This is a genomic window from Pseudocolwellia sp. AS88, assembly GCF_030551755.1.
Lineage (GTDB): Bacteria > Pseudomonadota > Gammaproteobacteria > Enterobacterales > Alteromonadaceae > Pseudocolwellia.
Map to the genome: position 1 here is coordinate 1 of NZ_JAUPEC010000030.1, position 49236 is coordinate 49236.

At 35.8% G+C, this 49236-nt stretch carries 48 protein-coding genes, 1 tRNA gene and 1 riboswitch; of the genes, 20 read left to right on the plus strand and 29 right to left on the minus strand.

Features of this window, described 5'->3' with window-relative positions:
- Window positions 1-97: 97 nt before the first annotated feature.
- The 8 genes from acs to glp all read right to left on the minus strand — a co-directional run bounded on the left by acs (window position 98) and on the right by glp (window position 8955).
- Window positions 98-2044 carry an acetate--CoA ligase gene (acs, locus tag Q5N69_RS16455; protein WP_304370177.1) on the minus strand — a complete coding sequence of 649 codons (1947 nt, stop codon included), beginning with the start codon at window positions 2042-2044 and terminating at the stop codon, window positions 98-100.
- 420 nt (window positions 2045-2464) lie between these two features.
- Window positions 2465-2818 carry a 50S ribosomal protein L19 gene (gene rplS, locus Q5N69_RS16460; RefSeq protein WP_304370178.1) on the minus strand — a complete coding sequence of 118 codons (354 nt, stop codon included), beginning with the start codon at window positions 2816-2818 and terminating at the stop codon, window positions 2465-2467.
- Between the two features lie 12 nt (window positions 2819-2830).
- Window positions 2831-3640 carry a tRNA (guanosine(37)-N1)-methyltransferase TrmD gene (gene trmD / locus Q5N69_RS16465; protein ID WP_304370179.1) on the minus strand — a complete coding sequence of 270 codons (810 nt, stop codon included), beginning with the start codon at window positions 3638-3640 and terminating at the stop codon, window positions 2831-2833.
- A gap of 3 nt (window positions 3641-3643) precedes the next feature.
- Window positions 3644-4174, minus strand: a complete 531-nt coding sequence (gene rimM, locus Q5N69_RS16470) for a ribosome maturation factor RimM (RefSeq protein ID WP_304370180.1) — start codon at window positions 4172-4174, stop codon at window positions 3644-3646.
- A 28-nt stretch (window positions 4175-4202) separates the two neighbouring features.
- Window positions 4203-4451, minus strand: coding sequence for a 30S ribosomal protein S16 (gene rpsP / locus Q5N69_RS16475; RefSeq protein ID WP_076420269.1), 249 nt, complete (start codon window positions 4449-4451; stop codon window positions 4203-4205).
- Window positions 4452-4642: 191 nt separating this feature from the next.
- The gene (locus Q5N69_RS16480) at window positions 4643-6334 is read right to left on the minus strand and encodes an NAD-dependent malic enzyme (RefSeq protein ID WP_304370181.1); all 1692 of its coding nucleotides are present in this window, start codon (window positions 6332-6334) and stop codon (window positions 4643-4645) included.
- 155 nt (window positions 6335-6489) lie between these two features.
- Window positions 6490-6690 carry a Fe-S cluster assembly protein IscX gene (gene iscX, locus Q5N69_RS16485; RefSeq protein ID WP_304370182.1) on the minus strand — a complete coding sequence of 67 codons (201 nt, stop codon included), beginning with the start codon at window positions 6688-6690 and terminating at the stop codon, window positions 6490-6492.
- Window positions 6691-7689: 999 nt separating this feature from the next.
- Window positions 7690-8955: a gephyrin-like molybdotransferase Glp gene (gene glp / locus Q5N69_RS16490; protein ID WP_304370183.1), complete on the minus strand. Its 1266-nt coding sequence runs from the start codon at window positions 8953-8955 to the stop codon at window positions 7690-7692.
- 183 nt (window positions 8956-9138) lie between these two features.
- A riboswitch (molybdenum cofactor riboswitch) is annotated at window positions 9139-9304 on the plus strand.
- Here glp and moaA point away from each other — a divergent pair.
- The 10 genes from moaA (at window position 9291) to Q5N69_RS16540 (ending at window position 16336) form a co-directional block, all read left to right on the plus strand.
- Entirely contained in the window at window positions 9291-10262 is a 972-nt protein-coding gene (gene moaA, locus Q5N69_RS16495) for a GTP 3',8-cyclase MoaA (protein WP_304370184.1), read from the plus strand. It overlaps the preceding riboswitch by 14 nt.
- A gap of 3 nt (window positions 10263-10265) precedes the next feature.
- Window positions 10266-10949 (plus strand): molybdenum cofactor guanylyltransferase, encoded by a 684-nt coding sequence (locus Q5N69_RS16500; protein ID WP_304370185.1) that lies wholly within the window; start codon window positions 10266-10268, stop codon window positions 10947-10949.
- Between the two features lie 90 nt (window positions 10950-11039).
- Window positions 11040-11594 (plus strand): molybdenum cofactor biosynthesis protein B, encoded by a 555-nt coding sequence (gene moaB, locus Q5N69_RS16505; RefSeq protein ID WP_304370186.1) that lies wholly within the window; start codon window positions 11040-11042, stop codon window positions 11592-11594.
- Window positions 11594-12115 carry a cyclic pyranopterin monophosphate synthase MoaC gene (gene moaC, locus Q5N69_RS16510; RefSeq protein WP_304370187.1) on the plus strand — a complete coding sequence of 174 codons (522 nt, stop codon included), beginning with the start codon at window positions 11594-11596 and terminating at the stop codon, window positions 12113-12115. Before moaB ends, moaC begins: the two co-directional genes overlap by 1 nt.
- Before the next feature lie 8 nt (window positions 12116-12123).
- Complete coding sequence (locus Q5N69_RS16515; protein ID WP_304370188.1) at window positions 12124-12372, plus strand: MoaD/ThiS family protein; 249 nt, start codon at window positions 12124-12126, stop codon at window positions 12370-12372.
- Window positions 12373-12377: 5 nt separating this feature from the next.
- On the plus strand, window positions 12378-12854 hold the full coding sequence (moaE, locus tag Q5N69_RS16520; RefSeq protein ID WP_304370189.1) for a molybdopterin synthase catalytic subunit MoaE: 477 nt from the start codon (window positions 12378-12380) through the stop codon (window positions 12852-12854).
- On the plus strand, window positions 12847-13716 hold the full coding sequence (gene modA, locus Q5N69_RS16525; protein ID WP_304370190.1) for a molybdate ABC transporter substrate-binding protein: 870 nt from the start codon (window positions 12847-12849) through the stop codon (window positions 13714-13716). The genes moaE and modA overlap by 8 nt, the downstream gene beginning before the upstream one ends.
- The gene (modB, locus tag Q5N69_RS16530) at window positions 13713-14432 is read left to right on the plus strand and encodes a molybdate ABC transporter permease subunit (protein ID WP_304370191.1); all 720 of its coding nucleotides are present in this window, start codon (window positions 13713-13715) and stop codon (window positions 14430-14432) included. The genes modA and modB overlap by 4 nt, the downstream gene beginning before the upstream one ends.
- Window positions 14429-15583, plus strand: a complete 1155-nt coding sequence (gene modC / locus Q5N69_RS16535) for a molybdenum ABC transporter ATP-binding protein (protein ID WP_304370192.1) — start codon at window positions 14429-14431, stop codon at window positions 15581-15583. Before modB ends, modC begins: the two co-directional genes overlap by 4 nt.
- A complete protein-coding gene (locus tag Q5N69_RS16540) occupies window positions 15584-16336 on the plus strand; it encodes a HesA/MoeB/ThiF family protein (RefSeq protein WP_304370193.1) in 753 nt (250 codons plus the stop codon).
- Window positions 16337-16469: 133 nt separating this feature from the next.
- Here the strand turns inward: Q5N69_RS16540 and rmf are convergent, their stop codons facing one another.
- On the minus strand, window positions 16470-16643 hold the full coding sequence (gene rmf / locus Q5N69_RS16545) for a ribosome modulation factor (protein ID WP_304370194.1): 174 nt from the start codon (window positions 16641-16643) through the stop codon (window positions 16470-16472).
- A gap of 363 nt (window positions 16644-17006) precedes the next feature.
- A complete protein-coding gene (locus Q5N69_RS16550; RefSeq protein ID WP_304370195.1) occupies window positions 17007-17222 on the minus strand; it encodes a DUF3820 family protein in 216 nt (71 codons plus the stop codon).
- Between the two features lie 292 nt (window positions 17223-17514).
- Between Q5N69_RS16550 and msrA the strand changes: the two genes are divergently transcribed.
- On the plus strand, window positions 17515-18054 hold the full coding sequence (gene msrA / locus Q5N69_RS16555) for a peptide-methionine (S)-S-oxide reductase MsrA (RefSeq protein WP_304370196.1): 540 nt from the start codon (window positions 17515-17517) through the stop codon (window positions 18052-18054).
- 64 nt (window positions 18055-18118) lie between these two features.
- Here the strand turns inward: msrA and Q5N69_RS16560 are convergent, their stop codons facing one another.
- The 5 genes from Q5N69_RS16560 to folB form a co-directional block, all read right to left on the minus strand.
- The gene (locus tag Q5N69_RS16560; RefSeq protein ID WP_304370197.1) at window positions 18119-18619 is read right to left on the minus strand and encodes a prepilin-type N-terminal cleavage/methylation domain-containing protein; all 501 of its coding nucleotides are present in this window, start codon (window positions 18617-18619) and stop codon (window positions 18119-18121) included.
- A gap of 145 nt (window positions 18620-18764) precedes the next feature.
- Entirely contained in the window at window positions 18765-19613 is an 849-nt protein-coding gene (locus tag Q5N69_RS16565) for a tetratricopeptide repeat protein (protein WP_304370198.1), read from the minus strand.
- Between the two features lie 150 nt (window positions 19614-19763).
- Window positions 19764-20579, minus strand: a complete 816-nt coding sequence (locus Q5N69_RS16570; protein ID WP_304370199.1) for an undecaprenyl-diphosphate phosphatase — start codon at window positions 20577-20579, stop codon at window positions 19764-19766.
- On the minus strand, window positions 20576-21088 hold the full coding sequence (folK, locus tag Q5N69_RS16575) for a 2-amino-4-hydroxy-6-hydroxymethyldihydropteridine diphosphokinase (protein ID WP_304370200.1): 513 nt from the start codon (window positions 21086-21088) through the stop codon (window positions 20576-20578). The genes Q5N69_RS16570 and folK overlap by 4 nt, the downstream gene beginning before the upstream one ends.
- Window positions 21088-21444, minus strand: coding sequence for a dihydroneopterin aldolase (folB, locus tag Q5N69_RS16580; protein WP_304370201.1), 357 nt, complete (start codon window positions 21442-21444; stop codon window positions 21088-21090). Before folB ends, folK begins: the two co-directional genes overlap by 1 nt.
- A 368-nt stretch (window positions 21445-21812) precedes the next feature.
- Here folB and plsY point away from each other — a divergent pair, with 368 nt between their 5' ends.
- Entirely contained in the window at window positions 21813-22382 is a 570-nt protein-coding gene (gene plsY, locus Q5N69_RS16585) for a glycerol-3-phosphate 1-O-acyltransferase PlsY (protein ID WP_304370202.1), read from the plus strand.
- A gap of 19 nt (window positions 22383-22401) precedes the next feature.
- Here plsY and tsaD read toward each other — a convergent pair whose 3' ends face one another.
- The gene (gene tsaD, locus Q5N69_RS16590) at window positions 22402-23427 is read right to left on the minus strand and encodes a tRNA (adenosine(37)-N6)-threonylcarbamoyltransferase complex transferase subunit TsaD (protein WP_304370203.1); all 1026 of its coding nucleotides are present in this window, start codon (window positions 23425-23427) and stop codon (window positions 22402-22404) included.
- A 199-nt stretch (window positions 23428-23626) separates the two neighbouring features.
- On the opposite strand from tsaD, the gene rpsU reads away from it, so the two are divergent.
- The 6 genes from rpsU (at window position 23627) to Q5N69_RS16620 (ending at window position 29736) form a co-directional block, all read left to right on the plus strand.
- The gene (gene rpsU, locus Q5N69_RS16595; protein ID WP_076420232.1) at window positions 23627-23842 is read left to right on the plus strand and encodes a 30S ribosomal protein S21; all 216 of its coding nucleotides are present in this window, start codon (window positions 23627-23629) and stop codon (window positions 23840-23842) included.
- A 38-nt stretch (window positions 23843-23880) separates the two neighbouring features.
- Entirely contained in the window at window positions 23881-24327 is a 447-nt protein-coding gene (locus Q5N69_RS16600; RefSeq protein WP_304370204.1) for a GatB/YqeY domain-containing protein, read from the plus strand.
- Window positions 24328-24754: 427 nt separating this feature from the next.
- Complete coding sequence (gene dnaG / locus Q5N69_RS16605) at window positions 24755-26506, plus strand: DNA primase (RefSeq protein WP_304370205.1); 1752 nt, start codon at window positions 24755-24757, stop codon at window positions 26504-26506.
- A 137-nt stretch (window positions 26507-26643) separates the two neighbouring features.
- A complete protein-coding gene (gene rpoD / locus Q5N69_RS16610; RefSeq protein ID WP_304370206.1) occupies window positions 26644-28485 on the plus strand; it encodes an RNA polymerase sigma factor RpoD in 1842 nt (613 codons plus the stop codon).
- Window positions 28486-28717: 232 nt separating this feature from the next.
- Window positions 28718-28794 (plus strand) — tRNA-Ile (locus tag Q5N69_RS16615).
- Window positions 28795-29001: 207 nt separating this feature from the next.
- A complete protein-coding gene (locus tag Q5N69_RS16620) occupies window positions 29002-29736 on the plus strand; it encodes an endonuclease (RefSeq protein WP_304370207.1) in 735 nt (244 codons plus the stop codon).
- Between the two features lie 189 nt (window positions 29737-29925).
- On the opposite strand, the gene Q5N69_RS16625 is transcribed toward Q5N69_RS16620, so the two are convergent.
- Genes Q5N69_RS16625 through nhaA form a run of 3 tightly spaced genes read right to left on the minus strand, consistent with a single transcriptional unit; the run spans window position 29926 to window position 32042 of the window.
- Window positions 29926-30300, minus strand: coding sequence for a hypothetical protein (locus tag Q5N69_RS16625; RefSeq protein ID WP_304370208.1), 375 nt, complete (start codon window positions 30298-30300; stop codon window positions 29926-29928).
- Window positions 30301-30343: 43 nt separating this feature from the next.
- A complete protein-coding gene (locus Q5N69_RS16630) occupies window positions 30344-30805 on the minus strand; it encodes a Rap1a/Tai family immunity protein (protein ID WP_304370209.1) in 462 nt (153 codons plus the stop codon).
- A 40-nt stretch (window positions 30806-30845) separates the two neighbouring features.
- Window positions 30846-32042: a Na+/H+ antiporter NhaA gene (nhaA, locus tag Q5N69_RS16635; RefSeq protein WP_304370210.1), complete on the minus strand. Its 1197-nt coding sequence runs from the start codon at window positions 32040-32042 to the stop codon at window positions 30846-30848.
- 150 nt (window positions 32043-32192) lie between these two features.
- On the opposite strand from nhaA, the gene nhaR reads away from it, so the two are divergent.
- Window positions 32193-33101, plus strand: coding sequence for a transcriptional activator NhaR (gene nhaR, locus Q5N69_RS16640; RefSeq protein WP_304370211.1), 909 nt, complete (start codon window positions 32193-32195; stop codon window positions 33099-33101).
- Window positions 33102-33239: 138 nt separating this feature from the next.
- On the opposite strand, the gene Q5N69_RS16645 is transcribed toward nhaR, so the two are convergent.
- Together Q5N69_RS16645 and Q5N69_RS16650 are read right to left on the minus strand one after the other, a co-directional pair.
- The gene (locus Q5N69_RS16645) at window positions 33240-34334 is read right to left on the minus strand and encodes a hypothetical protein (RefSeq protein WP_304370212.1); all 1095 of its coding nucleotides are present in this window, start codon (window positions 34332-34334) and stop codon (window positions 33240-33242) included.
- Window positions 34331-34837, minus strand: a complete 507-nt coding sequence (locus Q5N69_RS16650; protein WP_304370213.1) for a hypothetical protein — start codon at window positions 34835-34837, stop codon at window positions 34331-34333. The genes Q5N69_RS16645 and Q5N69_RS16650 overlap by 4 nt, the downstream gene beginning before the upstream one ends.
- 307 nt (window positions 34838-35144) lie before the next feature.
- On the opposite strand from Q5N69_RS16650, the gene Q5N69_RS16655 reads away from it, so the two are divergent.
- Window positions 35145-38285, plus strand: a complete 3141-nt coding sequence (locus Q5N69_RS16655) for a response regulator (RefSeq protein WP_304370214.1) — start codon at window positions 35145-35147, stop codon at window positions 38283-38285.
- Window positions 38286-38456: 171 nt separating this feature from the next.
- On the opposite strand, the gene Q5N69_RS16660 is transcribed toward Q5N69_RS16655, so the two are convergent.
- From Q5N69_RS16660 to Q5N69_RS16695, 8 genes are all read right to left on the minus strand, one after another.
- Window positions 38457-38765: a DUF2007 domain-containing protein gene (locus tag Q5N69_RS16660; RefSeq protein ID WP_304370215.1), complete on the minus strand. Its 309-nt coding sequence runs from the start codon at window positions 38763-38765 to the stop codon at window positions 38457-38459.
- Between the two features lie 255 nt (window positions 38766-39020).
- Window positions 39021-40946: an EAL domain-containing protein gene (locus Q5N69_RS16665; protein ID WP_304370216.1), complete on the minus strand. Its 1926-nt coding sequence runs from the start codon at window positions 40944-40946 to the stop codon at window positions 39021-39023.
- Window positions 40947-40950: 4 nt separating this feature from the next.
- Window positions 40951-41658 (minus strand): transglutaminase-like cysteine peptidase, encoded by a 708-nt coding sequence (locus tag Q5N69_RS16670; RefSeq protein WP_304370217.1) that lies wholly within the window; start codon window positions 41656-41658, stop codon window positions 40951-40953.
- A 15-nt stretch (window positions 41659-41673) separates the two neighbouring features.
- Window positions 41674-42306 (minus strand): OmpA family protein, encoded by a 633-nt coding sequence (locus Q5N69_RS16675; protein WP_304370218.1) that lies wholly within the window; start codon window positions 42304-42306, stop codon window positions 41674-41676.
- The gene (locus Q5N69_RS16680) at window positions 42299-43699 is read right to left on the minus strand and encodes a TolC family outer membrane protein (RefSeq protein WP_304370222.1); all 1401 of its coding nucleotides are present in this window, start codon (window positions 43697-43699) and stop codon (window positions 42299-42301) included. The genes Q5N69_RS16675 and Q5N69_RS16680 overlap by 8 nt, the downstream gene beginning before the upstream one ends.
- Window positions 43700-43747: 48 nt before the next feature.
- The gene (locus Q5N69_RS16685; RefSeq protein ID WP_304370219.1) at window positions 43748-45121 is read right to left on the minus strand and encodes an HlyD family type I secretion periplasmic adaptor subunit; all 1374 of its coding nucleotides are present in this window, start codon (window positions 45119-45121) and stop codon (window positions 43748-43750) included.
- Complete coding sequence (locus Q5N69_RS16690) at window positions 45118-47292, minus strand: type I secretion system permease/ATPase (RefSeq protein ID WP_304370220.1); 2175 nt, start codon at window positions 47290-47292, stop codon at window positions 45118-45120. The genes Q5N69_RS16685 and Q5N69_RS16690 overlap by 4 nt, the downstream gene beginning before the upstream one ends.
- A 99-nt stretch (window positions 47293-47391) precedes the next feature.
- Window positions 47392-49236, minus strand: a 1845-nt coding sequence (locus Q5N69_RS16695; RefSeq protein ID WP_304370221.1) for an Ig-like domain-containing protein, incomplete at its 5' end; no start/stop codon positions are given.

Below are 49236 nucleotides of genomic sequence, written 5' to 3' on the forward strand. Positions count from 1 at the left end.
AATATAAAACGCCCAATGAAGTACATCAGGCGTTTTAATTAAATGACTGTCAACCTATATTAGGACGGGTCATTTGTAAACTAAACTTTCCAAAACCTTATTCACTATGAATAATTCGTTTAGCAATAAGATTATCAACAACAGTAGGGTCGGCTAATGTTGACGTATCACCTAATGTATCAATATCATTCTCGGCAATTTTTCGGAGTATTCTTCTCATGATTTTACCTGAACGTGTTTTAGGTAGACCCGGTGCGTATTGAATATAATCAGGTTTTGCAAAGCGGCCTAACTCTTTTGCTACGAACTCAGTAAGCTCCTTGATAAGCTCATCAGTTTCTACAGCACCTTGCATTAAAGAAACATAAGCATAAACGCCCTGCCCTTTGATCTCATGCGGATAACCCACAACAGCAGCTTCAGCAACAGCAGGATGAAGTACTAATGCACTTTCAATCTCAGCTGTACCTAAACGATGCCCTGAAACATTAAGTACATCATCTACACGACCTGTTATCCAATAAAAACCATCTTCATCACGTTTAGCACCATCACCTGTAAAGTAATTTCCAGGATATTGCCCTAAATAGGTATCATAAAAACGTTTGTGATCGCCATAAACACTTCTTAATTGTCCTGGCCAGCTTGCCGTCATTACAAGTAAACCATTATTTTCACCTTCAAGAGTATTACCATCTTTATCAAATAATGCAGGTTGAACACCAAAAAATGGTTTACCTGCAGCACCAGGCTTCATGTCAACCGCGCCCGGTAAAGAAGTGATCAGAATACCACCTGTTTCAGTTTGCCACCAAGTATCAACAATAGGACATCGAGATTGACCAACCACTTCATAATACCAATGCCAAGCTTCAGGATTAATTGGCTCACCTACTGTACCTAATAAACGTAGTGATGATAGATCAGCTTGCTCAACTAATTCATTACCCACACTCATTAAAGCTCTTATTGCCGTTGGCGCTGTATAAAAAATATTAACTTTATGCTTTTCACATACTTGCCAAAAACGACCCGCATCAGGATAAGTTGGTATGCCTTCAAACACTAAAGTAGTTGCGCCGTTAGCTAATGGTCCGTAAAAAATATAAGAATGGCCAGTAATCCAACCTGCATCAGCAGTACACCAATAAGTTTCACCCTCTTTATAATCGAAAACATATTTATGAGTCATTGCCGCATATAATAAATAACCACCACAAGTATGAAGAACACCTTTTGGCGTACCTGTAGAGCCTGAGGTATATAAAATAAATAAAGGATCTTCAGCATCCATCTCTTCAGGTTCACATACCGCAGGATATTTACTGACTTCTTCTGCGTAATCTAAATCAACTTTATCATTCCAATTGATTTCACCACCAGTACGCTTAACCACTACAACAGTATTCACATTAGGGCAATCCGCTATCGCAGCATCTACATTTGATTTTAATGGAATAGCCTTACCACCGCGTAAACTTTGATCCGCAGTAAGTACAACTTTACAATCAGCATCTACAATACGTGCTCTAATTGATTCTGTTGAAAAGCCACCAAATACCACTGAGTGAACAGCACCTATACGAGCACACGCCAACATTGCATAACCCACTTCAGGGATCATCGGCATATAAATACAAACACGATCGCCTTTTTTAACACCTCTTGCTTTTAAAAGGTTAGCAAAACGGCATACATGATCATGTAACTGTTGATAGCTAATACGATCATCTTCATCTGGGTTATCTCCCTCAAAAATAATCGCGGTATCATTTGCTTTAGTCGCTAAATGGCGATCGATACAATTGTATGATGCATTTAATTTACCACCAGAAAACCATTTAATATCCGCCGTTTTAAGGTCAACATCAGAAACGCTATCCCAAGGTTTATACCAATCTAAAAACTTATCTGCTTGTTCCGCCCAAAATAGATCAGGTTGCTCAATTGATTTTTTGTACATAGCATCGTATGTTGCACTATCAATATGAGTATGCTGTTTAGCACTTTCTAAAACAGGGTAAAGGGTCTTTAAATCTTGCATGGGCCTTCCTTTATTTTGTGAAACTTAAACGCTGGTCATTTAATGAAAACACATTAAATCATAACTACGTTGAATAAAATTAATTAAACCAATCATATATTAACTAAGCTAGTTGGCATACTCGACTAAAGTCGAAACTTTAGAGATTTATAACAATGTATTGAAGAAATAATAACAATTCAAGAGAAGTAAAATGACAATACGCATACTTTGCCCACAATCATGCTTATTTTCACTGATAAACTTTTTATTTGAGCTAATAAAATGAATAGCTGTTTCTGGGAGAGATGATAGATTTCGAAGATATGTACTTTATTTGAAAGGATTTTTATTTAATGTATTTATTAAAACAAAAAAACCTGTGTTGTTTCCAACACAGGTTTTTTCAAGCTAATCAGTAAATTTCTTAAATGTAAGAAATTACTTTTTACCCAACTTCTCTTTGATACGTGCAGAGCGACCTGAACGTTCACGAAGATAGTAAAGTTTAGCTTGACGAACATCACCGCGACGTTTGACTTCAATAGAGTCAACGATAGGGCTATGTGTCTGGAATACACGTTCTACGCCAACACCGTTAGATATTTTACGAACAGTGAATGCAGAATTGATGCCACGGTTTTTTATAGCAATAACTACGCCTTCAAATGCTTGTAGACGAGATTTATCACCTTCTGTAACTTTTACTTGTACAACAACAGTATCACCTGGTGAATATGCTGGTACATCTTTTTTCATTTGCTCAGCTTCAAGCTGTTTAATAATATTACTCATAATACCTTCTTCCTAGGTTTCACAGTCATCAACAATCTTTTCACCATTCTTAATTAAGAGTAGCTGTTTTTCTTGTTCCGCTGTCAGAGCTAGGTTAGTTAATAGTTCTGGTCTTCTAGTCCATGTTCTTTCCAAAGACTTAAATTGACGCCACTGTTCTATACGTTTGTGATCACCACTTAGCAACACTTTAGGTACTGATTTTTCTTCCGAAGAAGAAGTAGTCAATACTTCTGGCCTTGTGTAATGCGGACAATCTAATAAACCTTCAGAAAATGAATCCTGTTCGGCTGATTGTTCGTGTCCTAATACACCAGGAACAAAGCGTGCTATAGCATCGATTACGTTCATGGCAGGTAATTCCCCACCACTTAGTACATAATCACCAACAGACCATTCTTCGTCGATATCCGACTCAATTAGTCTCTCGTCTATGCCTTCATAACGTCCTGCTATAAATATCAGTCGGTCATGTTGTGATAATTCGCGTACGCCAGCTTGATCTAATTTACGGCCTTGCGGAGATAAATAAATAACCTTAGCCTTCTTTTTATCAGAAGTACCATCAACATCTGCTGCAGCACGTGCAGCAATAATGGCATCTCGTAGTGGTTGAACCATCATCAGCATTCCTGGACCACCGCCATAAGGTCGGTCATCAACAGTGCGATGTTTATCATGAGTAAAATCACGAGGATTCCACTTATGAAAGTCAATCAAACCATTACGAATTGCTCGGCCAGTTACCCCATACTCAGTGATTGCATCAAACATTTCTGGAAAAAGGCTTATCACCCCTATCCATAATTTGCAGTTACTCACGAGTTAAAAACCTGGATCCCAGTCAACACAAATTTGTTTAGTTTCTAAACTAACTGACTCTACAACTTGCTCAAATAAGTAAGGGATTAACCTTTCTTTTTTGCCAAATCCATCATTTAGATTAGCTTTTACAACCAGTACATCATTAGCGCCAGTTTCCATAACATCAGAAACACTACCAAGGTTATAACCTTGAGTAGTAACAACGGACATGCCTATTAAGTCACGCCAATAGAATTCACCTTCAGGCAGTTCCGGTAGCGATTTTTCATTTACAATAATTTCAGAACCTACATATGCTTGCGCAATATCTCGGTCGTCAACATTTGCAATTTTGACAATAAGTGAGCTGTTGTGTCGACGCCAATCAGTAACTTCTACTGATTGCGTTTTATTTCCTAATTTTAAAGACCAAGGAAAATAGTCTAAAATGGCTTCTTGGTCGTCAGTAAACGAATGGATCTTTAACCAACCTTTGATGCCATAGACTGCGCCTACTTTACCTAAAGTGATTTCTTTACCTAATTCTTCCACAATGACTCCTAAAACCTTCTAAGCATAATTAAGCTGCTACTTGAGCATCTTTAACTAACTTAGCTACACGATCAGATAAACCAGCACCTTGACCAACCCAATGGTTGATACGGTCTAGGTCTAAGCGTAATTTCTCAGCTTGACCTTGTGCTGTTGGGTTGAAGAAACCAACTTTCTCGATGAAACGACCATCGCGAGAGTTACGGCTATCTGCAACTACAACCTGATAAAATGGACGCTTTTTAGCGCCACCACGAGCTAAACGAATGGTAACCATATCGCCCTCTATTATATTAAGTGTTAAAACGGATTTTCCAGACACTTCCGTCACCATAGTGACAGAAAAGCTCGCGTATTCTACGCTTTTACATAGAAAATGCAAATGATATCTGGATGTGAAGTGAAAACTTGCTAATAAATAAACTGTGAACGATTTATTTATCAGCAAATATGGTGAACTAGCCTTTTTTAGGTGCTAATTCTTTTGTATTGACGATATTCTGGATTCCAAAAATTACGATCAATTTTTGCCAGTAACATTTCGTCATTAATTTCTAATGCTAAACCTTGCTTGTAAGCAACTTTAGCTACAGCAAAGGCTATTTTCTTACTAAGTTGTGCAATAGATGTTAGAGGCGGTAATAACTCCCCTTTGCCTGTATTAGCTAAAGGTGATTCACTTGCAAGCATTTCACTCGCTACCATTAACATTTCATCGGTTACACGACTAATATTTGCAGCAACAACCCCTAAACCTAAACCTGGAAATATATAACTGTTATTACATTGAGGTATTGGATAGGTTTTACCTTGAAAGTGAACAGGAGTAAATGGACTCCCCGTAGCAATAATTACTTCACCATCGCACCATTCAATTACATCAATAGGCTTTGCTTCAACTTGCTTTATAGGGTTACTCAACGGGAATATAATAGGCAAGTTACAATGAGATTTCATTGTTCTGATTAATTCTTCAGTGAATAATCCTGAAACACCAGAAACACCAATTAAAATATCAGGATGAACGTTATTAACAACTTCTAATAATGTAGGTGAAGAGTCACTTGTATTCCAGGCTGCTATATTAGATAAGGACTGACATAACTTGCTTTGAAAATCTCTTAAACCTTCCATACCTTCTATAAGCAAACCTGAACGGTCTATCATATAAATTTGGCTTCTTGCTTGTTCAGGTGAAATCCCTTCACTGATCATTTGTGTAATAATTTGCTCTGCAATACCACAACCTGCTGAACCAGAACCTACAAAAACAACTTTTTGTTCAGAAAGCTTAGCACCTTTGGCTCTACATGCTGCTAATAATGAACCTACAGTTACGCAAGCTGTTCCTTGTATATCATCATTAAAACAACAAATTTCATCACGATATTTAGTCAGTAATGGAGTTGCGTTAGGCTGCGCAAAATCTTCAAATTGCAATAAAACACGTGGCCAACGACGTTTGACTGCAGTAATAAACATATCAACAAATTCGTTATATTCTTCCTGTCCAATACGCTTATGACGACGTCCCATGTACATAGGATCAGCTAATAGCTTTTCATTATTTGTTCCTACATCAAGCATTACAGGTAATGTATAAGCTGGGCTAATACCACCACAAGCGGTATATAATGAAAGCTTACCAATAGGTATACCCATACCGCCAATACCTTGATCGCCTAAACCTAAAATTCGCTCACCATCGGTAACAACAATAACTTTAACTTTATTTTTTGTCGCATTGCGTAGAATGTCGTCCATGCTATGACGTTCTTCATAAGAGATAAATAAACCTCTTGAGCTTCTATATATATCTGAAAACTGCTCACAAGCATCACCAACCGTTGGTGTATATATGATAGGCATCATCTCAGCTAAATGAGCTTGTACCAGCTTATAAAATAAAGTTTCGTTATTATCGTGAATCGCCCTTAAATAAATATGCTTATTTAAATCTTCATCAAAACTTTTGTATTGCATGTAAGCGCGTTCAACTTGCTCATCAATCGTTTCATAACGAGGAGGTAAAAGACCTGTTAAATTGAAATTTGCTCGCTCTTCAGAACTAAAAGCACTGCCTTTATTTAATAAAGGAGTTTCTAATAATGAAGGACCTGAAAACGGTATATATAACGGATGTTTTTTATTGTTGGTCATAGTAATTTGAGTGACTTTCTCTTGTTGAATTTTTTATAATTGGTATGCGAAGAACAAAGCTCCACACTATTGTAAATAGGCTAACATAAATTCTTATTAATGCTTAATGAAAAAGCCAAGTTATAACGCTAAATGTCATTTAAAATTAACACAAATCAATCTACTTCTGATAACCAAGCAAGTTGAATTGCTTCAAGCACCCTTTCACCGCAATGTTCAGGATCATCATCAAAATTTTCTAATGCTAAAACCCACTTATTTAATTGTGTAAAATTAAGTTTCATTGGGTCAGCATCAGGATGTTCTTCCATAAGATCTAATGCAATGTCTAACGAGTCTGTCCAACGATATCCCATAACGTTTTCCTTTTTATTTAATTAATAAGTGAAACCACATTGCATCTACAATTAACATTAAAACTAACCATAAGAAAATTAAACGCGCTTTCTTACAATATTTGCATTGTGTATGCCACCAAGATTTTTTCATTATTTTCAGATTTAAATATTCTAATAAGGATCATTATAGCACTGACCTATAAGTTAAAGCTTAGGTTTATCATATTGATTATTGAATTATCCTCACAAGATAAGACCTCGTCAGCCTAAAGATTATTTCACTATAAACAGATATCAATTCTCATGATTAAAATCGTATTACATTATTAAAACTTTTTTATATGCATCAACTTTTCACTGAATGAATTTATGCGCTAATAATAAAGATATTAACGATAAAACACCTTCAATAGCTGATGACGGATCAACAGCTTTTAGTTTTGCTGATAGCGCAATGCAACCATTGTCTTGCTATAGCCACCATCCCCTTAGGTACAATCACATAAATAACAACAACTTACACAACCTAAACTCTGGGTAAGCAATTACGTCTAATATTTTTATTTCCCCCTCTAACGTCGTTATTTTTATTGCTAATAGCCAGCTATTAGTCAAGAAAAATGCCTTGTTAAAGAATTAAATTCCAACATTATGAGGCCAATGAATCATTTAAGTCAGTTTTAATATATATTATTTTCACTAAACCAAATTAAATCAATTTTTTACAAAATCCATTATCCAAAGTTCAGGTTATATAGTAAGTAATACGCGTAGTGCTGGTTTCAAAACGATAGATTTCATTCTAAAAAATGAAACAGATGGCGAACCTGAAGAAGCTATTCTTGAGATTAAGATAGATACAAATGAAACCGAATCACGCACTTATTTCAGTCAAACAATTACGATGGAATAAATAAGTTAAAAACCTTTTTAGGTAGAATAACTAATGATAAATATAAAAATGGCGAATATTTCTATTCGCCATTTTTATTTAATACCTTTGTTAAAAGTATGCCGCTAGTGCTGGATCACTGAGTCAAATAATTGCACTGTAACCAATTCATTAGCTGATATATTGCCTTGTTCTGCAGGCAGTACTATATAACAATTAGCTTTAGCTAAACTCGTCAATACTCCTGAGCCTTGATTTCCAGTACTTGATACCAACATTTCACTTTGCTCGTTTGTACTTAAAATACCGCGTTGAAAATCCATTCTTCCTGGTGACTTTCTAATATTCGTTGCAGTTTTAACTCTTAATTTAACAGGAGCTGCGTTAATACAATTCTGCATTTTAGTAAGTGCAGGCACGGCTAACATATGAGCCGTAACGGTTGCAGAAACAGGATTGCCTGGTAATCCAAAAAACACGCTATTAGGAAGTTTACCAAAAGCAAAAGGCTTACCTGGTTTCATGGCTATTTTCCAAAAGCTAATATCACCCAATTCATCTAATACTTCTTTGGTATAATCGGCTTCTCCAACAGATACACCACCAGAACTAAAAATCGCATCAGCTTCTTTATCTGCTTTAATAAAGGCATCTGTAATGGCTTGTTTATCGTCTTTTATTACACCTAACTTTAAAACATTAATATTCAATTTCTCCAGCATCGCAGCTAAAGTAAAACTGTTACTTTCGAATATATCGCCTTCTGTTAAGCTTTCGCCAGGTAATTTAAGCTCATCACCCGTAGAAATTAATGCGACAGTGAGTTTTCTATATACAGCAACGGTAGGAACACCTAATGAAGCTAAAACACCTACGTCTATTGCCGATAACTTTCTACCTTGCTCAAACACGACTTGGTTTTCTTTAATGTCTTCTCCTGCATATCTCACATTATCGCCCTGCTCTTTAGGCTCTAAAAAAGTAATATGAGATAAACCATCAGCTTGATTATTAACAACTTCACAATTCTCTTGCATCTCAACAGTATCACAACCTTTTGGTAATTTAGCGCCAGTCATAATGCGAACACATTGTCCTGCCAAACATTCACCTTGAAAAGGTTCGCCAGCCATAGAACGACCAATAAGCGTTAAGGTATTAGCTGAGTTTTGATCGGTGAAGCTTTCTTTTGCAAAAGCATAACCATCCATTGCTGAATTATTATGTGGAGGAACATTTAAAGGGCTTTTGGTTACATTCGCTAACACTCTATTTAATGCTTCGCTTATTGATACCTCTTCCGTTTCAGTGACCGACGGAACTTGATTAAGTATGTTTGATAAGGCTTGTTCGAATGGCAATAAATTTGGTGCTGAGTAGCAGTCAACCATGGTTTTTAACTCTCTCGTTTGATTCAATTGGGGATTTTATAAAATACACTGGAATTAATTTCATAAAAAGTGTGTCTTATTACCAAGCTATAATAAATATGTTGATAATAAAAATATACTTTATGAACTTCATAGCATTTAAAATTATATTACTATGGTAAACCAAAATTAAGGTATAGTAATACTCAAATTATTCGCCGAGCTTCTCTAGCTACCCCAATTATCACGACTTGAATATGGTCATGTTTGGAATGTTAGTTTAGCCGTGGTTTTAATACAAAACCGCCAGGGTTTGCATGGAAACGTGTAAGCCTCCCCACATTTGGAAAGGTGAGATGTTAACAGACAACTTTGGTCGTAAGTTTTATTACTTACGCCTATCTATTACTGACGTATGCAACTTTAGTTGTACTTACTGTTTGCCTGATGGTTATCAGTGTGATCAGCCGCGTGACTTTCTCTCTTTACCTGAGATAAGGCGTATTGCTAATGGCTTTTCGCAATTAGGTACAGAGAAGATCCGTATTACTGGCGGTGAACCCTCTTTACGTAAAGATCTACCTGAGATCATTGCAGCCTGCAAAGAAACTCAAGGTATCAAACGCGTCGCGATAACAACCAATGCTTTTAAACTTCCTGAACATTTACCTAGTTGGTTAGATGCAGGTATTGATGCGATTAATATTAGTATCGATAGTTTAGATCCGAGGCAGTTTCATAGTATTACAGGTCACAATAAGTTACCCCATATTTTAAAAGGCATTGATATGGCATTGGCTCACGGTCAAACCACAGTAAAAGTAAATACTGTGTTGATGCGCGAATATAATGCTTACGACATGCAAACTTTCTTAGATTGGCTAAAAGACACTCCTGTAACTTTACGTTTTATTGAATTAATGCAAACGGGTGAAAACCAAGAGTTCTTTGATGCACAACATGTTCAAGGTTCTCGTATTAAACAGAATTTAATTCTAGATGGTTGGTTACCTGCTATTAGGGATAAGTCAGCAGGACCTGCTCAAGAGTTTTATCACCCTGATTATGCAGGTCGTATTGGTTTGATCATGCCTTACAGTAACGACTTTTGCTCAACCTGTAATCGTTTAAGGGTAAGTTCTCTGGGTAAGCTTCATTTATGTTTATTTACTGAAGAAGGCTTATCTCTTAAAGATTATTTACAGCAAGATGATGTTGAACCTTTGAAGCAACATATTATAAATATGATGGGTAACAAAAAAGCGACGCATTTTTTACATGAAAAGCTAACAGGTGCCACAACTAACTTAGCGATGTTAGGCGGTTAATCAATGATCCGTTTAGCTAATAATACTCCCTTAAACAATCCTACTATTGTGCAGCACAGTACATGTTTAGGTGTTGTACTTGCTGGCGGTTTATCTTCACGAATGGGGATAGATAAAGCCAGCTTACAACGAAATAAGGTCGATATGCTAAGTTACAGTAAGCAATTACTTACGGGCTCAGGTATAAATAATATAGTAATAAGCGGCCAACCTAGCTGCTCTTCTCAGCAAGACGTTCTCGTAGCAGACAAATACAAAGAAGCAGGTCCTATAGGTGGAATTGCCAGTGTGATTGAAAAATATAAACCAGTAGCCTTATTAATTCTACCTGTCGATCTTCCGTTGATGACAATGGAAGCATTACAAAAACTAAAGCAAGTAGGTGAACTAAGCCAACAAGCATGTTTTTATAACGACAATTACTTGCCTCTTTATTTACCTGTAAACGCTCATACAGAAAACTTTTTAAAAACGGCATTTATTCATCAAGCTAAGCAAAATGACGGTAATGAAAAGGTGGATAACAAGAGTTTTGCTCATAGCAATATGGCTAAGAGTAAAAGCGGACCTTCGATGCGGGCTTTACTTAATCAAATACCTCATAAAGCTATTTCGATTAATACCCCAGCAAGCTTATTTAATGCTAATACTCCTGAAGATTGGGCTTTAGCTCAAAAACGCTTTTAGGAATAAATATTGAAGTAAAAAATTCTACATATTATATCAAACGGATTAATTTAAATATCAAAAAACAACTTATAAATTTTAGGAAAGCACATGTCTAATCAAGTGTCTAAGCAAGAAAAAAAAGCCTTTATCCCATTATCTATTGCTGTATTAACCGTATCTGATACACGAACAGAATCTACAGATACATCTGGGCAAGCATTGGTTGAGCGTTTAACTTCATCCGGACATAAACTTGCAGCAAAACAAATAGTAAAAGATGATGTTTACCAATTACGCTCTGTTGTTTCACAATGGATAGCAGACGATAACATTCACGCTATTATTACAACTGGCGGTACAGGTTTTACCGAACGTGACAATACACCAGAAGCGTTATTACCTTTATTTGACAAAAATGTAGAAGGATTTGGCGAAGTATTCCGTGCTATTTCTCTAACAGAAATAGGTACAGCAACGGTTCAATCTAGAGCCTTTGGTGGCATGGCAAATAAAACCGTTATTTTATGTGTACCTGGTTCAACCAATGCTTGTAAAACTGCATGGGATAAACTAATCGCTGAGCAATTAGATGCAGGTCATCGCCCATGTAATTTTGTAACCCATTTAAATGTTTCGGCTGAACAGTGTGAGACTCGAAGCTAATGGCAGATAATGATTCACAAAGTATCGCGTTAAGCCATATTAACAAGAAAGGTGAAGCGAACATGGTTGATGTTACTGAAAAAGCAGTAACCTCTCGTACCGCTACCGCGGAAGGTAGAATAAGCATGTCGCCAGCAACGCTCACTTTGATCACTCAAGGCGGAAACAAAAAAGGCGATGTATTTTCAGTTGCCCGTATTGCTGGTATTCAAGCGGCTAAAAAATGTAGCGACTTGATCCCTTTATGTCATCCGCTTATGTTGACTAAAGTGAAAGTTGAGTTTGAAATTGATGAAAAAAACAACCAAGTTATCGTCAACAGCTTATGTCGCTTATCAGGGCAAACAGGTGTTGAGATGGAAGCTCTTACTGCTGTATCAGTGGCTTGTTTAACCTTATTTGATATGTGTAAAGCTGCAGATCCTTTTATGGAGATTCATGGCATCAAGGTACTTTCAAAAGAAGGTGGTAAGTCAGGTAGTTGGGCTGCTAAGCAAAATAATACTCACAACACTATTTAGGAAGAAAAATGATCAAGGTAAACTTTTTTGCAGCACTAAGAGAAGCCCTGAACTGCAACGAAACTCAATTAGAGGTTAATGAGCCAGTCACAGTAGAGCAAGCGAGATTATTACTTATAGAATCAAACCCTAGTTGGGCAAAAAGCTTAACCAATAACTCGTTACTTACAGCAGTTAACCAAGAACTCGTTCAAGATGACTTTATCGTAAATCCAAACGACGAATTAGCTTTTTTCCCTCCAGTGACCGGTGGTTAATTTCGATGTCGACTAATATTCCAAACGACCGTATTGTTATTCAAACAGCTGACTTTGATCACGGTGACGAAGTTAACTTACTAGAAAGCGACAATAACGAAGATGGCGCTGTTGTTACTTTTTGTGGCCGTGTTAGAAATAATAATTTAGGTTTAGATGTTAAAGGTTTAACCCTTGAACACTATCCTGGAATGACAGAAAAGTCGTTGCAAAACATAGTAAATACCGCTCGCGAGAAATGGTCATTAGGTCGAGTAACAGTTATTCACCGTGTGGGTAAACTTTTAATTGGTGAACAAATTGTATTTGTAGGTGTTACTTGTAAGCATAGAGGTGATGCATTCGCTGCCAATGAATTTATTATGGACTTTCTAAAAGTAAAAGCACCATTTTGGAAGAAAGAGTTAACCAATCAAGGCGAAAAGTGGTTAGATGCTAAATCTTCAGATACAAATAAAGCGCAAGAGTGGAAAAGTGAATAAAATACTCCGTGCCTTAACCTTTCCTATAATCACTTTTTTAAGCTTATTATTAATAAGCCCATCAAGCTTAGCCAATAAATCAAACAACAAACCTCTGCGTATTGCTGTTTCAGCAAACTTCTCACCGGTTTTAACTAAGCTAATACCTATATTTTTAGGTGAATCAGGCATTCACAGCGAAGTTATCAGCGGCTCTTCAGGCACTTTATATCAACAAATATTACATGGTGCGCCCTATGACATTTTTTTATCTGCTGATGATATTCACCCTCAACGATTAGCTGATGCAGATTTGATTGTTGCAGGTAGTTTACAGACTTACGCAATTGGTCAGCTTGCTTTTTGGTCCGCCAATAAAAACTTCTCGTCTGAGCAAAACCTTTCAACGATATTATTAAGCTATTCAAATAGTACGAGTAATTCAGCAAGAATTGCTATGGCGAATCCTAAAACGGCACCTTATGGTCAACGTGCTTTTGAAACTCTTGAATCATTAAATTTGTGGAATAACTTCAAAAATAAATTAATCATTGGCATTAATGTAAGCCAAACGTTTCAACAAGTTAGAAGTCATGCCGTGGACGCTGGGTTTGTTGCCTTAAGTCAATTAGAAATCAATAACTTAAAAGGTTTAGCCGTACCAGAAACGCTATATAAACCTATAAAACAACAATTAGTTATATTGAAAAGCAGTAAGAAGAATGCAGAAGCTCAACAGTTATCTGATTTTCTACTAAACGCTAAAACACAAGAAAGTATTTCTCAATATGGTTATAAAAAAATAGAAATAAGTACCTCAGTTGAAATCACATCGACTCCCCTTTCTCAAACAGTAGACAATTCACTGGAGAATAATTTATGAGTGAGAGTTCGTTATTGGCCAGCAGCGATATGATCGCTTTATTTACTACATTAAAAATGGCGTTAGTCACTACCATCATTCTCATGATTATTGGTACTCCTTTGGCGTGGTATTTAGCCAAAATGAAAAGTCGTTATAAAATAGCGATAGAGGCTTTTGTTGCCTTACCTATCGTTTTACCACCAACCGTATTGGGCTTTTATTTACTTATCGCTTTTTCACCTCAACATCTTCCTGGGCAAGTTTGGCAAAGCGTTACAGGCCAACAACTCGCGTTTAGCTTTAGTGCCATCGTTATTGGCTCCGTGTTTTACTCGCTTCCCTTTGTAGTTCAGCCTTTACAAAAAGCGTTTGAACAACTGGGTGACGATATTCTTGAAGCTGGAGCCATGCTTGGTGCCAATGCTGTTGATCGCTTTTTCACAATTGTATTACCTATTACCAAAGCCAGCTTTATAACGGCAGCCAGCTTAGGTTTTGCTCATACCGTGGGTGAATTTGCTATTGTACTTATGATAGGTGGCAATATATCAGGAGAAACAAAAGTATTGTCTATCGCTCTTTTTGAGCATGTCGAAGCTTTTAATTATGAAAAAGCACATATTCTTGCAGCTAGCTTATTAGTGGGATCTTTTATTGTTCTTGGATTAATCTACTTATTAAATTATAAAAAGCCAACATCCGTTAAATCGAACAAAAGTGTAAGCATGCTATGAGTCGAAATATAACAAACACAGTCGATAAAAATTTGCATGAGTTAGACTCGAATGTATTAAGTTTAAAGTTCAGCACTCAATTTGATGACTTTACCTTGAGCGTAAATCAATGTCTTTCGGCTCAGGGTATTACAGGTGTTTTTGGTCATTCAGGTTCAGGTAAGTCTACCCTACTGCGTTTAATTTCTGGGTTAGAAAGTTCATCTACAGGACAGCTTATACTTAATGGTAAAACTTTATTTGATTCGGCTAAAAACATAAATATCAAATCTGAAAAAAGACGCATTGGATTGGTTTTTCAAGACTCGCGTTTGTTTCCTCACCTGAATGTTTTACAAAATTTAGAATATGCTCATAAACGTTGTGTTAATAAACAGCTAAAAGTTGAAGATATTATTCAGCTCACTCAGCTACAGCCGCTATTACACAAAAAAACCACTCTATTATCAGGTGGTGAAAAACAAAGAGTTGCCATCGCCAGAGCTATATTATCTGAGCCAGAGTTATTGCTTTTAGACGAACCTTTAAGTGCTTTAGACAATCAAAATAGAGCATTAATGATCACGCTTTTGCTTAATGTTCAACGCACATTAAATATACCTATGCTTTATGTAAGTCATAGTTTGGCTGAAATCCAGCAATTAGCAGATAATTTACTCGTGATGAATCAAGGTAAGATTGAATATTCTGGGGCTATTCATCAAATTATTCATACATTAAATAACAGCCAAACAACCTTGCAGCAAACTAGTTTAGCGTTAAAAGTAAATGAGTATTTACCTCAATACGGATTAACATCGTTACAGTTAACGCCTGATATCAATATCTACCTACCTTTTCAGAAAAGTACACTTAACGATGAAGAGGTAAACACTCAAACAGTACGTTGTTACATAGCTGCTAGCGATATTAGTATCAGTAAAAGTGAAGTGTTTGATTCATCAATTGTGAATCACTTTCAAGCTAAAATAGTAAGTATTAAAAAACAAAGCAATACACTGTTACTCACATTAACCTGCTCAGACCAAGTGTTTTATTCAACCGTTAGCTTATGGTCGGCTGAGCGTTTATCGTTAAATATTGATGATCTCGTTTACATTCAATTTAAAGCGAGCGCGGTACATTGTTTAGCAAATATTAGAGAGGGATAAGTGCTAACTTCAAAAGAACAACTTAGATACAGTCGACAAATCATGTTGAAACAGATTGGTGAAGAGGGACAATTATCTCTTCAAAATGCCAAAGTAATGATAGTCGGAATGGGCGGACTTGGTAATCCTGTATCTCTTTATTTAGCAACAGCAGGTGTAGGTAATTTATTTATTGCTGATGGCGATAGTGTTGATATAACAAACCTGCAAAGACAAATACTTTTCACCGAAAGCGATATAGACAAAAACAAAGCAGATACTGCAGCTGAAAAGCTACAAGAGCATAATAGTGATATAAGCATTGAAGTGATTGACGAAATGCTCGATGGAGAGTTATGCGATTACTACTTCCCTACCATGGATTTGGTTATAGACTGTAGCGACAACATTCAAACACGATATTTAGTAAATAAGCACTGTGTTGAACATAAAGTCCCTTTAATTGTTGGCGCTGCTACAGGCTTTGACGGACAGCAGCTTGTTGTAGATCCAAGAAACGCTGAAAGTGCTTGTTATCATTGTTTATTTCCAGAAAGTAAAAAGCCACCTGAAAATAACTGCCAAACAGTAGGTATTGTTGGGCCTGTGTTATCTATTGTAGCGGGTATGCAATCGTTACAAGCAATTAAGTTACTAACAGGGAATATGATACACATTAATCAACTTAACTTGTTTGATGGTTTATCTAATAAATGGCAGCAATTTAAAATGAAGAAACAAGAAAGCTGTAAAGTTTGTGGTCACAGTGCCTAAATAAAAAAGCCCTCAACTCACTTTTGGTTCAGGGCTCAAATCATCGTTATGTTAAAGTAAATATACTGATACTTTCACAGTAAAAGATATCAGTTATTGAAGCGGTACAACTTAGATCTTAATCTAATTAATATTACTTAAATAAGCCCGTATTCCTATCTTCAACAGCTTCACGCCATCCACCTAACCACTCCGACTTTGCATTAATACTCTGATAAGGGCATTTCTCCTTTGATTTACCATTCATACCTGCTTGATAGCCATTAGAATGTGCTCTTCCTAAACGATCCCTTTTTTGTCTTCTCATGAACTTTTTCCTCTTAACCATTTGATAATTAATTAAAGATTGTAACTTCATCGACATTGAGTCTCATTGAATTAATCAATTCAATGAGACTCAATTTAAGACTAAATAGATTGGCTTTGCAACAGGATAAAATGGAAATAACGGCGTAAAAAATGCTTAATATGACAACGTAAATAATAACAAAAGGACGAAAAAATGACTTTTTTATTACAAAACAGTTTCTTAATAAAAATGTAATATTCCAATAAGAAATAACTACAATATTAATATAAAAATTTGGTTTATGAAAAGTTGTTTTGACTGTTCAATACCAAGTTAAAAAGTTACAAATCAACATTAGTAACAATTCTTTCGAGAAAGAATTTAGTCTCTCAGTAAAGGCTGTAACATCTTTTCTAAACCATTAAGCTTAACTTCGTACATAAGCGCCAACTGCTCACCTAATTTCCCTTCAGGAAAACCTTTACTGTGGAACCATACCAAATAAGGTTCTGGTAACTGGAGGAGCTTTCTACCTGCGTATTTTCCGAATGGCATCACTTGATTTACGGCTTCTAATAATTTTTGTTGGTCTGACACTTTATACTTCTCTTATCTAATAATTAATAACTTTATGACTAAGTGCAACTGACTCATTAAAATTGTAACGCTCAAGGTAAATCAAAGCTCAGTCAAGATATAAACCACTCACCCAAACAGAGGTTAATAAAAATAGCTTATATTATACCAAACGGATTAATTTATTGAGCTCCCGAAGGGCGAGAATTTAATCCGTATGGTATTACATATTTTATTACACCTGTCGCTTTCTATATAGCAGTAATTTACTTATAATTTATCTATTAAATATGACCTACGGATAAAGATTTACATGGCAACTACATTTGAAAAAACAACATTAGCAGGTGGCTGCTTCTGGTGTATAGAATCGGCCTTCAATAGCGTTAAAGGTATTGAAAGTGCTGTGTCGGGTTATATGGGTGGTGAAACTGACGATCCGACTTATGAGAAAGTTTGTTCTGGCACTACAGGTCATGCTGAAGTCGTTCAGCTTTCATTTGATCCTGCGGTGATTAGTTTTCGTGAAATATTAGAAATATTCTTCGCATTACATAATCCAACACAAATCAACCGACAAGGTAATGACATTGGAACACAATACCGTTCTGGCGTGTTTTTCCATACTGAAGAGCAAAAACAAGCAGCATTAGCAATTATTGATGAAATTACTCAAGATGAAATATGGCCAGATCCTGTTGTTACAGAAGTAACAGCTATGTCAGAATTTCATTTAGGTGAAGATCTTCATCAAGGTTACTTTAATCGTAATCCTGAAAATCAATATTGCCAAGCAGTTGTATCACCTAAGTTAGCTAAATTTAAAAAGACTTTTGCTGCGAAACTTAAGTAATTTTCTGTATAAGTATTGGTAAACAATAATACAAAAGGTCACCATAAAGTGACCTTTTTAAAAATTAATTATTGATGATAACTTCACCGTTTGTAGAATCATAAACTACCGTCAAAGATGTGTTACGATTATAGGTATAAGTACACTTGTTAGAGCCATTATATTCAGCTTGAATATCACTCGTAGCATCATCCTGAACATCTGCATCAGTAGAGTCTAAAACAGCTCTCCAAACATCTAAACAATCATATACACTATTCAATGTTAAACTTACTCCTCGAGTATCGGCAGGATACCCCGCTGAATTAACACTAAGATCGCCACCAGCAAGAGGATCGGAAATAGAAATAAAATCTTGAACAGCTTGACCATTACCTCTTACTAACCAAGCTATGTGAACTTGGTCTACACCGGTTTTAAATGCTGTACCAGTAGCTAAAAATACAGTTTCTTCTGCATCTTCAGAGATATTAATAAACTTAGGAAGCGCAGTTGCAGATAATATACCCAATATAACGATAACAACAACTAACTCAATGAGCGTAAAACCGTTACTTCTATTCATTTATTAACCTTCAAAAAAATATGATGATAGATAACATCTAGATAAAATAATTTACCATGATTATCCTAAGTGTAACAAGTTCACTATCTGAACTAGTAACTAAACTTAATTCATATTTTGAAGACTCCTACATACTAACTTGTATTTAATACATTAAAGTATAAAGTTTTCTTCTGTATTTAGTCGCTAATGAATCACCTTCTGGTAGAACTTTTAATACGTCTAACATTAGCTCTTTGCTATTTGTGTTTGATAAGTCTTTTTGCACTAATCTAAACAATAACTCTAACGCTTCTTCATTACGGTTTACTTGTGAATATTGCACAGCTAATTGATGTTTTAAATCATCGTTATCAGGTTCACTTTCAAGTTGTGCTTCTAGTGCTTTAATTTCTGGAGATTCTGCAGCTTGATTAGCTAGTTCTAATTTAGCTATAACAGCCTGATAAGCGCCATCTTGGTCAACCATTAAAATAGTTTCAAGTAGTACTTCAGCCTCTGCAGTTTTGCCTAATTGAATAGCAGCATCCGCTAATACAATTTTAATATCAGCTCTTTCATTATCTATTTGATAAGCTTTTGAAGCAGCAGAATAAGCAGTGTTAATATCATTTTCAACTAGAGCTAATTTGGCTTCATTTAATAAACCATCTTCCATTTTAGGTAAGTGGTTATCTAAGAAAGTTTGCACCTGCTCTTCTGTTTGGGGTCCTGATAAACCATCAATTGGTTGGCCATCTTTAACTAATACTGCAGTAGGCAAACCTTGAATACCAAACTGTTGAGCTATTTGCGCATGAGTTTGGCAGTCTACAGTTGCTAATATCATGTGCTCTGGAAACGCAGACACTTTAGCTGTAAGTGAGTCACGTAATTGAACACTTTCGGGCACTTGGTCAGCCCAAAAGCTAACAAGAATAAGCTTTGATTTTGATTCTTCGATAACAACTTGTTGGAAGTTTTCTAAAGTAATAACAACAATATTTGAACTCATAGGCTTTCCTATTAAATAATCTTTTCTAATATTTTGGGGCGAACCTTAAAGATACAAGGTTCAACGAATAACTATCTTGAATGTTAATTAAATGCCTGTAACAAAAAACGCGCTAATAGCGCGCTTTTCTTTCTAATTCTGATTAGTTTTTTAACCTAATACGAACCATAACAAACCAAAACCTAATACTAAGCGATAAATAACAAATGGCATCATGCCTATCTTATCCAACAGTATTAAGAAGAAATGGATACAGGTATAAGCACTAACAAAAGCTAATACACTTCCTAAACTAATAGCATGCCAGTCAACAGCATCAGCTGAAGTTATAAGTTTTAAGGTTAAGTAACTTCCCGCCATTGCAATTGCAGGGATAGATAATAAGAATGAAAACCTAGCAGCATTTTCTCTACTTAGCCCTAACATTAAACCTACCGTCATCGTAATACCTGAACGCGATGTTCCAGGGATTAATGCGATAGCTTGTGCGAGACCAATTAACATAGCTCCTTTAAAGCCCATCTTTTCAATACTTACGTTTTGCTTTGCTTTGATGTCTGCAAATCCAAGTAGAACACCAAAAATGATGGTTGTACCGGCAATCACCAGTGCCGAACGTAAATACTCTTCAATAATGTCTTTACCTAACAAACCAAACAAACCAGCTGGAATAGTCGCAAACAATATCCACCACGCTAGCGTGCCATCAAAATTGCTTTCTTGGCTCTCTTTATTACGGTTAGTAATCGTTGAAACCCAAGCGACGGCCATATTGCCCACTTCTTTTCTAAAATAAATAACAACAGCAAGTAAAGTACCTACGTGTACAGCTACGTCAAAAGCTAAGCCTTGATCTTGCCAACCTAAAACAGCTGAAGGAAGTATTAAATGAGCAGAACTACTGATAGGTAAAAACTCAGTTAAGCCTTGAATAACAGCTAATAAAAATATTTCTAAAGTACTCATGTCTTTTGATTATCCATAATGTGTGACCATGAAAATGGTATTTGGGTTATCGATTGGCTAGCTTTGTTAAAGTTACTCCAAAGCTGACCATAGGACTGGTTAATAATGGGATGCTTTAAGGATTCAGCTATTTCAGCGAGAGGCCATAAAACAAAGGCATTTTTTGTAATTTCATCTCTTGGGATTTGTGCAGGTTTAGTTAAAACAAGTTCATCAAATAACAGCAAATCTAAATCTAATGTTCGTGGACTAAACTTTTTAGCGTTTTGCTCTCGTCCATATTCAAATTCTATATTACGCAATAAGTCAGCAACTTCTTCTATTGTATAAGATGTTTCTGCACCAATAACCATGTTATAAAAGTCTGAACCATCAAAACCAACGGCTCTACTTTCATACAATGAAGAAAGGGTAAGTGCGCCAAAAGTTTTTGTTAGCTCAGTTAAGCCATGTTTAACATGATATTCTCTATTTATATTGCTGCCTAAAGAAATATAAATATAAGACATTAGCCGAATACGCCTCTTTCAATTTCAACACCAACAGTTCGAGTATTATGAACAGCGCCTGGCTTACCTACTTTAAGTTTTAACCAAGGTATTTGATAAGTGGTCATTAAATATTGTGCTAAGCGTTCAGCTAATGTTTCAATTAAATCAACAGGATTAGCATTCGCAAACACTTCTACATCTTCAGAAATCTTTGCATAGTCTAAAGTTTTATCTAACTCATCATTTAATGCAGCTTTAGAAATGTCCCAACCTAAGGTTAAATCTAGAATCAATGTTTGTTTGATTTGCTTTTCCCATTCATAAAAACCAATAGTGGTTTGAATGCTTAAGCCTTCGATGCACACTTTATCCATGTTTCAGAACTCTTTTTTATTTCACAGGCATTATTTCAAATAAAAATAAAATGTATAACGCCAGTAATTATTTATTGGGTGCGAGTTTACCTTTCTCGACCATTAAAAACCAGTAGTGCTTTAGAATATATAGCTGTTATTACTCACTATATTTTTGCCAGAAAACAAGATGTGTTATCTTAGCTCTTACCTTAAAATGCAATGCTAACCCGCTTACTTAATATAGATAAAAGAACTTAAGGCATAGTTAAGTAGCTTTTATATCGTAACAATGATTGATTTTATTGCGCTGATAGATTTTAATTCCCTCTAATTCAGAATCAAACTTTAAGAGAATTGTTATTACACATTATTTTTTAATACTAGGAATGATCATACTTGCTTATTTAGCAGGCTCGATTTCTAGTGCCATAATAATATGTAAAATAAAAAAATTACCAGATCCAAGAGAAGTAGGTTCAAATAATCCTGGTGCAACTAATGTACTACGTAATACAAATAAGCTTACTGCCGCTATCGTACTTTTTTTTGATATTCTTAAAGGGGTTATTCCTGTTTGGGGCGCTTACTTTTTAGGCATAGAACCAATAGCTATTGGATTTATTGGCGTTTCTGCTTGCTTAGGGCATATGTACCCTATATTTTTTGGTTTTAAAGGTGGTAAAGCAGTAGCTACAGCTTTTGGTGTTTTATTACCTATTGGTTTTACTTTAGGCGGGTTACTTATTGTCACTTGGATTTTTGTAGCCAAATTGACTCGATATTCAAGTTTAGCGGCAATTGTAACGGTAAGCTTAGCCCCTTTATACACATGGATGATAAAACCAAGTTATGTGTATCCAGTATTTATGTTAAGTGCGCTGATTGTCTTTAGGCATAAAGATAATATTCAACGCTTACTCAATGGGACTGAAAGCAAAATATCTATAAAGAAATAATTTGCTTTCGTGAATATGTTTAAACCGGAGGTAAAGTATCTAAAGGCCAACGTGGTGTCGCTTTAAATGTTAATTCTTGCTCTCCACCAGATTTTAAACGTTGTAAACCCGCATAAGCTATCATCGCCCCATTATCGGTACAAAACTCAGGACGAGGATAAAACACTTCGCCACCTAAATTCTTAGTAATAACAGCAAGTTTTTCACGTAAAGCTGTATTAGCACTTACTCCACCAGCAATGACCAATCTTTTTAAATCACAGGCTTTAAGTGCTCTTTTGCACTTGATAGCTATAGTGTCAATAACAGCATCTTGGAATGCATAGGCAATATCGGCGTGAGCTTGTTCATCCATTGTGCCTTTAGCTTGTTCTTCACGGATAGCCGTACCTGTTGCGGTCTTTAAACCACTAAAACTAAAATCTAACCCAGGTTTATTTGTCATAGGTCGAGGGAAAATAAAGCGTCCATGAACACCTTTTTCAGCCATTTTAGCTAAAACAGGGCCACCGGGATAATCCAAACCAAGTAATTTAGCAGTTTTATCAAAGGCTTCACCCGCAGCATCATCAACAGATTCACCTAGTAATTCATATTGCCCAATACCATCAACACGAACTAACATGGTATGTCCGCCTGAAACCAATAAGGCAACAAAAGGAAATTCAGGTACATTATCTTCTAACATAGGAGCCAATAAGTGACCTTCCATATGATGAACAGGCACAGCAGGTAATCCCCAGCCATACGCTAAACTACGTCCAATAGAACAGCCAACGAGTAGCGCACCAACTAAACCAGGTCCTGCAGTATAAGCAACACCATCTAAATCTTTAGGCGTTAAATTAGCTTCGGCTAAGACTTCTTTGATCAGTGGAATTGTTTTACGTACATGGTCACGCGAAGCTAATTCTGGCACTACCCCACCATAATCGGCATGAACAGCAACTTGGCTATATAAACGATGAGCCATAATGCCTTGCTCGTCATCATAAATAGCAATCCCTGTTTCATCACATGATGTTTCAATACCTAAAATACGCATATAAATACAACCCTCAAAAGTTAAGCACGCAATTTTACCTGCGATAAAAGTAATTCTCCACTATTATTACTTTACTTTACAGGTCGGTTAGCTTTAGAATACGGCACCAATTTTTGATAGAGCGGGTGATTTCGAGGCAATTATGCTGAGAAGGTTACCAATTTTATAGATTTAATAGACACAAAGGTTAACAAAAAAAATGCCAGTAATTAAAGTAAGAGAGAACGAACCGTTTGACGTAGCACTTCGTCGTTTTAAACGTTCATGTGAGAAAGCAGGTATCCTTTCAGAAGTTCGTCGTCGCGAATGTTATGAAAAGCCAACTTGGGAACGTAAACGTAAGAAAGCCGCTGCTGTAAAACGTGCTGCTAAAAAAGTTTCTCGTGAGAACGCTCGTCGCGTTCGTATGTACTAAGAAAGTTTAGTACTTACTTAAGTCAACTGAGTCAACCTATGAGTCTACTTAGTCAACTAAAAGATGAAATGAAAGTTGCTATGCGAGCTAAAGACAAATTACGTCTTGGTGTTATTCGTATGGCAATCTCAGCGATTAAACAAGCTGAAATAGATCACGGTACAGAAGCAACAGATGAAAACGTATTAGCCGTTTTAACTAAAATGGTAAAGCAACGTAAAGAATCTATTAAAATGTTTACTGACGGTGGTCGTGATGAATTAGCTGCAAAAGAAGCTGCTGAAGTAGAAGCGTTAGAAACGTTTTTACCTCAACCTTTTAATGCAGATGAGATCAAAGAATTAATTAGTAAAGCAATAACAGAAACTGGTGCAGCTTCAATGGCTGACATGGGTAAAGTGATGGCAATATTAAAACCTATTATGCAAGGTAAAGCTGATTTGGGCGCAGTAAGTGGCCAAGTGAGAAGCATGCTAAATAGTTAATTGCTTATCCCTATAAGGGGATCTCAAAGAAACCGCGATTGCTTATGCCTCGCGGTTTTTTATTCTCTAAAATTTAAAAGTAAATACTAATACCAAGTTGATTAATTAAGCACTTAGCGAGAATTAAAAGGTTTATAGGCAAGGCATTGATTGAAGAGAATGGTTACTCCCTTGTCAAAATCAATAACGAAGCAAATAAACCTTTTAAACTCGCCCTTGGGAGCTCATTAGCAAACTGATAACTGCACAAAATTACCGATAAGTAGAATAACTATGTATAAGTAATTGTGTTTGTTCTAAGTCTGCTAATGTAGCTCTAAGTTGATTAATTTATTAATCAACTTAGTATAATACCCATTCAACGAATTTATTGTGTAAAATAAAGAAACGTAGATCCCTATTCTCAACATTCGAGTGTTCTAATTATATGGCAGGTATGATCCCCAAACAGTTCATCGATGACTTATTAGCAAGAGCTGATATTGTAGAGCTTATTGATAGCCGAGTGCCATTAAAAAAGGCTGGGAAAAACTACCAAGCTTGCTGCCCTTTTCATACAGAGAAATCACCTTCATTTAGTGTTAGCCAAGACAAACAGTTTTATCATTGCTTTGGTTGTGGTGAACATGGCAATGCTATTTCGTTCTTAATGGAGTTTGATAGATTAGAATTTCCTGATGCCATTGAAGAATTAGCTTCTCATTACGGTATGACGGTCCCTCGAGAAGATATTAAACAAACACCTGCTCAGCAAAAACAACAACAGCAAGTTTACGCGCAAAAACAAGATGACTACGCACTAATGGAACAAATTAGTCGTTTTTATCAAAAACAATTACGTGTAGCTTCCGACAAAGATACCGCTATAGATTACTTAAAAGGTCGCGGATTAAGTGGTGAGATAGTTAAACAGTTTGGTATTGGTTATATCAGCGATACTTGGGATGGCATGATGAAAGTTTTTGCCAAGAGTCCCGCTATTACCAAACAACTTGTTGATTTAGGTATGGCGATACAAGGTGATAAAAATAAACCTTATGACCGCTTTAGAGGTCGGATCCAGTTTCCGATTAGAGATAAACGAGGTCGTGTTATAGGATTTGGCGGCCGAGTACTCGCTGATGCAACACCTAAATACCTAAACTCGCCTGAAACTCGTATTTACCATAAAGGCCATGAACTTTATGGGTTATATGAAGCAAAATTAGCCAACAAACAACTCTCTCGACTTGTTGTTGTTGAAGGCTATATGGATGTTGTTGCACTAGCTCAACATGGAGTTAACTACGCTGTGGCTTCATTAGGAACCGCGACTACTCCCGAACAATTACAAACACTTTTTAGAACCGTTCGAGAAGTTATTTGTTGTTACGATGGTGACCGAGCTGGTCGTGATGCTGCGTGGCGAGCAATGGATAATGCCCTGCCCTTAATTCAAGACGGTTATACCTTAAAGTTTGTATTTTTGCCTGATGGAGAAGATCCAGATTCACTCATTCGTGAACAAGGACAAGAAGCTTTTGAGAAGATTCTAGATAACGCTATGCCCTTATCAGAGTTTTTATTGTCAAACCTCTCAGAGCAAACTGACTTAAATACCAATGAAGGTTCATCAAAACTCGTTGAGTTATTTCAACCCTATTTAAATAAACTGCCTGATAGCTTTCTAAAACAAAGTATTATTTCATCTATCGCTAATACCTTTGCACGCGGAAGTGAAAAAAGGCTCGAAGAGTTACGTAGGCACCATCAACAAAAAGAAAAAGCCACAATCAAGCAAACAAAAATAACTCCTGTTAGATTAGCTATTGCATTATTACTTGAGCATCCCCATATCGTTAATGCTTTACCTGATATTTCAATATTAGCGCATTTAAACATTCCAGGAATACCGCTCTTAAATGAGTTACTGGTACTGTGTAAGCAAAACCCTAATATTAAAAGTGCACAAATAATTGAAAAATATAGAGATAGTGTTGAAGGAAAACAACTAACAAAACTAATGTGCCTACAACATCATATTGAACCTGAAAATGCAGAATCTACATTTTTAGATATAATTGAACGTTTTTTAAATATTTTTATCGAACAACGAACAGAAGCTCTTTTATCAAAAGAGCAAATAACAGGTTTAACAAAAGTTGAAAAACAAGAATTACATAGTTTATTGAGCGCTTAACAGGCATTTTAAACTGTATACAATTAACAATTGGTTGACAAATCTCAGTTTACGTCTGGTAATTTAGCGAGTGAATTGCTATAATTAAAGGCTTACTGTTTTGTATTTTATACCCATAAATAGGTGGACACTCGTCAATGGATCAAGCCCCACAATCTAGACTTAAAGAGCTAATAACCAAAGGTAAAGAGCAAGGTTATTTAACATTCGCTCAAGTTAACGATCATCTTCCTCAAGAGATAATAGACTCTGATCAAGTTGAAGACATCGTTAGAATGATCAACGACATGGGTATACAGGTGTTTGAAAACGCACCTGACAACGACACGTTAATGATGAGTGAAGCGAATACCGATGAAGACGCTGCCGAAGCTGCTGCACAAGCACTTGCCTCAGTAGAAAGTGAAATTGGTCGTACAACAGATCCCGTACGTATGTACATGCGAGAAATGGGAACTGTTGAACTATTAACCCGTAAAGGTGAAATAGTTATCGCTAAGCGTATTGAAGAAGGGATCAAAGAAGTACAAAGATCTGTTTCTGAATACCCACCTGCAATTAACTATTTATTAGAGCAATGGGATAACTTTGAAGCTGAAGAAGTTCGCTTAAGCGACATAATCGTTGGCTTTTTGGACCCGGATGCTGAAGAAGAAGAAATCCCTGCTGCTGCCACTCATATTGGTTCTGAATTATCTAAAGAAGAATTAGCTGATGAAGACAAAAGCACAGATGACGATGAAGACGAAGAAGAAGAAGACACAGGACCAGATCCTGAGTTAGCCAAAGAAAAGTTTGGTTTACTTCGTGATGCTTATGAAGCAGCTAACAAAGTTATCGAAAGCAAAGGTAGAGGTCATGCAGATGCACAAGCCGCTATTGACGCTTTAGCAGAAGTATTTAAAGAATTTAGAATCGTACCTAAAGTTTTTGATCGTTTAGTGAAAAACATGCGCAGCGTAATGGACCGTTTACGTGTTCAAGAACGTTTGATCATGAAGCACTGTGTTGTTGGCGCTGGTATGCCAAAAACAACGTTCATCAAAATATTTCCGGGTAACGAAACATCAAAAGATTGGTTTGACGAACAGAAAAATGCAGGTTTACCTCACTCAGCTCGATTAGCTGATATCGAGTTAGACGTAGAGCGCTGTATCTACAAACTAAATATGATTGAAGAAGAGACCTACCTAAACGTACATGGCATAAAAGACATTAACCGTCGTATGTCAATTGGTGAAGCTAAAGCTCGCCGTGCGAAAAAAGAAATGGTAGAAGCTAACTTACGTCTTGTAATTTCAATCGCTAAAAAATACACCAACCGTGGTTTACAGTTCTTAGATTTAATCCAAGAAGGTAACATCGGCTTAATGAAAGCTGTTGATAAATTTGAATACCGTCGTGGTTACAAATTCTCAACGTATGCTACTTGGTGGATTCGTCAAGCAATTACCCGTTCTATTGCTGACCAAGCACGTACAATCCGTATTCCTGTGCATATGATTGAAACGATTAATAAACTTAACCGTATCTCTCGTCAAATGTTACAAGAAATGGGTCGTGAGCCAACTCCTGAAGAGTTAGCTGAGCGCATGGTAATGCCTGAAGATAAAATTCGTAAGGTATTAAAAATAGCAAAAGAGCCAATTTCAATGGAAACTCCTATCGGTGATGACGAAGATTCACACTTAGGTGACTTTATTGAAGATGGCAGTGGTGAATTACCTGTTGATTCTGCAACTTCAGAAAACTTAAAAGATGCAACTCACGAAGTTCTTGCTGGTTTAACAGCACGTGAAGCTAAAGTTTTAAGAATGCGTTTTGGTATTGATATGAATACTGACCATACTTTAGAAGAAGTTGGCAAACAGTTTGATGTAACACGTGAACGTATTCGTCAAATTGAAGCAAAAGCATTACGTAAATTACGTCACCCTTCTCGTTCTGAGCAACTTAAAAGTTTCTTAGACGGCGAATAAAAAGCTTTAGCTTTATCTTTAAAAATCCAGCCAAGTGCTGGATTTTTTGTTTTTAGTATAAGAAAAAATCAATACCTTACCGATTTTGTTTAACAATTAAGCTAACAGTCGTTTTTTATAAATTATTTCAGTTTATAGTGGTGACAACAAAATAAAAAATGCTTATACTTCACGCCGCTTTGAGATGTAATGTTTCAGGCAGGTATAAGTTTTCAGACTATGTCATGAAAATGGGCCCTTAGCTCAGTTGGTTAGAGCATCCGACTCATAATCGGCAGGTCCCCCGTTCAAGTCGGGGAGGGCCCACCATTTTCATAACTAAGTTCATCATAGATCATCTCTAAATATTACATTCCTTTTATTAACAAACATCTTAAAGTTTTAAATCTCAATATTTATTCATCTATAAAAATAATGAATAGCTTACTAACTCCCCCTTTTAAGAAATGATGTTCAGAATAGTTACCTCATAAACGAATCAAATTCTTTTCCCCGAACAAAAGACAAAATTAAAACATGAAAATACATATATTTTTGATCTTGGCTTCAATCAGTCAAGTATCATTTGCAAGCAATCAAACAATTACCTCTTTCAGTAAAGCTAAAAAAACATTACAGACACAGGTTTATAATGAACACCGTCAAACCCTATACTGCAACGCGAGCTTCAATGAAGCAAAACAAGTAAACTTTCCAAGTGGTTTTACTTCAAATAAATATAAAAAGCGTGCTAAAAAAATAGAATGGGAACATGTGGTTCCTGCAGAGAATTTTGGTAGAACATTTGCTGAATGGCGAGATGGCGATACACAATGTGTCGACAGGAAAGGTAAGCGCTATAAAGGCCGTAAATGCGCGAATAAAGTGAGTTCAGAGTATCGCTACATGCAAGCCGATATGTTTAACCTTTATCCTGCCATTGGCTCTGTGAATGCACTGAGAAGTAATTATAATTTTACCATGCTACCTGCAGAAGAAAGCAGTTTTGGCAGCTGTGCAATGAAAATTAACAATAATAAAGCTGAACCACCTATAGAAGCTAGAGGAAGAATTTCAAGAACCTATTTATATATGGAGCAAACCTATACTCGTTATAACATGAGTAGCCAACAACAAAAGCTTATGAATGCTTGGGATAAAATGTATCCTGTAGATAAGTGGGAATGCGACAGAGCAAAGAAAATATCGGTATTACAAGGTAACAAAAACCTTGTGGTTGAGTCTAGATGCGCCAGCAAGAACCTTTGGTAAAGTAAAACGAACTTATATCAATATGTAGGCATCTTTTTAACTTATCTTTTGAGCTTACCGTTATTTTTTCAACAGAAAATGAGTAAACGGTCTTGAATCAATCTTGTATCAATTCAAAGACCGTTTAAAGAGCCTTTATTTTTAAATCAGACTATTGCATAAAGTTTTTTACAAGCTAGAGCCGTACTATTAAAAAGTAATACTGGCTTTCTCATTCTGATGAACTTCAGGCTCTCCTTTGAGAGCTAGGTTAGGCATATTTTTCTGTTTACGTTTAAGTTTTTTAATAAGCGTTACTCGCGCACGAGACAAAGCTACATTAACCGCGGAACTAACTGAAGACTGATTATCAGTAACAACAATATCAGGCATACCTCTTACAAAAAGTACGACTTTACAGAGTTTGTCCTTTCCTCCTTTAGGACCATTAATATCATTTATCGTGATAGTAACTTTTTGAATATTGCCACACACCTTATTAAACACTTTACGTGTTTTCTCTCGAATCAAAGACATGTTTTCGCTGTTAATATCGACATTTAAATCAGTAATTGTTAATTCCATAAAACACCTATTTTAAAGTTAACGTGATATACATTTTGTGGCTTTATTCACAAGGGAAGTTACTCATTAAGCTTTCCGATAATAAAACTTTTAGCGGCTTATCTTCCAAACCCGCAATATCTAATGATTTAGCTACTGTTGACGCGACTAACTTTCGATCATACTCAAGCGGTATACAAAACTGATAACTTGCCTCTATCGCTAAGCTTGTAGGTAGATTTAATACACGAGTTCTATAGGCTCGCTGTAAAAATTCACTTTGATGTGTTGCATCTTTTTCTATCATAGCTTTAGGTTTAATAACCGCATTTTCTGAAAGTAGTGACGAATCAATAAATCCATCAATATAAAGCTTACAAGCATTTATCTCGCTTTTATCCTTACCTTGCTGGTAGTTAGTGCATGACTCAATGATATCCGACTTAAAATCAGCAAGTGCGATCCCCGGTATAAATACCAAAGTTATAGTAAATAATTTACCTAAGTTACTCTGAAAAATGTTCATTCTTATCTCCTAAACGTACGTTATAGTTAATGTTGAATTCTTATAATTTTTGACTGTTAGCTAATTTATTAGATGACTTTCGGATCAACCAAGTACCAGCAAAAGCTGAAATCAATGAGCCGACTAATACCCCTACCTTCACTTGTGTTTGATAAGCTAAACCTTGCTCTTCGAAAGCTAAAGAACCGATAAATAAGCTCATAGTAAAACCGACACCACACAATAAACATACACCATATAACTGGCTCCAAGTTGCATCTTTAGGCAATCTACACAGTCGTAATTTAACGGCAATAAAACAGGCAGCAAAAATACCTAATTGTTTACCGATAAAAAGACCGCCAATAATACCTATTGAAATAGGAGTGAATAACTCGTCCATAGATACATTTGTCAATCCCACACCAGCATTGGCAAAGGCAAACAGAGGTAACACGAAAAAAGCTATCCAAGGGTGTAATCCATGCTCTATTTGATATGACATCGATTTACTGTGATCACGCGCAATAGGGATAAACCAGGCAACAATAAATCCAGCTAAAGTTGCATGCACGCCAGACTTCAATACAGCGGCCCAAACAATAACCGAAACTAAAATATAAGGTGTTTTATTTTCTAATTTTAAACGATTGAAAATAAATAAAACTGCGACAGCAATACTCGCTATAACTAAAGAATTAGTCGCTAAATCTTGAGAGTAAAAAATGGCAATAATAATAACGGCACCAATATCATCAATGATGGCTACCGATAATAAAAATAGCTTTAAACTTGGCGGTAAGTGCTTACCAAATAGAATAAATATACCTAAAGCGAAAGCAATGTCTGTTGCTGAAGGTATCGCCCATCCATTCATTGCAATGGCATCTTGGTAATTAAATGCTACGTAAATTAATGCAGGAAAAATAATACCCGCTACTGCCGCTAGAAAAGGTAAAACAATTTGATCAGGCTTAGATAGTTGTCCGTAAAATAGCTCTCGTTTAATCTCCAATCCAACAACAAAAAAGAATACAGCCATCAGACCATCATTTACCCATAGTACTAATGGTTTACTGATAGCAAAACTACCTAGTGTAATACTAACGGGAAACTCTAAAAAATCATTATAGTTAGCACTAAATAGGCTGTTGGCCATTATTAATGCAAGCGCTGCAGAGAAAACTAAAATAATACCTGAGCTGGCATCAGTTTTAATAAATTGTTTCCATTGTAATATCAGTTTGTTTTCCGACATATTCCCTCCTTTATGACTTGATAACTTAAGTTATAGTCAAATAATTCACACAAAAAAAGTCGTATAAATTTGCGATATCATCAACAAAAAGTTGATAAGGAATGCTATTATTAAAAGTAAATATGTATATGTTTTATTCAGGAAGAAGTAATGTCTCGACTTAATTATCATCATTTACAATACTTTCAAGCTATTGCGATGCACGGCAGTATTGCTAAAGCATCAAGAGTCATACATATCACTCCTCAAACATTAAGTGCACAGCTAAGTCTTCTTGAAGAGCAGTTGGGTTATGAGTTATTCGATAGAAATGGTAAACGACTGATTTTAAATGATATGGGTCGAATTACGCTAAGTTATGCACAAGAAATCTTTAGTTTGGGTGATGAACTATTACACTCATTAAAAAATCATTCAACAGACTTCACTTATCGATTCTCGATTGGAGTTACCGATGTTATCGCTAAGGTATTCTCTTTTAATTTTTTAAAAGCCGTTTACACCATGGACGATTCTATAAAGCTAGTATGTAAAGAAACCAATTTAGAGGTGCTACTCGGAGAACTAGCAATTAACAAATTAGATGCCGTACTAACGGATACTGCACTACCTACAGGTTCGCCTTTAAAGGCTTATAGTCATTTAGTAGGTAAATGTGGGTTTAGCTTTTTTGCCCATAAGGATATAGCTGATAAGTTGAAAGTAGATTTTCCACAATCATTAGATAACACACCATTTTTCACTGCTGGTGAAGGTTCTAGTCAACGATTGAGTGTTTTATCTTGGTTTGATCAACTCAACATATCACCTGTGATCATAGGTGAATTTGATGACTCTGTATTAGCTAAGTATTTTGGTAAGGCGGGTTATGGAGCATTTTGTGCCCCGAGTATTATTGATGAACATGTTATTGAACAGTTCGAAGTTGAGCTAATAGGTAGAACAACTGAAATATCAGAGCAATACTATTTAATATCTCCTGAACGAAAAGTAAAACACCCTGCTGTACAGCATATTCTTAAAGAAGGGAAAAAACTCTTCGATCAATCAATCAGCTAATCCGGTTGTATTTTTTATCATAAAGGTCACTTTATAAAATTAACTTCATAAAGTTATATTTTATAGCCTTAGGCTCATAAAAAAGCCCCATAAAATAAGCTATGAGGCCAGGTTGGAAACAGTAATATTTAAATAAAACTAAAACACAAAGTTCAACATTAATGTATAAAGTTTAGCTTCGGGATCTAGTGGTGATGGCGTTTCAACAAATGAACCTCTTTGACCACCAAAACTTTTAAAACTTTGCCATTCAAAATTAAGGGATACGTTGTAAAGTAAATCATAACGCATACCTACAACTAAACTACTACCCGATTTATCGGCAAATGTTGAAACACTGGTTTGCTTTGCTCTGTTTTCGCCATATTGCACATAAGGAACAAATTTATCTATTTTGTAAGCTGCGCTCGCATACCAAGTTGAACGTAAGTTGGCTATCTGTCTTTCCGCAGTTAATAATAAAGCATCAAATTCATATTCTGCTCCTAAAGAAAATAATTCGATATGATCATTAGGAAATGATAATTCAAAATACGAAGTGCCTCGTCTCGCATTTGTAAATTTGAATGTCTGATCGAAATCTGCAGAAAAATAAGATAAGTTCCAACGATAGTATTCACCAGAAAGTGCCAAATTTATACCCGACATTTTATCTATGTCTAGCTCTATATCTAATGTCTGAGTCGCATCTATTGTGTTAGTTTCTGATAATGAAATAAAAGGCGTAATAGATAATTGATATTCATCAAATAAAACAGTGTTCCAAACAAGATTAACACCATTGTATGCTGTTATACCTAATATAGAATTATATAGTTCTACAGGAGGTCTAGCATAGTTATAAGCATGCCCAACATAATAATATTCAGACGCTAAAAATACAGGTAGCCTTAAACGCCCCGCTCTTATCTCTAACTCACCTATATTATAACCAAGGTAAGCCCATTCCAATTCAGGCTCGCTCCATTGGTCTTGAGGGCGCTTAACTAGTTGAGCTGATGCTTTAAAAGCATCATTATAATAATCGAGCTGAATACCAAATGTTGTATCACAATCCCAGCAAGTTTCATCGGTAATTTTGCGGTTAATAATTAATGGGGTCGAGTTATCAGATTGGGTTAATGACGTAGAGCCAAAACCACTTAATGACAGCTGTTCTGTTAACTCAATCGTTGCCGCTGAATAAAAACTGGCACTTGATAGGAGTAATACAATGAGTTTTTTAAGCATCATAGATCCTCCTTTTGTACAATATAAAGCACATTAGCATCTTTAGGTATAACGCTAACAGGAGCATAGCCAATACGAAAACGCTTAGCTGATAACCAAAGGAGTAGAGCTTCCATTGAGTCTTGATTTATTTCTTTTGGAGGCCTAGCTTTTCCTGAAAAGGAGAGGCTTGCCCAATATGCATTCATTTGAGCTAAATCTTTTCCCAGTAGCTCCTGATAAAATTCATTTCGTACACTATTACTCTGTGGCCAGTCAGACAATTCCACTTTCTTTCCTTGTAAATATTTTAATTTCCCACGAAATAACATTCGCACCTTACTTTTAGATAATTTATTAAAATCTTCCGTTAATGTAAATACAGCCAATGCCTCGCTAGCCTGTGCTTGAGAGGTAATGATAAAACTAAACGGGATGCATATAAGGCAAAAAATAAATAATGTATTAACAATACCTTTATTTTTTATTAAATTTGAATGAGGTGACTGATGCGCCCTTGCTACCATTTTAACCATCTTACAGTTTGATGAATTAGTTATTATGATTATAGCCTAGATTATAGATAAAAATACTCAAGTAAACATTACATTAGAATTATTATTTATCGATTAAAAGGATAAAAATTGGTATGACATAGTAATAATTGAATTAGTGTCCTAAAATAAAATAATCAAATTAGGAACAGTTATCTTTTTAGTGATGCTTTAAAGTAATACGTCGTTTATTAAAACGTCTTTAAGTTTAACAAAGCACATATTTGAAAAGTCGATTATAACCTAGTAAATCCTCGTAAATTAAGGAATGGAAACCTAAATGTTTTTTCGCCGTTTAAGAAACAATTTAAGTATAAGAAAAAAAGTATGGGGGCTAGTACTGTTACCTGCCATCGTTATTATTGGGATTTCTGGCCGACAGGTTTTAGAAGTTAACGACCAATTAACGAGCTTAGAAAAAGCAACTCATCTAGTTGATGTTATCAGCCAACTAAAAAATCTTAATAATGCGGCACATGAATTACATTTTTCAGATAACAATTCGTCTAATAAATTTACACTTCAACAAAAAGAGTTATCTAAATTAGCGATAATTACAGAGCAAAATACTGAAATATTTTCTGAGTATGAAGTACAGCAATTCCAAAAACTTATCGAACAATATAAAGAAACTATCCACGCAATAGAAAATGCCGAAGATAAAGAAAGTAAACACGATGCAATTCAATGGCAAATAAGTATATATAAAGAACTTTTATTAACCATAGAAAAAACCCATTTCAAAGCTCCTATGGAAGTTGTGGATAGTAATTTAAAAGCTTTACTCCAGCTAGAATGGTTATCTTTTTGGGTACAAGACGAAATTTGGCAAAGTGAAATAATTCTTGGGCATGAACATAAAGACTTAACAGAATTAGTAAGAGACGAAATACGTGCCTTAATTCAAAATCAGCAACTCTTTGTCGATAGATTTTTGGCAATAAATGCCGATAAATCTCAAACTAAATTATTACTTAGTGTATTTTCTAATATAGCTTTCGAACAAAGTAATACTTTTCGAGAGCAGCTTCTTGATAATAATTTAATCACTCAAATAACACCTCAAGCACTTGAGCAAGGCACAAAAGCATTTTCTCAACGACTATCTCTTTTCCAAAATGTAGCTAAGGCAATAAACGAACAACTACAACAAAACATCCAAACATCAGTAAGTACGTTTGAGCAATATCGTATTATATTTTTCAGTATTACTGCCGTATCCATTTTAGTATTACTGTTATTCGGAGCCAAATTAGCCCAACGTATTACTTCAAATCTAAATACCGTATTAGATTTCTTAGATCATAAAGGCGATCACGAACGCGAACTAAAACTGCATATTGAAGGTAATGACGAACTCAGTAAGTTTGCTGTTGAAGTTGAACGACTCGCGATAGAACATCAACAAAACCAAAGAGATTTAATTGCTAGTAAAAATGATGCTGTAGAAGCAAAAGAAATAGCGATTAAAGCCAGTAAAGCCAAAAGTAGCTTTCTTGCAAATATGTCTCATGAAATTCGTACGCCACTTAACGGTGTTATTGGTATTTCGGAAATACTTGCTAGCACCAACCTGAGTGCAACTCAAAAAGATTATGTGGATACAATAGAAATATCTTCTCAGCTTTTACTCAGTTTAATTAACGACATATTGGATTTCTCTAAAATTGAATCAGGCAAACTTCCGATTAGCGCATACTCTACTTGTTTGCGTGAAAGTGTTTATGATATTGCCGCTATTGTTACGCCTAAAATTAAAGAAAAAGCAATCTCACTGCAAATAAACATAGATCAAAACTTACCTTTAAGAGTAATGGCGGATGATCACCGTATAAGACAAGTATTAATGAATTTAATGTCTAACGCCGTTAAATTTACCGAAAAGGGTTGCATAACTATAGGCATAACATGTGAGAAAAAAGGCGATGACACCTCATGCTTATTTGAAGTAACCGATACAGGTATCGGTATCGATGAAGCGCAGAGAAAGAACATATTCGAACCATTTTCTCAAGAAGATAACTCAACAACCAGACAGTTTGGCGGAACGGGTTTAGGCTTAGCCATTAGCACTCAACTTATTGAGCTTATGGGTGGCAAGCTTGCGTTAGATTCCGAAAAAGGTAAAGGCAGCCGTTTCTACTTTTCTCTACCCTTAGATGTTCCACAACAGAATATAGAAAAATATACCTTACTCGATGAAACTCAAATTATTCTTGTATGTGATGATTCAGTAATCACTAAAACCATGATGCAACAACTTGAATTTTTGGGCTTAACCATCACAGATTACAAGTTATCACTTGAGAGTGCACCTAACCAAAGTGAAAGCACTTCACAAATCATTGTTTATGCGATTACTCCAAAACAATATGAATATCTTGATTTAGCCAAGCTACAAATTTATAACCGAGGCAATAGCGCAGTATGTTTAGTTAGTCCGCTGAATGTTAAACCACTTGATTTTCAACAAAGTATTAGCGCCCTACTGACTTTCCCATTATTAGGAAACCGACTCAAGAAAGCACTAGAGCGGAGCCATAAAAGGGTTATATCTCAACATAGTGAAGAGTCAAACACAGAACAAGACACATCAATGGATCATAGGATCCTATTAGTTGACGACAATAAAATAAATCAGAAAATAGCCTCTTTACACATCAAAGCTTTAGGCTATAAGTTCGATATAGCTAACGATGGTGAAGAAGCTGTAGAAATGTTTAAGTCTGGTGAATACGATCTTGTACTAATGGATTGCATGATGCCGATAAAAGACGGGTTTACAGCCACTAAAGAGATTCGAGAATTCGAAACTACAGAGGATAAAACTCGATCTATTATTATTGCTTTAACGGCTAGTGTTATTGAAGGTGATATTAAAAATTGCTTCTTAGCGGGTATGGATGATTACCTACCAAAACCATTTAAACCAGAAATGCTTAAGAGTCGTATTATTAACGCCCTCTCAGTGAAAAATAAAAAAGAGAAAAAATCAATTCAAGTAGAAGACAATAAAGAAAGCGAAGCACCAACTTCTGCAATAAAAGTATTAATTGTTGAAGATAATAGGATTAATCAAAAGGTTGCCTCTTTAATTCTCAAACAAAAAAATTATCAGTTTATGCTTGCCAATGATGGACAAGAAGCTATCGATATTTACACTCAAGATCAGAGTTTTGATATTATTCTGATGGATTTAATGATGCCAATAAAAGATGGTTTTGAAGCGAGTGAAGAAATAAGAAGTTATGAAAAATCTCATAACTTACCTGCTACCCCAATTATTGCGGTCACGGCTAGTGTAGTGAATGACGATATTGATCAGTGTTTTAAAATAGGAATGAATGCTTTTATTCCCAAACCTATCCAATCAGAAAAACTATATAATGAGATTAATAACTGTTTAAATTTAAAAAGTTAATAACATATATACTTTATTACTTAACGTTTAATGATGATGGTGACTTTAGGATTATCAGATATTAAATAAATGATTTATAACTAGACTTACTAAGTAGAACTCGGGATAAGCGATTATGCCTAACATTATTATTCAATCGCCTACCCTAGCTACATGCAGGTAGGTATTAACTCACTTCACATTATCGCCCTGACAATACCAACAAATTTCGAATGATGCATCGTTAGATTCAGCACATTGCTTACACTTCCAGTCTTGCCCTTTATTGATAACCTGAGAGTTTGTAGCTATTTGTGACGCTTGCTCAAAGTCTGAATCTTCAAATACCCAAACTTCTGGCCATGAGTCAAATGAAGATATTTCACCAACGGCTCCTTGAGCAAATTCATTTTTAAGAAACGTTTTTATATCTTGTGCTTCAATAAGGTTTCTTACATTAGTCACAAGGAAATGATTTTCGTTGGTATATACCATTTTCATAATTAAATTCTCTCAGTGCTCACATAGATCCCCATTAATAGATAAGAAATATTTTCTGGTTCATTACCTAACGGTTAGCTTCTTATTTATAGATCAGCGTTAAAGTCGATTCTTATACACTTTAAACCATAGCCCTTCTCTGTGCTAAAGAAGACCTTATTCTTTTGTCTTTCATTTCAAATATCTGGTTAAACAAAAACAGTTAGCTTTTAGCTACCTGTTTCATTTGCTCTTGATTATTAAAATACTACAAACTTACTTCACTACAACATCTTCAGGTGCTGAAATATAGCCTTGGTAGCCGTTTGCTTTTAAGCGAGTAAAATGAGTAAGTTGCTCTTGGTCTTCAACTCCGGTAATAATCACTTCAATATTTAAGCCTTTCGCAACATTCATCAAGGCACGACATAACTCATTACTTTGATTTAGCTTGTCATAAAAAGTAAAGGACTGATCAAGCTTAATATAGTCAGGCTGTAACTTTTGTAAATAATCAAGAGAGCCTATCTGGCGTCCGCAATGATCTATACCTATTTTAGCTCCTGCAGCTTTAATCACTTGTGCAATATTATTACATTGTTCAAATGAGCTTAATAATGTTGACTCAGGTATTTCAAACAACATACGCTCAACATGTGAAGCTTTTCGCAAGAACTGAGCTAACCAAATAGAGAAGTTAACATCAATTAAACTATCATGACTTAAATTTATAGCAATCGGCTGTGGCTCTATAGCTAAAATATGTTGCTGCTCAATCGTTTCTAATAAACATTTATCAAGCTGGCTACCTAAAGAAAGTAGTTCAATAAACGGCATAAATTCAGCAGCCGTAACGATACTTTCATCAATACTTAAACGACAATATATTTCTCGATGAATAACTTCTTTGGTGTTCATGTTTAACACAGGTTGCCACTGAAAAATAAAGTGGTAGTTTGATATCGAATCTTCTAGTTTACTGCGCCATTGAGCTCTACTGTACTTCTGTGGCTGCTCTGCATCAATCCAATGACTTATTTTGTTTTCTCGATATGCTTGTTGCAATGCATTATCGGTTTGCGACATAAGATCTGATGGTTGCATATTGTCGAAGCGCTGACTTACCCCTAAGTAAAACTTATCATTAGCTAAGCAACCTGCTTTAGTAATCTCTTGGTTAATAATACGAATAAGTGTTTGTAAGTATTTTTCAATTTGATGATGTTCAGCTTTTGTTATTAAAAAGGCAAATTCGGTATTCGCAATACGTGCAATAATGCTATCAGCAATCTCAGGCAACTCTTCCTTCATTCTGCTAGAAAGTGCCTTTATAATTTCATCTCGCCCTTGATAACCATATTTACTGTAAACCTCTTCCAACCAATCAAATTTAGCTAGGATAAGTCCACCATATCCCGGTTCGTTCAACCAGTTATTCATTTGAGCAGATAAGTACTGCCTGTTAGGTAGGTGAGAAACTTGATCAATAAGTTTGTTTTCTTTTAACTCACTAACTTCATCTTCTAATGTAGTAAAAACATTTTTCAATTGTCCTGACATTGAATTGATTGCCGTTACTAACTCTTGTAACTCAGTAGTTTTAGGCATTTCAATATCATCGCCAAATTTACGTTGTGCAATTTCTTTCGCTTGCACTGCCATCTTGTTCAATGGCTTCAAAATTCTGTTTAATCTAAGTCTTAGTGCAAAAATAGATAGAATAAATAAGAAAGATAAGATCATTACCGTATCATTCATTATTCGCCATAATTCTTGATAACCTAAAGCAGGATGACCTTCAATTTCAAGTGTTGCTAATTGCATCCAGCCTGAAGTGATGGTGCTTTGCTTTTTTTGCACTTCGAATAAATCTAAATCGACCAGCCACTGGGGAACACCTTCGATAACAACAGGGTTTTCCCATACTTGTTCTTTACCATCAACAAGCCAAGTTAAGGTTACTTTACGGTAAAATCCACCTTCGAAAATTACATTAACTAAAGTTTCAGCTGATGCAATATCTCCTGTTTCTATATGGGGTTGTAACATTAAACCTAGTGAAGTCATCGTATTGTTTAGATCAGATTCCATTTGTTTACTCATGAAATCTTTCGCTTGGCTAAACTGGAAGTAAACCAAACTGGTCATTACTAACAGGAACAGTCCGAATAATAACGAATTTATTTGTCGAAATAAGGTCATTGCTTTAAAACTCCAGCTTTAGCTTGGGTTGTTTAAGTGTGGCTGTATTTATACGTTGACGTAAATCACGCCAAGACTTTAAACGAGAAGATTTACCGCTAAGCACCCCACGCCCTTTATCTTTATTTAGCCATAATTGGCTACCATTAAAACTATATACAGGTATAAGATCGTTACGTTTTGTGGCAGGTTTTATGACGCCATCAATATTATCTAAAATAAGAGGAATAGAGCCTGGAGTGTCATAATAAGCTAATACCATATGATACTGATTAAGATGTACAGCTTTTACCATGGTAATACGCATTTTCTCATCAGGTATTCCCAGCTCCAGTAGTGTAAAATATTTAGCAATAGAATAATCTTCACAGTCACCACCATTTACACCAATAAATTCTACTGGAGTTGCCCAGTAATTATTTACTCCCCATAATTTACTATCATCAATAAAACGAAACATGTTGAAGAAACGGTTAACCTTTTTTAAGGTATCTTGTTCAGTATCAACCGTTGCTGGCTTCATTAATTTGAACCAAGCTTTACCTCTTTTTTCAGCTCGGGAGCCATAATTATTTTTTAATGACTTAACAATTTTGGCTTCATCTAATTGAGAGTTTTCAGAAGCTGAATGCACAGATAGAAGAGTAAAACTAAAGAGTAATACTTGAATTGGCTTTGATAACATCGCTGTTAAAAAGCGTTTTTTATTCATATTACTCTCTATTCATTACAGTTCTTGATCAACGCTATAAATTGTCCATTCCATCTCATCAAGATGTTCTGTATGCGTTAACTCCGCCATAATACGACGATTAGCAGCATGAGCTTCTTCAGTTTGTCTTTCATCTTCTAATCGTTGAAAGCCATAACCTATATAATCAAGACGCTCAGCAGGTATTTTAAAGTCATGTATTAACACTAAAACAACAGCTTTAGCTCTCTGTTCAGATAAGGTTTGATTATGGTTAACTTTACCCACTTTACTGGTATGGCCTTCTATAACTACTTTTATCTCTTGGTTTTCTTTTAGGAAATCCGCTAAAACTCTGATCTTATCGTAAGCATTATCAGGTATAGCAAAAGAATCATTAGCAAAATTAATCTTTATTTTGAATGGTTCCATTTTCGTGATTTGGTTTCCACAGCCATAGTTATCAATAGAAGCGCCAAGAACTGTATTATCACATTTTTCACGAGCTTTAATTACACCATCACTGTCATAGTCATTTAAGTCTTGTAATTGCTCAACAGGTGCATCGTTATTTACAATTCTATTACCAGCACAAGCACTTATTAATATGGTTGTTAAGATTGCAACAGAAATATTGGTTACAGAAACACTAAAAAATTTATTACTCATTGCTAGCTCCTTGCTCATAATCATGCTCTCCTTCCCATGCTCTAGAACGTGTCACACGTAATGAATCAAGCAATTGTCCTGTTACATTAAGTAATCTATAGCGAGCACTTAATTCACTATATTTAGCATCTAAATAATCTTGTCTAGCTTGAAAAAGCTCATTTTCAGTATCAAGTAAATCTAATAAGTTTCTTTGCCCTAAACTAAATTGTTCTTTGTAAGCTAGTTGAGTTTCTTTAGAAGTAATAATGTGTTGTTTAATATAACCTTTTTGTAAGCTAAGCATTTCAAATGCACTCCATGCATAATCATAACTTTCAGTTACTTGGCGATGAGCGCTGTAGTTAATTTCTCTAGCTTCATTCACTTTATAAGCAGCGCTTCGCTCTTGTGCCACATCTCTGCCGCCAGAAAACAAATTATATTTCAAACGTATCATGGCTGTTACATCATTTCGATGTCCACCAACGTTATCACCAAAGCGATTAAGACCACTTTCACCAGCAAGATCATTATCAGCATTGGCATCTAATTCAAAAGTAATGGTTGGGTAATAACTAGACTTTACTGATTTTCTAAAAGAATGCGCAGCTTCAATATCTTGACCTGCTGATTTAATAACAGGATGATTTTGAATCGCAACTTCTAAACCATGCTCTCGGCTTTTAGGCAACATATCAGCGTCAGGTACAGGCACCACTAAATCCTTTGGCGGTGTATTTGTTAAATGCATAAATAAAGTTCTGGCATCTAAAGCGTTATTTCGTGCAGCAATCAAGTTTGATTGAGCACGAGCTAAACGCCCTGTTACTTGTGATAAATCAGCTACGCTACCTAAACCAGAGTCAGTTCGTTCTTTAATTTGTTCGTAGATTTCTTGATGTGAACTTACATTTTTTTCTGATAATGTAATAATTTCTTCAGTTTTAATATAGTTTAAGTACGCTTGGCTGACTTCTAATGCCAAATCTTCTGCAGTAGCAATAAGAGTCCACTTTTCGGCGCTTGCTTCATAAGTTGTTCTATCAACTTCACTACTTGTTAGCATGCCATCAAAAATAACTTGTTTTAAACTTAAACCAAATTCACCACGTTTTAACTCTGTTTCTCCATCTGAGAAACCAAGTGAACTTCTACGATTACCTGGAGTATCTGTATACTCGTATCCATAGCCTGCAGTTAAATCTAAAGTAGGTAAATAACCAGCAGATGCTCGATTTACATCTTCTTCTTTTGATTTAAAGCGTGCGAAAGCTTGTTTTATATCAGGGTGTGTATCTAAAGCTTGAGCCACAGCCATTTCTAAACTTTGGGCGTTAAGTATTGGTGAACATAACGCAGATAAACCAAGTAGGCTGTATATACCTAACCGGTTTATACCAAACATTTTCATTCTCATTTTAATTTCCATATTTTATTGTTTACACTAAAATTATTTGCTTTATCTTTCTCTTAAGGCTGCTTCGTTAGCACGTAAAATTGGGTTTAATATGTATTCTAATATTGTCCGCTTACCCGTAATTACATCCACATTACTTAGCATCCCAGGAATAATAGGCATTTCTTCGTTGTTTTTATTTCTAATACTTGATGCTTCTGTTTTAACACGTATTACATAAAAACTATTTCCTTCTTTGTCTTGTGTTGTGTCAGCACTAATATGCACAACCTTTCCTTTTAAACCACCGTATCTTGCAAAGTCATACGCGGTAATTTTAACAACAGCAGGTAACCCTGGATAAATAAAGCCTATATCTCTAGGTGTTACTTTTGCTTCAACCATTAACATATCTTCTGTAGGTACAATTTCTACAATTGTTTCCCCTGGCTTTACAACGCCACCTAAAGTATTAATATGTATAGTTTTAATTGTACCTACAACAGGTGATACAATTTGTGCCTTGGTTACTTTATCTTGAGCCCCAACTTGTGCTTCGTTTATTCTAGAAAGCTTATTTTGTAGCTCATTTAACTTTGCTCTAGCTTCAGCTCGATAAGCTAAAGCGGTTTCTCGTCGATTAAGTATAGATTCTTGTAGCGCAGACCTTAATTTCGGTGATAGCAACTGTATACCACCTAACTCACCTTTCAATTCGTTAACACTGCGTTCCAGCTTATATAGTTCTATTTTTGAGACTATATTTTTTTCTGCTAGAGGCCGAGTCAAATCAAGTTCTTTACTGGCTAGGCCATAGCTGACCTTTAATGTAGCTATTTTAGATTCAAGCTCAGCGATTTCTTGTTCACGTTGCTGTATTTGTTGATACTGAATAGCTAGTTGGTTAATTAAGTTATCTAAACGCCCTGAATATTCATCTTGCTGACGTTCAACCATCAGACTAGCATTTTCATTAAGATCTTCAGGATAAATAGGCACTTGTTTATTTATCTGTATTTGTAATTTCCAATCTTCATTTACGCCAACTAAAATACTAGAGAGCTCGGCTCTTAAACGAATAATATTTGCTCTTAAGCTATCAACCTCTTGCTTTTGTTCAGCAAAATCTGAGCGGAAACGTGTATCATCAATTCTTGCAATAGGCTGCCCTTTAGTTACTTGCATACCTTCTTGAACAAATAGCTTTTCGAGTACGCCACCATCTAAACTTTGAATAATTTGTACTTGTGATGAAGGAATAACTTTACCTGAACCAGAAGTTACTTGCTCTAATGATGAGAAACTTGCCCATAGAATAAAGCTAAAGAGCAATCCAGCCATCGCCCATATAGTTAGGCGATGTAAGCTAGGCACTTCTGTTAGCATTGCGCCATAAACATCATCAGCCATTTCCAGATCTTTTTGGCTTACTTTCAAAGTGAAACCTCCTGATCTGACTTATCGCCTTTAAGCTGTTTCAAGACCTCATCTTTTGGACCATCAATAACTAACTTTCCATTCTCGATAACAATAATACGGTCAACTAAGCGTAATAGCTCAGTTTTATGAGTGATTAATAATAAAGTGCGATCGTTTGCTGTTGCAGAAAGTGACTTTATAAATTGTTTTTCTGCTCTAGCATCTAAACTGGCTGTGGGCTCATCTAATAATAAGATTTGTGGTGCATTCAAAATAGCTCTGGCTAAAGCAATTGACTGACGTTGACCTCGTGATAAAGCGTTACCACTTTCACCCACTTGACGATCAAGACCTTGTGTCTCATGATCGGTAAACGAACTTACACCTGAAAGCTGAACTGCTCTTATTAACTGATATTCAGTAACTTGACGCGTACCAAATAAAATATTATCTCGAATAGTTCCGTGAAATAGTGTGATGTCTTGCGGCAAATAACCAACGTTCCGACGTAAATCACTTGGATGTATTTGTTGATGATTTAAGCCATCAAAACGAATACTGCCACTTGTTGTTTGATATAACCCAAGCAACAGCTTTGCTAAAGTTGTTTTACCTGATCCATTTCGTCCAATAATGGCAATTTTTTCACCTTGTTTGATATTAATTGACATTTTATGCAAGGTTTCGACATCAGTTTCGGGATAAGTAAAGCTGATGTTATCTGCAGAAATATTACCTGATAGCTTAGGGCGGCTAGCCAAGTGCCCTTTATCTTCAAACTCCCCTTTTTCTTTCATCAAGCCATCAAGCTGTCTTAAAGCACTTATCGTTTGATTAGAACGTGTCATTAAACCAGCCAATTTGGCAATAGGAGATATAGCCCTGCTTGTTAACATAACTGCAGCTATTATTCCGCCCATCGATATCAGATTTTCTGAAACACGATAAACACCTAGTACAATAACGGCAACAACAGATACTTGTAAAATAAAGCTAGCAAAGTTAACAACTGAGTTGGTTATGATCTTTGATTTAAGTAACCAAGTAGAAGTATGACCAACCATTTGCTGCCATGCATTTTGCACAACGCCTTCAGCTCCATTAGCTTTAATTGATTCTACTGCACCTAAACACTCAATGAGATGACCATGACGTAAGCCTGAGAACTTATTACTTTCTTCAATTGCAGCTCTAAGTTTCGGTTGTTTTAAGATTGTATAACCAATGATTAATAAGGAGGAAATAATAGGAAATAAAACTAAATCTCCTGCCACCAACCAAATACAAAACATAAATAGGAATGAAAAAGGTAGGTCAACTAATGCAGTGATTGTTGCCGAGGAAAAAAATTCTCTAACATTATCAAATTCACTTATTTGTTTAGCCATACCACCAATACTTGGCGCTCTTTTTTCTAGCGGAATACCGATAACTTTAGCAAACAGCTTAGATGACACTTCAATATCTATTTTTTTACCCGCAACATCGATAAGATAACCACGTAATTGACGCAATATAAAATCAAATATATAAGCAATTCCTGCGCCTATCGCTAACACCCAAAGTGACTCAAAAGCCAAGTTAGGCACTACTTTATCGTAAATATTCATGATAAAAAGTGGCGATACTAAGGCAAAAATATTCACCATAATTGATGCTATAATTACATCTCGATATATTGGCGCAGCAGCCCTAAGATGTTTTAAAATCCAATGTTCTGCAGAATCATTTACATGAACATCAAATTCTCTATCACCACGATATTGTTGTTTTATAAGAAATAAGTAACCAACGTAATTAGACTCTAATTCTTCTATAGTTAAACGTTCTTCACCACCTGTTTCAGGTAAGGTAACAATCGCCTTATTTTCTTCTATATTAAGTTCTTGTAGAACACATGCCTTTTTGTCTTTCAACATTAAAATACATGGCAATAACATTGAAGGCAGTTCATTTAAACCTTTACGCACAAGTTTAGCACTAAGTCCTGCTCTAGAAGCAGCTTGTGGTAGTAGTTCTGGTGACATGTAATTACTGCTAATAGGTAACCCAGCAGTTAATGCTTCGGCTGAACATGGGTTCCCGAAGTGCTCAGTAAGAAGTACTAAGCTATCAAGCAATGGATCAGAATTTAAACGCTGTGAAGCATTTATCCTCCATTGTGATGATTGTTCTACTGTGGATTGCACTGAATGTGAATTCCTATAAAAGCGCTAAAAAGTAACACAGCAGAAACTGTGTTACCTATTTGACATGTTAATATATTGTTAACTTAACACAAAGTCTAATTATAATATATCCGATGAGTCTATTTCAGCTAGTGCTGGAGCAGATGGTGCTGCTGAGTCACCCACTATAGTCGCACCATCAGTTAACAAACCATTAGTAACATGCTGGCTTGTATCATCACCTTCAATGGTAATTAGTTCGACTGTTTGGGCATCTACAGCATCAACCTCACCTGTAATTAAGTCATCACTTAGTGTGCTATTTTGTTCTACATCATCAAAAGCCAAATATTCATCAAGAGAATTATCTGAATCGTCACTTAGTAAATCACTCAAGTCAGGTTGTTCTTCATTATCATTAGTAAAGTTCAATTCACTAATGCTTGAACGACTACTGCTTTGTATTAGTGATGTATCTATAGTGCTTGTATCAAAACTTTCATTATCTCCAAAAAGACTTAATGGGGATACAGTTGCAGGCTCAGTAATTGTTAAGGTAGATGTATCAAAATCCCCTCTTTCATCTTCAACTGTATATACAATATCAGGTACTGTTCCATCATATTCATCACTAGGCTCAAAAATATAGCTACCATCACTATTTAAAGTAAAATTACCTTCATCTAATTCAGCAGTTTCACCAGCACTATATCTACGATTCCCAATTTGAAATCTCGTTATTGCCAAGCTAAGTTCAACGCTAACGTTATCAGCATTAAGATCATGACTTGAGCCATTGTCGAGAACATTTCCAGAGAATGAAGCAAGTGTTTCGTCATCATCAACAAGTCCAGGAACTAAGAAAACAGTTAGATCTGCGGTATCTGTTTCTGGATTAACTTCATCACCATCTTTAATGGTGTATGTGAAAACGTCGGTTACACCTGTTTCAGGTATTTCAAGCCCTTCAGTACTTCGATAAGAATATCTGCCATTAGCATTGATTGTTAAAGTACCGTACTCACCTTGAATAGTAATAGGTTGACCATTTTCAACAACATAGACAACATTATTATGAGCAACCGACACTAACTCGATAGTACCATCTTCTGATGAATCTCTAACATCACCAGAGCTACCTCTTAAAATTATACTTCCTCCAACTCTCATTGACGTTGAATGACCATCAGCATCTGAATTTTGAGTAAGAAGAATGTAGTTATTATCGTCATTAGCCACTGGTGCACTATCAAGAACATCTATAGTTACTGTAGCTTGCGCCGTGTCGGTTCCATCACTAACTGTATAGGTAAAACTTGGCGATGTAGAACCCAAAATAAAACCACTATTATCGTAATTGAAATCACCTTGGGCATTGATATATAAAATACCATCAGCAACTTCAACTTCAGCATACCCATTAGTTCCAAATTCAAGATCAAGACCATTTACCTGAGTTACAAATAAAGTAGCACCATCTCCGCCATCGTTATCAACAATGCCATCACCATCATCACGACTTATTACATTGCCACTAACAGTTTCACCTTCATTAACGCTAAAACTATCATCAGAAGCCACAGGAGGAATGTTATCTATTGAAGGGGTTACAATGATAGTTAACGTTGATGTAAGTTCATCACCGGCTGCATCTTGAATGTTGTAGCTGATCACTGGTACATCACCGTTGTAATCATCTGCAGGCACAAAGGTATAAGTCCCATCTGCATTTAAGATGAAATCACCTTCCGCTAACTGAGCGGTTTCACCAGCAAGGTAGGTGTCGTTACCGATCACAAAGCTAACAACCGTTACTGGACCATCGCCGTCAGCTGTCGATGCATTATCTAATACACTGCCGCTAGCTGTTTCATCTTCATTTATCGTGATGCTTTCGTTAGCATCCGTTAGATCTGATGTTGGCGTAATATCAATGGTTAATGTTGACGTAAGTTCATCACCCGC

Bases quoted from the DNA above. Each gene is read 5' to 3' on its own strand.
- acs (WP_304370177.1), bottom strand. From the start codon at position 2,044: ATGCAAGATTTAAAGACCCTTTACCCTGTTTTAGAAAGTGCTAAACAG.
- rplS (WP_304370178.1), bottom strand. From the start codon at position 2,818: ATGAGTAATATTATTAAACAGCTTGAAGCTGAGCAAATGAAAAAAGAT.
- rpsP (WP_076420269.1), bottom strand. From the start codon at position 4,451: ATGGTTACCATTCGTTTAGCTCGTGGTGGCGCTAAAAAGCGTCCATTT.
- Q5N69_RS16480 (WP_304370181.1), bottom strand. From the start codon at position 6,334: ATGACCAACAATAAAAAACATCCGTTATATATACCGTTTTCAGGTCCT.
- iscX (WP_304370182.1), bottom strand. From the start codon at position 6,690: ATGGGATATCGTTGGACAGACTCGTTAGACATTGCATTAGATCTTATG.
- glp (WP_304370183.1), bottom strand. From the start codon at position 8,955: ATGGTTGACTGCTACTCAGCACCAAATTTATTGCCATTCGAACAAGCC.
- moaA (WP_304370184.1), top strand. From the start codon at position 9,291: ATGTTAACAGACAACTTTGGTCGTAAGTTTTATTACTTACGCCTATCT.
- Q5N69_RS16500 (WP_304370185.1), top strand. From the start codon at position 10,266: ATGATCCGTTTAGCTAATAATACTCCCTTAAACAATCCTACTATTGTG.
- moaB (WP_304370186.1), top strand. From the start codon at position 11,040: ATGTCTAATCAAGTGTCTAAGCAAGAAAAAAAAGCCTTTATCCCATTA.
- moaC (WP_304370187.1), top strand. From the start codon at position 11,594: ATGGCAGATAATGATTCACAAAGTATCGCGTTAAGCCATATTAACAAG.
- Q5N69_RS16515 (WP_304370188.1), top strand. From the start codon at position 12,124: ATGATCAAGGTAAACTTTTTTGCAGCACTAAGAGAAGCCCTGAACTGC.
- moaE (WP_304370189.1), top strand. From the start codon at position 12,378: ATGTCGACTAATATTCCAAACGACCGTATTGTTATTCAAACAGCTGAC.
- modB (WP_304370191.1), top strand. From the start codon at position 13,713: ATGAGTGAGAGTTCGTTATTGGCCAGCAGCGATATGATCGCTTTATTT.
- modC (WP_304370192.1), top strand. From the start codon at position 14,429: ATGAGTCGAAATATAACAAACACAGTCGATAAAAATTTGCATGAGTTA.
- rmf (WP_304370194.1), bottom strand. From the start codon at position 16,643: ATGAGAAGACAAAAAAGGGATCGTTTAGGAAGAGCACATTCTAATGGC.
- msrA (WP_304370196.1), top strand. From the start codon at position 17,515: ATGGCAACTACATTTGAAAAAACAACATTAGCAGGTGGCTGCTTCTGG.
- Q5N69_RS16560 (WP_304370197.1), bottom strand. From the start codon at position 18,619: ATGAATAGAAGTAACGGTTTTACGCTCATTGAGTTAGTTGTTGTTATC.
- Q5N69_RS16565 (WP_304370198.1), bottom strand. From the start codon at position 19,613: ATGAGTTCAAATATTGTTGTTATTACTTTAGAAAACTTCCAACAAGTT.
- Q5N69_RS16570 (WP_304370199.1), bottom strand. From the start codon at position 20,579: ATGAGTACTTTAGAAATATTTTTATTAGCTGTTATTCAAGGCTTAACT.
- folK (WP_304370200.1), bottom strand. From the start codon at position 21,088: ATGTCTTATATTTATATTTCTTTAGGCAGCAATATAAATAGAGAATAT.
- folB (WP_304370201.1), bottom strand. From the start codon at position 21,444: ATGGATAAAGTGTGCATCGAAGGCTTAAGCATTCAAACCACTATTGGT.
- plsY (WP_304370202.1), top strand. From the start codon at position 21,813: ATGATCATACTTGCTTATTTAGCAGGCTCGATTTCTAGTGCCATAATA.
- tsaD (WP_304370203.1), bottom strand. From the start codon at position 23,427: ATGCGTATTTTAGGTATTGAAACATCATGTGATGAAACAGGGATTGCT.
- rpsU (WP_076420232.1), top strand. From the start codon at position 23,627: ATGCCAGTAATTAAAGTAAGAGAGAACGAACCGTTTGACGTAGCACTT.
- Q5N69_RS16600 (WP_304370204.1), top strand. From the start codon at position 23,881: ATGAGTCTACTTAGTCAACTAAAAGATGAAATGAAAGTTGCTATGCGA.
- dnaG (WP_304370205.1), top strand. From the start codon at position 24,755: ATGGCAGGTATGATCCCCAAACAGTTCATCGATGACTTATTAGCAAGA.
- rpoD (WP_304370206.1), top strand. From the start codon at position 26,644: ATGGATCAAGCCCCACAATCTAGACTTAAAGAGCTAATAACCAAAGGT.
- Q5N69_RS16620 (WP_304370207.1), top strand. From the start codon at position 29,002: ATGAAAATACATATATTTTTGATCTTGGCTTCAATCAGTCAAGTATCA.
- Q5N69_RS16625 (WP_304370208.1), bottom strand. From the start codon at position 30,300: ATGGAATTAACAATTACTGATTTAAATGTCGATATTAACAGCGAAAAC.
- Q5N69_RS16630 (WP_304370209.1), bottom strand. From the start codon at position 30,805: ATGAACATTTTTCAGAGTAACTTAGGTAAATTATTTACTATAACTTTG.
- nhaA (WP_304370210.1), bottom strand. From the start codon at position 32,042: ATGTCGGAAAACAAACTGATATTACAATGGAAACAATTTATTAAAACT.
- nhaR (WP_304370211.1), top strand. From the start codon at position 32,193: ATGTCTCGACTTAATTATCATCATTTACAATACTTTCAAGCTATTGCG.
- Q5N69_RS16645 (WP_304370212.1), bottom strand. From the start codon at position 34,334: ATGATGCTTAAAAAACTCATTGTATTACTCCTATCAAGTGCCAGTTTT.
- Q5N69_RS16650 (WP_304370213.1), bottom strand. From the start codon at position 34,837: ATGGTAGCAAGGGCGCATCAGTCACCTCATTCAAATTTAATAAAAAAT.
- Q5N69_RS16655 (WP_304370214.1), top strand. From the start codon at position 35,145: ATGTTTTTTCGCCGTTTAAGAAACAATTTAAGTATAAGAAAAAAAGTA.
- Q5N69_RS16660 (WP_304370215.1), bottom strand. From the start codon at position 38,765: ATGAAAATGGTATATACCAACGAAAATCATTTCCTTGTGACTAATGTA.
- Q5N69_RS16665 (WP_304370216.1), bottom strand. From the start codon at position 40,946: ATGACCTTATTTCGACAAATAAATTCGTTATTATTCGGACTGTTCCTG.
- Q5N69_RS16670 (WP_304370217.1), bottom strand. From the start codon at position 41,658: ATGAATAAAAAACGCTTTTTAACAGCGATGTTATCAAAGCCAATTCAA.
- Q5N69_RS16675 (WP_304370218.1), bottom strand. From the start codon at position 42,306: ATGAGTAATAAATTTTTTAGTGTTTCTGTAACCAATATTTCTGTTGCA.
- Q5N69_RS16680 (WP_304370222.1), bottom strand. From the start codon at position 43,699: ATGAAAATGTTTGGTATAAACCGGTTAGGTATATACAGCCTACTTGGT.